General features: G+C 65.4%; 55 protein-coding genes and 1 pseudogene (2 of these 56 cut by a window edge). 20 read left to right on the plus strand and 36 right to left on the minus strand.

Features of this window, described 5'->3' with window-relative positions; all coding sequences use genetic code 11:
• Both ACO055_RS11400 and ACO055_RS11405 read right to left on the minus strand, forming a co-directional pair.
• Window positions 1–33, minus strand: the start of a protein-coding gene (locus tag ACO055_RS11400) for a hypothetical protein (protein ID WP_422058988.1). The gene continues 438 nt to the left of window position 1, outside the view; 33 of the gene's 471 nt are visible here — the first part of the coding sequence; the start codon lies at window positions 31–33; its stop codon lies beyond the left edge, outside the window.
• Window positions 21–710 (minus strand): dienelactone hydrolase family protein, encoded by a 690-nt coding sequence (locus ACO055_RS11405; RefSeq protein WP_422058989.1) that lies wholly within the window; start codon window positions 708–710, stop codon window positions 21–23. The genes ACO055_RS11400 and ACO055_RS11405 overlap by 13 nt, the downstream gene beginning before the upstream one ends.
• Before the next feature lie 259 nt (window positions 711–969).
• Between ACO055_RS11405 and ACO055_RS11410 the strand changes: the two genes are divergently transcribed.
• From ACO055_RS11410 to ACO055_RS11435, 6 genes are all read left to right on the plus strand, one after another.
• Window positions 970–1,536 (plus strand): F0F1 ATP synthase subunit delta, encoded by a 567-nt coding sequence (locus ACO055_RS11410; RefSeq protein WP_422058990.1) that lies wholly within the window; start codon window positions 970–972, stop codon window positions 1,534–1,536.
• Window positions 1,537–1,574: 38 nt separating this feature from the next.
• The gene (gene atpA / locus ACO055_RS11415; RefSeq protein ID WP_422058992.1) at window positions 1,575–3,104 is read left to right on the plus strand and encodes a F0F1 ATP synthase subunit alpha; all 1,530 of its coding nucleotides are present in this window, start codon (window positions 1,575–1,577) and stop codon (window positions 3,102–3,104) included.
• 50 nt (window positions 3,105–3,154) lie between these two features.
• On the plus strand, window positions 3,155–4,030 hold the full coding sequence (locus tag ACO055_RS11420; protein WP_422058993.1) for a F0F1 ATP synthase subunit gamma: 876 nt from the start codon (window positions 3,155–3,157) through the stop codon (window positions 4,028–4,030).
• Between the two features lie 56 nt (window positions 4,031–4,086).
• On the plus strand, window positions 4,087–5,628 hold the full coding sequence (gene atpD / locus ACO055_RS11425) for a F0F1 ATP synthase subunit beta (protein ID WP_422058995.1): 1,542 nt from the start codon (window positions 4,087–4,089) through the stop codon (window positions 5,626–5,628).
• A 48-nt stretch (window positions 5,629–5,676) separates the two neighbouring features.
• Window positions 5,677–5,934, plus strand: coding sequence for an ATP synthase F1 subunit epsilon (locus tag ACO055_RS11430; protein WP_422058996.1), 258 nt, complete (start codon window positions 5,677–5,679; stop codon window positions 5,932–5,934).
• Window positions 5,935–6,123: 189 nt separating this feature from the next.
• Window positions 6,124–7,620 carry a CpaF family protein gene (locus ACO055_RS11435; protein ID WP_422058997.1) on the plus strand — a complete coding sequence of 499 codons (1,497 nt, stop codon included), beginning with the start codon at window positions 6,124–6,126 and terminating at the stop codon, window positions 7,618–7,620.
• Here the strand turns inward: ACO055_RS11435 and ACO055_RS11440 are convergent.
• Window positions 7,617–7,790 carry a hypothetical protein gene (locus ACO055_RS11440; protein ID WP_422058998.1) on the minus strand — a complete coding sequence of 58 codons (174 nt, stop codon included), beginning with the start codon at window positions 7,788–7,790 and terminating at the stop codon, window positions 7,617–7,619. The genes ACO055_RS11435 and ACO055_RS11440 overlap by 4 nt on opposite strands.
• Window positions 7,791–7,878: 88 nt before the next feature.
• Here ACO055_RS11440 and ACO055_RS11445 point away from each other — a divergent pair, with 88 nt between their 5' ends.
• Complete coding sequence (locus ACO055_RS11445; RefSeq protein WP_422058999.1) at window positions 7,879–8,685, plus strand: class I SAM-dependent methyltransferase; 807 nt, start codon at window positions 7,879–7,881, stop codon at window positions 8,683–8,685.
• 62 nt (window positions 8,686–8,747) lie between these two features.
• Window positions 8,748–9,455 carry a leucyl/phenylalanyl-tRNA--protein transferase gene (aat, locus tag ACO055_RS11450; RefSeq protein ID WP_422059000.1) on the plus strand — a complete coding sequence of 236 codons (708 nt, stop codon included), beginning with the start codon at window positions 8,748–8,750 and terminating at the stop codon, window positions 9,453–9,455.
• Window positions 9,456–9,490: 35 nt separating this feature from the next.
• Here aat and ACO055_RS11455 read toward each other — a convergent pair.
• The 4 genes and pseudogenes from ACO055_RS11455 to ACO055_RS11470 form a co-directional block, all read right to left on the minus strand.
• Window positions 9,491–9,727, minus strand: a pseudogene (locus ACO055_RS11455) (DUF2155 domain-containing protein); the annotation flags it as partial.
• Between the two features lie 176 nt (window positions 9,728–9,903).
• The gene (locus ACO055_RS11460) at window positions 9,904–10,290 is read right to left on the minus strand and encodes an NADH:ubiquinone oxidoreductase subunit NDUFA12 (RefSeq protein WP_422059001.1); all 387 of its coding nucleotides are present in this window, start codon (window positions 10,288–10,290) and stop codon (window positions 9,904–9,906) included.
• Window positions 10,291–10,350: 60 nt separating this feature from the next.
• Window positions 10,351–10,815 (minus strand): DUF192 domain-containing protein, encoded by a 465-nt coding sequence (locus tag ACO055_RS11465; protein ID WP_422059002.1) that lies wholly within the window; start codon window positions 10,813–10,815, stop codon window positions 10,351–10,353.
• Between the two features lie 36 nt (window positions 10,816–10,851).
• The gene (locus ACO055_RS11470; RefSeq protein ID WP_422059003.1) at window positions 10,852–11,559 is read right to left on the minus strand and encodes a regulatory protein RecX; all 708 of its coding nucleotides are present in this window, start codon (window positions 11,557–11,559) and stop codon (window positions 10,852–10,854) included.
• Window positions 11,560–11,602: 43 nt separating this feature from the next.
• On the opposite strand from ACO055_RS11470, the gene ACO055_RS11475 reads away from it, so the two are divergent.
• From ACO055_RS11475 to ACO055_RS11485, 3 genes are all read left to right on the plus strand, one after another.
• Window positions 11,603–13,354, plus strand: a complete 1,752-nt coding sequence (locus ACO055_RS11475) for a fatty acyl-AMP ligase (protein WP_422059004.1) — start codon at window positions 11,603–11,605, stop codon at window positions 13,352–13,354.
• A 100-nt stretch (window positions 13,355–13,454) separates the two neighbouring features.
• On the plus strand, window positions 13,455–15,809 hold the full coding sequence (locus ACO055_RS11480; protein ID WP_422059005.1) for a putative bifunctional diguanylate cyclase/phosphodiesterase: 2,355 nt from the start codon (window positions 13,455–13,457) through the stop codon (window positions 15,807–15,809).
• A 166-nt stretch (window positions 15,810–15,975) separates the two neighbouring features.
• On the plus strand, window positions 15,976–16,542 hold the full coding sequence (locus ACO055_RS11485; RefSeq protein WP_422059006.1) for a CHAP domain-containing protein: 567 nt from the start codon (window positions 15,976–15,978) through the stop codon (window positions 16,540–16,542).
• A gap of 92 nt (window positions 16,543–16,634) precedes the next feature.
• Here the strand turns inward: ACO055_RS11485 and ACO055_RS11490 are convergent, their stop codons facing one another.
• Window positions 16,635–16,904, minus strand: coding sequence for a DUF3297 family protein (locus tag ACO055_RS11490; protein WP_422059007.1), 270 nt, complete (start codon window positions 16,902–16,904; stop codon window positions 16,635–16,637).
• A gap of 156 nt (window positions 16,905–17,060) precedes the next feature.
• Here ACO055_RS11490 and ACO055_RS11495 point away from each other — a divergent pair, with 156 nt between their 5' ends.
• Window positions 17,061–19,994 carry a CHAT domain-containing protein gene (locus ACO055_RS11495; RefSeq protein WP_422059008.1) on the plus strand — a complete coding sequence of 978 codons (2,934 nt, stop codon included), beginning with the start codon at window positions 17,061–17,063 and terminating at the stop codon, window positions 19,992–19,994.
• A 9-nt stretch (window positions 19,995–20,003) separates the two neighbouring features.
• Here ACO055_RS11495 and ACO055_RS11500 read toward each other — a convergent pair whose 3' ends face one another.
• The 11 genes from ACO055_RS11500 to ACO055_RS11550 form a co-directional block, all read right to left on the minus strand.
• Entirely contained in the window at window positions 20,004–20,474 is a 471-nt protein-coding gene (locus tag ACO055_RS11500) for a hemerythrin domain-containing protein (RefSeq protein ID WP_422059009.1), read from the minus strand.
• Between the two features lie 109 nt (window positions 20,475–20,583).
• A complete protein-coding gene (locus ACO055_RS11505; RefSeq protein ID WP_422059010.1) occupies window positions 20,584–21,081 on the minus strand; it encodes a hypothetical protein in 498 nt (165 codons plus the stop codon).
• A gap of 55 nt (window positions 21,082–21,136) precedes the next feature.
• A complete protein-coding gene (gene rutA, locus ACO055_RS11510) occupies window positions 21,137–22,198 on the minus strand; it encodes a pyrimidine utilization protein A (RefSeq protein WP_422059011.1) in 1,062 nt (353 codons plus the stop codon).
• A gap of 3 nt (window positions 22,199–22,201) precedes the next feature.
• Entirely contained in the window at window positions 22,202–23,020 is an 819-nt protein-coding gene (rutD, locus tag ACO055_RS11515) for a pyrimidine utilization protein D (RefSeq protein ID WP_422059012.1), read from the minus strand.
• Window positions 23,013–23,396: a pyrimidine utilization protein C gene (gene rutC, locus ACO055_RS11520; protein ID WP_422059013.1), complete on the minus strand. Its 384-nt coding sequence runs from the start codon at window positions 23,394–23,396 to the stop codon at window positions 23,013–23,015. The genes rutD and rutC overlap by 8 nt, the downstream gene beginning before the upstream one ends.
• Window positions 23,396–24,124 carry a pyrimidine utilization protein B gene (gene rutB / locus ACO055_RS11525; RefSeq protein WP_422059014.1) on the minus strand — a complete coding sequence of 243 codons (729 nt, stop codon included), beginning with the start codon at window positions 24,122–24,124 and terminating at the stop codon, window positions 23,396–23,398. Before rutB ends, rutC begins: the two co-directional genes overlap by 1 nt.
• 104 nt (window positions 24,125–24,228) lie before the next feature.
• Entirely contained in the window at window positions 24,229–24,777 is a 549-nt protein-coding gene (locus tag ACO055_RS11530) for a pseudouridine synthase (protein WP_422059015.1), read from the minus strand.
• 146 nt (window positions 24,778–24,923) lie between these two features.
• Window positions 24,924–26,756 (minus strand): translational GTPase TypA, encoded by a 1,833-nt coding sequence (gene typA, locus ACO055_RS11535; RefSeq protein ID WP_422059016.1) that lies wholly within the window; start codon window positions 26,754–26,756, stop codon window positions 24,924–24,926.
• Between the two features lie 84 nt (window positions 26,757–26,840).
• On the minus strand, window positions 26,841–27,728 hold the full coding sequence (locus ACO055_RS11540; protein WP_422059017.1) for a hypothetical protein: 888 nt from the start codon (window positions 27,726–27,728) through the stop codon (window positions 26,841–26,843).
• Window positions 27,729–27,745: 17 nt separating this feature from the next.
• Window positions 27,746–28,669, minus strand: a complete 924-nt coding sequence (locus ACO055_RS11545) for a tetratricopeptide repeat protein (protein WP_422059018.1) — start codon at window positions 28,667–28,669, stop codon at window positions 27,746–27,748.
• 91 nt (window positions 28,670–28,760) lie between these two features.
• Complete coding sequence (locus ACO055_RS11550; protein ID WP_422059019.1) at window positions 28,761–29,414, minus strand: purine phosphorylase; 654 nt, start codon at window positions 29,412–29,414, stop codon at window positions 28,761–28,763.
• Window positions 29,415–29,478: 64 nt separating this feature from the next.
• On the opposite strand from ACO055_RS11550, the gene ACO055_RS11555 reads away from it, so the two are divergent.
• From ACO055_RS11555 to ACO055_RS11565, 3 genes are all read left to right on the plus strand, one after another.
• Complete coding sequence (locus ACO055_RS11555; RefSeq protein ID WP_422059020.1) at window positions 29,479–30,438, plus strand: bile acid:sodium symporter family protein; 960 nt, start codon at window positions 29,479–29,481, stop codon at window positions 30,436–30,438.
• A 75-nt stretch (window positions 30,439–30,513) separates the two neighbouring features.
• On the plus strand, window positions 30,514–31,725 hold the full coding sequence (locus tag ACO055_RS11560) for a toxic anion resistance protein (RefSeq protein WP_422059021.1): 1,212 nt from the start codon (window positions 30,514–30,516) through the stop codon (window positions 31,723–31,725).
• 3 nt (window positions 31,726–31,728) lie between these two features.
• Complete coding sequence (locus ACO055_RS11565) at window positions 31,729–32,454, plus strand: hypothetical protein (protein ID WP_422059022.1); 726 nt, start codon at window positions 31,729–31,731, stop codon at window positions 32,452–32,454.
• Window positions 32,455–32,474: 20 nt separating this feature from the next.
• Here the strand turns inward: ACO055_RS11565 and ACO055_RS11570 are convergent, their stop codons facing one another.
• The 8 genes from ACO055_RS11570 to ACO055_RS11605 form a co-directional block, all read right to left on the minus strand.
• Window positions 32,475–33,149, minus strand: coding sequence for an alpha/beta fold hydrolase (locus ACO055_RS11570; RefSeq protein ID WP_422059023.1), 675 nt, complete (start codon window positions 33,147–33,149; stop codon window positions 32,475–32,477).
• Between the two features lie 9 nt (window positions 33,150–33,158).
• Window positions 33,159–33,485 (minus strand): hypothetical protein, encoded by a 327-nt coding sequence (locus ACO055_RS11575; RefSeq protein ID WP_422059024.1) that lies wholly within the window; start codon window positions 33,483–33,485, stop codon window positions 33,159–33,161.
• On the minus strand, window positions 33,482–33,937 hold the full coding sequence (locus ACO055_RS11580; protein ID WP_422059025.1) for an RNA polymerase sigma factor: 456 nt from the start codon (window positions 33,935–33,937) through the stop codon (window positions 33,482–33,484). Before ACO055_RS11580 ends, ACO055_RS11575 begins: the two co-directional genes overlap by 4 nt.
• Before the next feature lie 64 nt (window positions 33,938–34,001).
• Complete coding sequence (locus ACO055_RS11585) at window positions 34,002–34,607, minus strand: hypothetical protein (protein WP_422059026.1); 606 nt, start codon at window positions 34,605–34,607, stop codon at window positions 34,002–34,004.
• 223 nt (window positions 34,608–34,830) lie between these two features.
• A complete protein-coding gene (locus ACO055_RS11590) occupies window positions 34,831–36,234 on the minus strand; it encodes an FAD/NAD(P)-binding protein (RefSeq protein ID WP_422059027.1) in 1,404 nt (467 codons plus the stop codon).
• Window positions 36,231–37,124 carry a TauD/TfdA dioxygenase family protein gene (locus ACO055_RS11595; RefSeq protein ID WP_422059028.1) on the minus strand — a complete coding sequence of 298 codons (894 nt, stop codon included), beginning with the start codon at window positions 37,122–37,124 and terminating at the stop codon, window positions 36,231–36,233. Before ACO055_RS11595 ends, ACO055_RS11590 begins: the two co-directional genes overlap by 4 nt.
• A gap of 141 nt (window positions 37,125–37,265) precedes the next feature.
• Window positions 37,266–37,856: a methylated-DNA--[protein]-cysteine S-methyltransferase gene (locus tag ACO055_RS11600; protein ID WP_422059029.1), complete on the minus strand. Its 591-nt coding sequence runs from the start codon at window positions 37,854–37,856 to the stop codon at window positions 37,266–37,268.
• A 51-nt stretch (window positions 37,857–37,907) separates the two neighbouring features.
• Window positions 37,908–38,369: an Lrp/AsnC family transcriptional regulator gene (locus ACO055_RS11605; RefSeq protein WP_422059030.1), complete on the minus strand. Its 462-nt coding sequence runs from the start codon at window positions 38,367–38,369 to the stop codon at window positions 37,908–37,910.
• Window positions 38,370–38,496: 127 nt separating this feature from the next.
• On the opposite strand from ACO055_RS11605, the gene ACO055_RS11610 reads away from it, so the two are divergent.
• Both ACO055_RS11610 and ACO055_RS11615 read left to right on the plus strand, forming a co-directional pair.
• Window positions 38,497–39,549 carry a Leu/Phe/Val dehydrogenase gene (locus ACO055_RS11610; RefSeq protein WP_422059031.1) on the plus strand — a complete coding sequence of 351 codons (1,053 nt, stop codon included), beginning with the start codon at window positions 38,497–38,499 and terminating at the stop codon, window positions 39,547–39,549.
• On the plus strand, window positions 39,549–39,794 hold the full coding sequence (locus ACO055_RS11615) for a hypothetical protein (protein WP_422059032.1): 246 nt from the start codon (window positions 39,549–39,551) through the stop codon (window positions 39,792–39,794). The genes ACO055_RS11610 and ACO055_RS11615 overlap by 1 nt, the downstream gene beginning before the upstream one ends.
• Here ACO055_RS11615 and ACO055_RS11620 read toward each other — a convergent pair whose 3' ends face one another.
• The 8 genes from ACO055_RS11620 to ACO055_RS11655 form a co-directional block, all read right to left on the minus strand.
• Window positions 39,795–40,973, minus strand: a complete 1,179-nt coding sequence (locus ACO055_RS11620) for a dipeptidase (RefSeq protein WP_422059034.1) — start codon at window positions 40,971–40,973, stop codon at window positions 39,795–39,797.
• Window positions 40,970–42,547 carry a serine hydrolase gene (locus ACO055_RS11625; protein ID WP_422059035.1) on the minus strand — a complete coding sequence of 526 codons (1,578 nt, stop codon included), beginning with the start codon at window positions 42,545–42,547 and terminating at the stop codon, window positions 40,970–40,972. Before ACO055_RS11625 ends, ACO055_RS11620 begins: the two co-directional genes overlap by 4 nt.
• Window positions 42,544–43,683, minus strand: a complete 1,140-nt coding sequence (locus ACO055_RS11630; RefSeq protein ID WP_422059036.1) for a hypothetical protein — start codon at window positions 43,681–43,683, stop codon at window positions 42,544–42,546. The genes ACO055_RS11625 and ACO055_RS11630 overlap by 4 nt, the downstream gene beginning before the upstream one ends.
• Window positions 43,684–43,749: 66 nt before the next feature.
• The gene (locus tag ACO055_RS11635) at window positions 43,750–44,805 is read right to left on the minus strand and encodes a DUF1611 domain-containing protein (RefSeq protein ID WP_422059037.1); all 1,056 of its coding nucleotides are present in this window, start codon (window positions 44,803–44,805) and stop codon (window positions 43,750–43,752) included.
• Window positions 44,806–44,828: 23 nt separating this feature from the next.
• A complete protein-coding gene (locus ACO055_RS11640; RefSeq protein WP_422059038.1) occupies window positions 44,829–47,000 on the minus strand; it encodes a TonB-dependent receptor in 2,172 nt (723 codons plus the stop codon).
• A 34-nt stretch (window positions 47,001–47,034) separates the two neighbouring features.
• Window positions 47,035–48,177, minus strand: a complete 1,143-nt coding sequence (locus ACO055_RS11645; protein WP_422059039.1) for a dipeptidase — start codon at window positions 48,175–48,177, stop codon at window positions 47,035–47,037.
• A gap of 84 nt (window positions 48,178–48,261) precedes the next feature.
• The gene (locus ACO055_RS11650) at window positions 48,262–49,269 is read right to left on the minus strand and encodes a dipeptide epimerase (protein WP_422059040.1); all 1,008 of its coding nucleotides are present in this window, start codon (window positions 49,267–49,269) and stop codon (window positions 48,262–48,264) included.
• Window positions 49,269–51,245 (minus strand): serine hydrolase domain-containing protein, encoded by a 1,977-nt coding sequence (locus tag ACO055_RS11655; protein WP_422059042.1) that lies wholly within the window; start codon window positions 51,243–51,245, stop codon window positions 49,269–49,271. The genes ACO055_RS11650 and ACO055_RS11655 overlap by 1 nt, the downstream gene beginning before the upstream one ends.
• A gap of 140 nt (window positions 51,246–51,385) precedes the next feature.
• On the opposite strand from ACO055_RS11655, the gene ACO055_RS11660 reads away from it, so the two are divergent.
• The 3 genes from ACO055_RS11660 (at window position 51,386) to ACO055_RS11670 (ending at window position 55,220) form a co-directional block, all read left to right on the plus strand.
• The gene (locus tag ACO055_RS11660) at window positions 51,386–52,009 is read left to right on the plus strand and encodes a helix-turn-helix domain-containing protein (RefSeq protein ID WP_422059043.1); all 624 of its coding nucleotides are present in this window, start codon (window positions 51,386–51,388) and stop codon (window positions 52,007–52,009) included.
• Window positions 52,002–53,705 (plus strand): N-acyl-D-amino-acid deacylase family protein, encoded by a 1,704-nt coding sequence (locus ACO055_RS11665; RefSeq protein WP_422059044.1) that lies wholly within the window; start codon window positions 52,002–52,004, stop codon window positions 53,703–53,705. The genes ACO055_RS11660 and ACO055_RS11665 overlap by 8 nt, the downstream gene beginning before the upstream one ends.
• 183 nt (window positions 53,706–53,888) lie before the next feature.
• Window positions 53,889–55,220 carry a dicarboxylate/amino acid:cation symporter gene (locus ACO055_RS11670; RefSeq protein ID WP_422062460.1) on the plus strand — a complete coding sequence of 444 codons (1,332 nt, stop codon included), beginning with the start codon at window positions 53,889–53,891 and terminating at the stop codon, window positions 55,218–55,220.
• A 29-nt stretch (window positions 55,221–55,249) separates the two neighbouring features.
• Here the strand turns inward: ACO055_RS11670 and ACO055_RS11675 are convergent, their stop codons facing one another.
• Window positions 55,250–56,299, minus strand: the 3' portion of a protein-coding gene (locus ACO055_RS11675; protein ID WP_422059045.1) for a thiolase family protein. 135 nt of this gene lie beyond the right edge of the window; 1,050 of the gene's 1,185 nt are visible here — the last part of the coding sequence; the start codon falls outside the window, past its right edge; it ends in the stop codon at window positions 55,250–55,252.

Below are 56,299 nucleotides of genomic sequence, written 5' to 3' on the forward strand. Positions count from 1 at the left end.
CACGGCCAAGATAATCGGCTTCATCCGCCGCACGCCTTGAACAGCATCAAGGTCCGCTCCTTCGCCAGCGCCTCGCTCGGTTCGTGATAATCCTTGCGCCGGTCGCTGTTGAAGCCGTGCCCCGCTTCATAGACGAAAATCTGCGCGGTCGGGTGATTCTGGGCAATCAGCGCCTCGACACCCTCCATCGGGATGCCGTCGTCAAAGCGGCCGAAATGGGCGATCGACGCGCAGGCAGGCGCCTCGTCCTTGAACATCGTCGGCACGAGACTGCCGTAATAGGAGGAAGAGGCCGCAAGGTCGGGGCTGATCTGCGCCATCCGCCACGCAACCGATCCGCCATAACAATAGCCGGTGATGAAGACCGGGCCTTTCCCTTTGAGGGCGTGGATGCACGTCTGCGCATCCTTCAGACTCTGCTCGAAAGGATGAAGCTCGCGCGCCAGCTGCACCGCGCGCTGGAACTGCGGCCCCGAATAATCGCTCTCGAACCCCGGATGCTCGCGGTCGAACAGCGCGGGCGACAGCACTTCATAGCCGTCGGCGGCATATTCGTCGCACAGCTCGCGAATATGGTCGGTGACCCCGAAAATTTCCTGGATCAGCACCAGTCCGCCCTTGCGGTCTTCGGGCCGCTCTGCTTCGGGCTGCGCATGATAGACGGCGATCTCGGCGCCATCGCCCATCGTCATCCGGATCATCTCTCCCATGCGCATATCCCTCTCTTCTTTGGACGGGGCGTGTCGAAGTCCCGGCCTTCTTTGGTCCGTGTTTGAAGAAAGAACAGCGCTTCGACAAGCTCGGCGCGAACGGCGTGGCAGGGGTCGCATGATTCATCCCACCCCCGCCTTGCATTGCAGCAAAATCGTTGCTAGGCGCGCCGCGAACTCGCCGCGGGGGATATCACCGATATCCGCCAAATCCCGCGCGACCCATCCCCCACGGGATCGTAGCAAAGGACTTTCACGCGTGGAGAATTCCGGCGGCATTCAAGGCAACATCACGGCGGGCCTCGCGGGCCGCTATGCCAGCGCGCTGTTCGATCTGGCGCGCGAATCGAACAATATCGACAGCGTCCGGAAGAGCCTGGGCGACCTCAAGGCCGGACTGACCGAATCGGCAGACCTGACCGCGCTCGTCACCAGCCCGATCGTCGGCCGCGGCGACGCCGCGAAAGCGATCGGCGCAGTGGCCAAGGCGATGAAGCTCGATTCGCTGACGACCCAATTTCTGGGCGTGCTGGCCGAGAACCGCCGCCTCGCCGATCTGCCCGGCATGATCGACGCGTATGACGCGATCGTCGCAGCGCATCGCGGCGAAGTGACCGCAAAGGTCACCAGCGCACACCCGCTGAGCGCCGAGCAGATCAAGGCGCTCGCCGCCAACCTCAAGACCCGTGTCGGCCGCGACGTCCAGATCGCGACCACCGTCGACCCCGCCATCCTTGGCGGCCTTGTCGTCCAGCTGGGTAGCCAGCTGATCGACGGCAGCATCCGTACCCGTCTCAACAGTTTCGCCCAGGCGATGAAGGGCTGAAAGCCCTACGCCAAAATGCCCCGATGAAAGGCTAAACAATGCAAATCCGCGCCGCTGAAATCAGCAAGGTCATCAAGGACCAGATCGCCAATTTCGGCACCGAAGCCACGGTCAGCGAGATCGGTTCGGTTCTGTCGGTCGGCGACGGCATCGCCCGCGTCCACGGCCTCGACAATGTCCAGGCCGGTGAAATGGTCGAATTCGCCAACGGCGTGAAGGGCATGGCGCTCAACCTCGAAGCCGACAATGTCGGCATCGTGATCTTCGGCAGCGACGCCGAGATCAAGGAAGGCGACGTCGTCAAGCGCACCGGCACGATCGTCGACGTTCCCGTCGGCAAGGGCCTGCTCGGCCGCGTCGTCGATGGCCTCGGCAATCCGATCGACGGCAAGGGCCCGATCAAGGCCGAAAAGCGCATGCGCGTCGAAGTGAAGGCGCCGGGCATCATCCCGCGCACCTCGGTGCACGAACCCGTCCAGACCGGCCTCAAGGCGCTCGACGCGCTCGTCCCCGTGGGCCGCGGCCAGCGCGAACTGATCATCGGCGATCGCCAGACCGGCAAGACCGCCGTCGCGATCGACACCTTCATCAACCAGAAGGAAGCCAACGCCGGCACCGACGAGAGCAAGAAGCTTTATTGCATCTATGTCGCGATCGGCCAGAAGCGCTCGACCGTCGCGCAGATCGTTCGCCAGCTCGAAGAAAATGGCGCGATGGAATATTCGATCGTCGTCGCCGCGACCGCGTCGGAGCCCGCTCCGCTGCAGTTCCTGGCGCCCTATACCGGCTGCACGATGGGCGAATATTTCCGTGACAACGGCATGCACGCCGTGATCGTCTATGACGATCTGTCGAAGCAGGCCGTCGCCTATCGCCAGATGTCGCTGTTACTGCGCCGTCCGCCGGGCCGCGAAGCTTACCCCGGCGACGTTTTCTATCTCCACAGCCGCCTGCTCGAGCGTTCGGCCAAGATGAACGCCGACAATGGCTCGGGCTCGCTCACCGCGCTGCCGATCATCGAAACGCAGGCGGGCGACGTTTCGGCGTACATCCCGACCAACGTGATTTCGATCACCGATGGCCAGATCTTCCTCGAAACCAACCTGTTCAACGCCGGTATCCGCCCCGCCATCAACGTGGGTCTGTCGGTGTCGCGCGTCGGCTCGGCCGCGCAGACCAAGGCGATGAAAAAGGTGTCGGGTTCGATCAAACTCGAACTCGCGCAGTATCGCGAAATGGAAGCGTTCGCGCAGTTCGGTTCGGATCTCGACGCATCGACGCAAAAGCTGCTCAACCGCGGCGCGCGCCTGACGCAGCTGCTGAAACAGCCGCAGTTCCAGCCGATGCCGTTCGAAGAGCAGACCGCGTCGATCTTTGCCGGCACCAACGGCTATCTCGACAAGGTCGCGACGACCGACGTCTCGCGTTACGAGGCGGCGATGATCGCCTATCTGCGCAGCGACCATGCCGGCGTGCTCAAGACGATCCGCGACACCAAGGACCTTGGCGACGATGCCAAGAAGGGCCTGGTTGCCGCGCTCGAAGCGTTCGCCAAGATTTTCGCTTAAAGGTTACGTCGCCCCGGCTGCGCCCGGGATGACGCAATATAGGGGCCTTCATGGCAAACCTGAAAGAACTCAAAGGGCGGATCAACTCGGTCAAATCGACCCAGAAGATCACCAAGGCCAAGAAAATGGTCGCGGCGGCCAAGCTGCGCAAGGCGCAGGCGGCTGCCGAAGCCGCGCGTCCCTATGCCGAGCGCCTCGAACGCGTCGTCGCCAGCCTGGCGTCCAAGGTCGGCGGGTCGGACAGCGCGCCAAAGCTTCTTTCGGGCACCGGCAAGACCGACACGCACCTGCTCGTCGTGCTCAACAGCGACCGCGGCCTCGCCGGCGCGTTCAACTCGAACATCGTCAAGGCGGCGCGCGACAAGGCGCTCGAATTGCAGGCGCAGGGCAAGAAGGTTCTCTTCTACCTGATCGGCCGCAAGGGCCGTCCGGTCATCGGACGCCTGTTCGCGGGCCAGATCACCGAATTGTACGAGACGACGGGCATCCGCGACATCGGTTTCGACCAGGCGCACGAGATTTCGGCGAAGGTCATGGAGCTGTACGAAACCGGCGCCTTCGACGTCGCGCATCTTTTCTATTCGAAGTTCCGCTCGGCGCTCCTCCAGGAAGCGACCGGCCAGCAACTGATCCCCGTTCCCGCTCCGGTCGACGTTCCGGCATCGAGCGGCGCCGCGGTCGAATATGAACCCGACGAGGAAGCGATCCTCGCCGACCTGCTGCCGCGCAACATCACGATCCAGATATTCAAGGGCATCCTCGAAAACGCCGCGTCCGAACAGGGCGCGTCGATGACCGCAATGGACAATGCGACGCGCAACGCGGGCGACCTGATCAACAAGCTGACCATCATTTACAACCGCACGCGTCAGGCGGCGATCACGACCGAACTGATTGAAATCATCGCTGGCGCGGAAGCGCTGTAGCCCACGACGACACTGGCGCCGACGCGCTGTAAGCTATCCAAGCAAGGAAGAAGACAATGGCAACCGCACCCACCGCCGCGAAAAAGGCGCCCGCCAAGAAGCCCGCAGCGCCCAAGGCCGCCGCGCCGAAGAAGGCCGCTGCTCCGAAGACCGTGAGCACCAAAATCGCCACGGGCCGCATCGCCCAGGTCATCGGCGCCGTCGTCGACGTCCAGTTCACGGGGACGCTGCCCGCGATTCTGAATGCGCTCGAAACCGACAACAACGGCAACCGCCTCGTCCTCGAAGTCGCGCAGCACCTTGGCGAGAACACGGTCCGCACCATTGCGATGGACGCGACCGACGGCCTGACCCGCGGCCAGCCCGTCACCGACACCGGCGCGCAGATCTCGGTTCCCGTCGGCCCGCAGACGCTCGGTCGCATCCTCAACGTCATCGGCGAGCCGATCGACGAACAGGGTCCGGTCAACGCCGCGAGCCGCGCGCCGATCCACGCCAAGGCTCCCGAATTCGTCGACCAGTCGACCGAAAGCAGCATTCTTGTCACCGGCATCAAGGTCATCGACCTGATCGCGCCTTACGCAAAGGGCGGCAAGATCGGCCTGTTCGGCGGCGCGGGCGTCGGCAAGACCGTGCTCATCCAGGAACTGATCAACAACATCGCCAAGGGCCATGGTGGTACGTCGGTGTTCGCGGGCGTCGGTGAACGCACCCGCGAAGGCAACGATCTGTATCACGAATTCCTCGACGCCGGCGTTATCGCCAAGGACAAGGACGGCAACCCGACCCCCGAAGGGTCGAAGGTTGCGCTGGTGTTCGGCCAGATGAACGAGCCGCCGGGCGCCCGCGCCCGCGTCGCGCTCTCGGGCCTGACGATCGCCGAATATTTCCGCGACCAGGAAGGCCAGGACGTGCTCTTCTTCGTCGACAACATCTTCCGCTTTACCCAGGCGGGTTCGGAAGTGTCGGCACTGCTCGGCCGTATTCCTTCGGCGGTGGGCTATCAGCCGACGCTGTCGACCGACATGGGCGCGCTGCAGGAACGCATCACCTCGACGAACAAGGGCTCGATCACTTCGGTGCAGGCCATCTATGTTCCCGCGGATGACTTGACCGACCCTGCCCCGGCAACCTCCTTCGCTCACTTGGACGCGACGACGACGCTGAACCGCGCAATTTCGGAACTCGGCATCTATCCGGCGGTCGATCCGCTCGATTCGACCAGCCGCGTGCTGACCGCCGCGATCGTCGGCCAGGAGCATTATGAGACCGCTCGCCGCGTTCAGGAAACGCTGCAGAAGTACAAGTCGCTTCAGGACATCATCGCCATTCTCGGCATGGACGAGCTGAGCGAAGAAGATAAGCTGGTCGTCGCCCGCGCGCGCAAGATCCAGCGTTTCCTGTCGCAGCCGTTCCACGTCGCCGAAGTCTTCACCAACATCCCCGGCAAGTTCGTCGCGATCGAAGACACGGTGAAGTCGTTCAAGGCCGTTGTCGACGGCGAGTATGACCATCTTCCCGAAGCGGCCTTCTATATGGTCGGCGGCATCGAAGAAGCGGTCGCCAAGGCCGCGAAGCTGGCCGCGGACGCCGCATAAACCCCTGTTTCCCCTCCCGCCGCGGCGGGAGGGAAATGAGAGACTGATATGGCCCTCAAGTTCGAACTCGTCACCCCCGCCCGCCTCGAGCGGTCGATCGACGTCTATATGGTCACCGTGCCCGGCGCCGAAGGCGACTTCTCGGTGCTCGAAGGCCATGCGCCGTTCATGGCGACGCTGCGCAACGGCCCGCTGACCATCTATGCCACCAACGGCGCGGCGCCCGAAGTGATCGAGGTCGAAGGCGGCTTCGCCGAAGTGAACGAGGCCGGCCTGACCGTCCTCGCCGAGCATATCGCCAACTGATTTTTCAGCTTTTCGCTGCACTTCAAAGGCCCGCATCGTCCGATGCGGGCCTTTTTGCGTCAAACGCCGCAATCGTCACCGCGCATTAGGAGAATATCAAAGTTTCCGATTTATTCACCGTGTCGGATGGGGGTTTGCCATGGAAATCGGCCGATCCCCGCACATGCAGATTCGAAGCAGGATGATGAAATGAGCGCATTCGGACGCCGACCCGGTACCGCTGGCCGCCCCGCCTTTGGCGTGGCCAAGCCGATGCAGTCTGGCTCCGGCATGGGTGGCGGCTCGCAATTCCCTGCCATCGAGACGCCGTCCCCCGAAGCACCGCCGCCGATTCCGTCGAACCTCTCGCCCGAAGAAGAGGCGATGGAGCGGCTGAACCAGCGTTCGACCGCCGAGGCGATGGAGCCTGAAAAGGCGCAAGGATTCGAAGCCAGCGTCCACAAGATCAAGGAACAGGTGCTGCCGCGCCTGCTCGAACGCGTCGATCCCGAAGCCGCGGCGACGCTGAGCAAGGACGAGCTGACCGAGGAATTCCGGCCGATCATCCTCGAAGTGCTCGCGGAACTGCGCATCACGTTGAACCGCCGCGAGCAGTTCGCGCTCGAAAAGGTGCTCGTCGACGAACTGCTCGGCTTCGGCCCGCTCGAAGAGCTGCTCGCCGACCCCGATATTTCCGACATCATGGTCAACGGGCCCTATCAGACCTATATCGAAAAGAAGGGCCAGCTGGTCATCGCGCCGATCCAGTTCCGCGACGAACAGCATCTCTTCCAGATCGCACAGCGCATCTGCAACCTGGTCGGCCGCCGCGTCGACCAGACCACCCCGCTGGCCGACGCCCGTCTCAAGGACGGCAGCCGCGTCAACGTCATCGTGCCGCCGCTGTCGCTTCGCGGCACCGCGATCTCGATTCGTAAATTCTCGGCCAAGCCGATCACGCTCGACATGCTCCACCAATGGGGCGCGATGAGTCAGAAAATGTGCACCGCGCTCAAGATTGCGGGCGCGAGCCGTTTCAACATCGTGATTTCGGGTGGCACGGGTTCGGGCAAGACGACGATGCTCAACGCCTTGTCAAAGATGATCGATCCCGGCGAACGCGTGCTCACGATCGAAGATGCGGCCGAACTTCGCCTGCAACAGCCGCACTGGCTGCCGCTCGAAACGCGCCCCGCGAACCTCGAGGGCAATGGCGCGATCCACATGGGCGATCTGGTGAAGAACGCTCTGCGTATGCGCCCCGACCGTATCATCATGGGCGAAGTCCGTGGCGCCGAGTGTTTCGACCTTCTCGCCGCGATGAACACGGGTCACGACGGATCGATGTGTACGCTCCACAGCAACTCGCCGCGAGAATGCCTGGGCCGTATGGAAAATATGGTGCTGATGGGCGACATCAAGATTCCGAAGGAAGCAATCTCGAAGCAGATCGCCGATTCGGTCGACCTGATCGTCCAGATCAAGCGCCTGCGCGACGGTTCGCGCCGCGTCACCAACGTCACCGAAGTGATCGGGATGGAAGGCGACGTGATCGTCACCCAGGAATTGTTCAAGTTCGAATATCAGGACGAGGACAAGGACGGCAAGATCATCGGCGAATATCGCGCGATGGGCCTGCGCCCCTATACACTTGAAAAAGCACGCCAATACGGCTTCGATCAGCCGTATCTCGAGGCCTGCCTCTAAGGCTTCAACCCCATCGCCGCCGCGAACAGCGCAACCGTTACGGCGGTCAGCGCAATGCTCCGCCACGGCATGAAACCGACATCGTCGACGTCGCGCCGGTGACGGCGGCGATAGTCGGCGACTTCGGCAATGACCGCGACCGCGGCGCTGACCGCACTCACCGTCAGCATCGACCCTTGCATTGAGGCGCGTCCCTTCGCAAACAGGGGCCACTTCCCCCCCCAGTCTCTCGCCGAGAGAAAAATGAGAGGTGCCCATATGCGTCCGCTGATCCTCGTTGCAAGTGCTCTCGTCGCGCTTGCCGCCCCCGCCCTCGCCACGACCGCAAGCCAGAGCGGCGACGCCATTGCCGCCGCCGTCGCGGCGCCGACGCGTACCGCAGCGAACGTCGCGCGCGACACATACCGCCACCCCGCCGAAACGCTCGCCTTCTTCGGCGTGAAGCCGGGCGATACGGTGGTCGAGCTGTGGCCCGGCGGGGGCTGGTATACCGAGATCCTGGCGCCGCTTTCCAAAGCCGGCGGCGGCACGCTCTATGCGGCGGCGCCCTGGGAGAAGGGCCTCGCACGGATCAAGGACAAGCAGGCCGCCGACGCCGCCACTTATGGCGCGCTCAAGCTTGCCGAATTCCCCGGCACCGGCGCCGGCCCGAAGGTTCCCGACGGCAGCGCCGATGCGGTGCTGACCTTTCGCAACGTCCACAACTGGCGCTTCGGCGGCAAGGACAACACCGCCGACGCCTTCCGCCAGATCTACGCCATGCTAAAACCCGGCGGCGTCCTCGGGATCGAGGAACATCGCCTGCCCGAAGACATGGATTCGGCGCTGGAGGAAAAGAGCGGCTATATGAAGCGCTCGTCGATCGTCGCGTTCGCCGAAGCGGCCGGGTTCAAGCTCGCGGGTGAAAGCGACATCAATGCCAACCCCAAGGACACGCACGATTATCCGAACGGCGTCTGGACGTTGCCGCCGAACCTTCGCGACGGCGACAAGGACCGCGAGAAATATCTGGCGATCGGCGAATCGGATCGCATGACGCTGAAATTAGTGAAGCCCGCACGCTGAGGCACATCGAAGCCATAGACCCCGCGCTGCTGCTCAGCGCCTATGCGCAGGGGCTGTTCCCGATGGCCGACGGGGCGGATGACCCGTCGGTCCATTGGGTCGAACCGCGACTGCGTGCGATCCTGCCGCTCGGCGGCTTCCATCTGTCGAAGAGCCTCAGGAAAGTCATCGTCGCCGACCGGTTTCGCGTCACGACCGACACCGCGTTCCGCGCGATGATGGCGCTGTGCGCCGAGTCCGCCGACGATAGGCCGACGACGTGGATCAACCCCGTCATCAAGACGAGCTATGAGCGATTGTTCCAGCTCGGCCATGCGCACAGCATCGAATGCTGGTCGGGGGACGATCTGGTCGGCGGCCTGTACGGCGTTTCGCTCGGTCGTGCCTTTTTCGGCGAATCGATGGTCAGCCGCGCGCGAGATGCGTCGAAAGTCGCGCTGGCGCATCTGGTGGCGCGGCTCAAGGCCGGCGGCTGGCAGCTGCTCGACTGCCAGTTCATCACCCCGCATCTGGAAAGCCTTGGCGCGATCGAAATCCCGCAGGCCGACTATCTGCGGCGGCTCTATTCGGTGTTGTCGGATGGCGCCGGCGCGGCTTTCGGCGCGGCCGGTGCGGGTGCGGCTGGTGCGGGCGTGCCTTCGCCGCCGTTCGTTGCGGGCGACTGGGGCGCGCTCGACGGCTTGGGCGCAGCAGCCGATTTGGGCGCCGGACGCGTCACGGGTTCGCCGCCCGGATATGTCATCGCGCAGCTTTTGACGAAGACGTCATAGATCGGGTGCTGGATGACGTTGCGCTCGGGCCGTTCCTTGAACAGCCAGCCCGAGAACACGCGATACCATTTGTCGTCGCGCTGATCCTGCACCGTCAGCTGGACGAAAGCGCCGGTTTCAGGCGGCTCTTCCCATGGCGCCGTCGTCTCGCACGCGCGCAGGCGAACGATCGCGCGGCCGGAACGAACCGTATCGCCGGGTTTCATCTCGAGATCGCGGACCAGGCCGTTGCGCTTGTTGAGCAGGCCGACGATCGCGACGCGCTGCTCCATCGGCGTCGCCCCCTCGATCCCGCCGACTTCCTTGCGGACGCGTTCGGATTTCGCGAGCTGCGACGTCGCCTCGCCCGGACGTTTGCCATTGTCGTTGCTGCGGTTGCACGCGGACAGTGCGGTCGCCGCGACCAGCGCCAGAAGCGCAATCCGGATGGTGTTCGAGGCCACGAAGCTCAGTCGGCGCCGGGACGCCACGCCTCATAATCGCCCGTCGCCGCGGCGCGGTGGCCGCCGCGTTCGAGCGCACCCGCGGGGCGATAGGCACCAAGGCTGCCGGTCAGATTCGCGGTCGGTTCCTGCTCCCACGCGCGCGGCGCGGGCAGCATGTCGCCCGGCAGCTCGTCGAGCGTGCCATGTAACCAGCCATGCCATTCGGGCGGAACGCGGCTCGCATCGTTCGAGCCGTTATACAGGACCCAGCGGCGGGTGCCCTTTTTCGCACGGAAATAGCGGTTGCCAAGGCTGTCCTCGCCGACCTTTTCGCCGGTTCTCCAGCTGTTCAGCAGCGTGCCGACGGTCGCGCCGTCCCACCAGGTGAAAGTCTTGCCGAGGATCGTCATGGCGTGGCGTTTACAGGCAAGGGTGCGCGCTCCGCAAGCGCGAAACCGCGCGGCGCGGCGTTATTTCTTGTCCGTCCATGTGACCTTCGCGGTCTCGTCGATGCCCAGCTTTGCCGCCGTGCCGCCCGCAAGTTCGAGCACCGCCGCGACCTCGCCGCCGCTGACCACGGGTTCGAGCGATTCGGGAATCGTGTTTTCGGCGATCCGGTCGATGCTCCCGTCGGCACGAACGAAGATCATGTCGAGCGGGATGATCGTATTCTTCATCCAGAAGCTCGCGATTTTGGGTTTGGCAAACGGAAACAGCATGCCGCCATCGACGGGCAGCCCCATGCGGAGCATCAGCCCCTGTTCCTGCTCGGCCTCGCTACGCGCGACCTCGACCTTGAACCGGTGCGCCGTGCCCGCCATGTCGATCGTCAGCGGAATCGTCTGGGAATTTTCAGCTTCGCCGCCAGCATCCTTGCTGCACGCCGCAACCGGCAGGGCAAGCGTCAGGCCAAGAGCGATCAATATGGCGCGCATCGGCAATTCCCTTCCGGTCAACTCGTCCCGCGGGACCTAATCGAGCACCGTCTCGGCGTCCAGCGCTGCCAGCGCCTGCTCGTCCCCCGGCGGGACCGCCAGGATCCGGCGTGCAAGCGCCAGGCTGTGTCCCGCGCGCGCAAAAGCAGCAACCTGCCGTTCGCGCGCAGCGGGATCGCTGGCCGGCTGGACCGCAAAGGGCCCGAAACGGCGGCGTCGGGCAAAGCGGACCGCTGCCGCCATCGCATTGTCTTCGGCTTCGGCGATCGCCTCGCCGCTATCCTCGGGCGCGATGCCGTCGACGAAGAGTTGCGCCTTGACGCGCCGCACGCCCAGCCCGCGCCGCGTCATCGCCCCTGCGCGCATCGTCGCATATTGTCGGTCGTCCAGAAATTGCAGCCGCTCCATCCGGTCGGCAACCGCCTCGCACGCTGCCACCGGATCGAGATCGTCGACCCATTCGGATTCGCGAATTTTTCGTGAAAGATAGCGCGTCAGCTTGGCGCGGCTCGTCGCGAATCGCGCGACATAGCTCAGCCCCAGCTCGTCGAGCCGCGCTGCGGTAAGCCGCTTTCTGGAGCGGTCGGATGGCGTGCGGCTGGTGCCCATGCCATGTTTATGCCACAGTCGGGCCTGATTGAGAACGAGCAGCGCCGCCATATCGGGCAACAAAGCCCGGAAACGGGCCAATTTGTTCCAACAATAGGGATCGCGCACCGTCACCATGGCCTCAAAAGATGACATGATTGTTGCCACGCGACCCGTTTCCCGGGACCCAGCACGCCCTATGACCGATCAATCTGCTTCTGCGGTGGAGGACCTTGTCCCCACCCCGACCGACTGCGCCCAGCCGCGCCGCTTTTCGGACTTCGCCACCGTCGGCGAAGCACTCGACTATGCCGCGAGCGGCACGCGCGGGCTCAATTTCCACGATCCACGCGGCAAGCTCGTGCGACCCTATCCCTATAGCGAACTCAAGACCGACGCGCTTCAGGCCGCGTACCGGCTGATCGCCGCGGGGGTTCAGCCGAACGACCGGATTGCGCTGATCGCAGAGACCGGCCCCGAATTCGCGGCGCTGTTTTTCGGCACCATCTATGCTGGCGCCTGGCCGGTCCCGCTGCCGCTGCCGACCAGCTTCGGCGGACGCGACAGCTATGTCGGCCAGCTGGTCGTCCAGCTCACCAGCTCCGATCCCAAGATGCTGTTTTTTCCGCCCGAGATCGCGGCGATGGCGGCCGAAGCCGCCGAACAGCGCGGCGTCGTGCCGATGGACTGGGCCGAATTCGAAGCGCGCCCGGCGCCGGTCGCCGCTCTGCCCGAGCAGAAGACCGACGAGACCTGTTACCTCCAGTATAGCAGCGGCTCGACGCGTTTCCCGCACGGCGTCGCGGTGACCCATGCGGCCCTGCTCAACAATCTTGCCGCGCACTCGCACGGGATGGAAGTGCGCGATACCGATCGCTGCGTGTCGTGGCTGCCCTGGTATCACGACATGGGCCTGGTCGGCTGCCTGCTCTCGCCAGTCGCGAATCAGGTGTCGGTCGACTATCTGAAGACCGAGGATTTCGCCCGCCGTCCGCTCGCGTGGCTCGACCTGATCAGCCGCAACCAGGGCACGACGCTCAGCTATTCGCCGACCTTCGGCTACGATATTTGTTCGCGCCGCGTGTCGAGCCAGACGCACGTCGCCGACCGCTTCGACCTGTCGCGCTGGCGTGTCGCAGGCAACGGCGCCGACATGATTCGCCCCGATGTGATGCAGCATTTCGTCGACGCCTTTGCCGAAGCGGGCTTCAAGGCGAGCGCTTTCCTGCCAAGCTATGGCCTGGCCGAAGCGACGCTGGCGGTCAGCATCATGCCGCCCGGCGAAGGGATCGTGGTCGAACTGGTCGAGGAAACCGAGTTGTCGGGCGCGGCAGGCGACGCAGGTCGACCGACCCGCTATCGCGCGATCGTCAATTGCGGCCGCGCTGCGCGCGACATGACGATCGAGGTCCGCGACGAAGCCGGCAACATTCTGCCCGACCAGACCGTCGGCAAGGTGTGGTGCACGGGCCCGTCGCTGATGACCGGCTATTTCCGCGACCCCGAAGCGACCGCCGCCTGCATGGCCGACGGCTGGCTCGATACCGGTGATATGGGTTATTTATCACATGGTTACATCTATATCGTCGGCCGCGCCAAAGACATGATCATCATCAATGGCAAGAATCACTGGCCGCAGGATATCGAATGGGCTGTCGAACAGCTGCCCGGCTTCAAGTCCGGCGATATTGCCGCGTTCGCGATCACCGCGCCAGGCGGCGAAGAGACGCCGGCGGTGCTCGTCCAGTGCCGGACCAGCGACGAGAATGAACGCGTCGTGCTGCGCGAAAAGATTCGCGACCGCGTCCGTGCGATCACCGGCATGAATTGCCTGATCGAGCTGATCCCGCCACGCACCCTGCCGCGCACCAGTTCGGGCAAGCTCAGCCGGTCGAAAGCGCGCGCGCAATATCTTGCCGGCGAAATCCAGCCTTTCCGCCTCGCCGCCTGATCGCGGCGCGCGATTTGCGTCCCGCGACGGGACAAAAATTTCGCGACGGAACAGCCCCATAGTTACGTTCGGGTAACCCGCAGCCGCTAAGCATGCTCGCGTGAAGAGTTTGCTGACCGACCAGATAGTTGCCAACGATATTCCTGCGCGGACCCTTTTGGGGCTGGAGCCGCGCGATGAGGACGTGGGCGACCTACGCCAGCTTCAACTTGCACCGCTTCGCGGCAAAGGCCGACTGCGCCTGTGGATGGGCATTGGCATGGCGCTCCTCGCCGCTTTCACCATGGTCCACAGCATGGCCTGGCCGATCGTCAGCGGCTGGCTGGCGGGCGCCATGGGCTTCAGCCTCTGGTCGTACCGCGTCTTCGCCACGATGCCGCTTGGCGACCCCAAATCGCCCGGCATCGCCGAATTTCGGCTGTGCAGCCGCCACGCGCTCTTGTCGGCGGCTGTCTGGTCGCTCCCTTTCTGGCTTCGCGGTCTGACCCCGCCGCTCGACCATGCACTGTCGATGTGGGCGATCTCGCTGCTCATGATGCTGACGCTGGCGATCGTGGCGCACAGCCTTCCCCGGGCCTGCATCCTGTTCATCGCGCCGGTCAGCCTGTCGGCCAGCGCCGCGCTGTTTGCCGCGGGCTCGTCGACGCTCGCCGGGGTTGCGGTCGTTGCAGGCGTCCTGCTCAGCCTCTTTTGCGTTCGCTTCGCGCAGGCGCATGTCCGCTTCCGCCGCGCCGAGGAAACGCTGCACGAAAAGAGCGAAACGGTCAGCCTGCTGCTGCGCGAGTTCGAGGAAACCTCGGCGGACTGGCTGTGGCAGACCGACAACAGCCGCCGCCTGATCCACATCTCGCCGCGTCTTGCCTATGCGCTGGGCGGCACCGCCGAAGCACTCGAGGGCCTACCGCTGCTACAGGCGCTGTCGGGCGATGCGTGGGAAACGGGGAATTTCCCGAAGACGCTGCACGACATGGCCGAGCGGATGAAGCGGCGCGAAAGCTTTTCGAACCTGATCGTTCCCGTGACGATCGGCGGCAAGCCGCGCTGGTGGGAACTTTCTGCTTCGCCGCGCCTCGATGAAGCCGGCAAATTTCTGGGCTTCCGCGGCGTCGGCTCGGATGTCACCGAACAGCATGCAACCGCCGAGCAGATCGCCAAAATGGCGCGCTTCGACAATCTGACGGGACTGCCCAACCGCCTCAGCCTGCACGAGGATCTGGCGCGCGCGCTCCAGCAGGCGATCGAAGCCAAATCACGCTGCGCGATGCTGATGATCGATCTCGACCGCTTCAAGGCGGTCAATGATACGCTCGGCCACCCCGTTGGCGACAAGCTGCTCGCGCAAGTGGCCGCGCGGCTCAAGGGGATGATGGAGCGCGGCATGACCTGCGGCCGCCTGGGCGGCGACGAGTTCGCGGTGGTGCTCCACAATGTCCCCTCGTCAATCGACGCCGAAGACTTGGCCAACCGCATCATTTCGTCGATCAGCCGGCCCTATGTGGTCGACAATCACCAGCTCTTCGTCGGCGCCAGCGTCGGCTTTGCGATCGGCCCGACCGACGGCGCGACGGTCGAGACGCTGACCCGCAACGCCGACCTTGCGCTGTATAAATCGAAGGACAAGGGCGGCAACGTCGTGGCCGGCTATGTCGCCTCGCTCCATGCGCAGGCCGAGGAACGGCGCGTGATGGAGCAGGAACTGCGCGGCGCGCTCGATCGCGGCGAGTTCGAACTCTATTACCAGCCGGTGGTCACCGCAGCCGATGGCACGCTCAACGGCTTCGAGGCGCTGATCCGCTGGCAGAACAAGAAGCTGGGCAATGTCTCGCCCGGCCGTTTCATCCCGCTGGCCGAGGACAGCCGCCTGATCTCGCCGATCGGCGAATGGGTGCTGCGGACCGCGTGCCACGAAGCGATGAAATGGCCGTCGAACCTGAAGGTCGCGGTCAACGTGTCGGCCGAACAGCTCACCGATCCCGCCTTTGCTTCGGTCGTCGTGTCGGCGCTGGCGCAAAGCGGCCTGCCGCCTCAGCGGCTCGAGGTCGAGGTCACCGAAAGCGTCTTCCTGCGCGACGGCGGCGGTGCCGCGCAATTGCTCGATCAGCTGATCGGGCTCGGCATCCGGCTCAGCCTCGACGATTTCGGGACCGGCTATTCGTCGCTCGGCTATCTGCGCAAGACGCAATTCTCGACGATCAAGGTCGATCGCAGCTTCGTCGTCGGCGCGGCCAAGGGCAGCATCGAATCGATCGCGATCATCCGCGCCGTCGTCGCGCTCGCCGACAGCCTCGGCATGTCGACCACGGCCGAAGGCGCCGAAACCGAAGTCGAGGTGGACACGCTCCGCACGCTCGGCTGCAGCAACATCCAGGGCTATTATTATGGCCGCCCGATGCCCGCGCCCGATGTGCTCACGCTGTTCCGTCCGCCCGAGACGATGTCGACCGTAGCCGCTTGACGGCGGTGAGCTGAACCGCTCGCGCGACGAATTGAACGACTTAACAAAAGGTTCCCCCGCTCATCGCATGATGGGCGCAATTCACCGCTATCCGGTTGGTGCCCCGGCGCTGCTGCGGCAATGACACTCCAACGCTTGAAGACAAGCCAAACGGGGGTCGCCTTCCATGATCAATCGCCGCTGTCTGGGTGCTCTCGCCCTGTGCGTCTCGCTGCTTGCCAGCGTTCCGGCAACCGCGCGCGACTATCTGCAGTGCGTCCCCTTCGCCCGTGCCGAATCGGGCGTCGAAATTCGCGGCAATGCCAAAACCTGGTGGTCGCAAGCCGCGGGCACCTACGACCGCGGCCAAGAGCCCCGCAAGGGCGCCGTGATGGCCTTTTCCGGCACCGGCGGCATGCCGCTCGGCCATGTTGCCGTCGTCAAGAAGATCCTCAGCGACCGGGAAATCCTGATCGACCATGCCAACTGGTCGCCGATCAATGGCCGTCGCGGCCAGATCGAGCGCAACGTGCGCGTCGTCGATGTCAGCGACCGCGGTGACTGGAGCCTGGTGCGCGTGTGGTATGCACCGATCGGCGACCTGGGACTGCGCGCCAATCCCGTGCAGGGCTTTATCTATGCGGGCGGCAATGCGCGCCCCGATCATGATGCGTTTGACGCGCCTGTATGGGCGAACAACAATTGGAAGCCCGGCAACGGTCTCGAACTCATCGCCGCTTCGCTCGGCAGCTGAGCCCTGCCCCCCACTACCCTCCAGGGCCACTGACGGGCACAGAAGCCATCCGGGGGGTCACCCTTCCGGGTGGCTTCCCCCTTTAAGCCGCGTCAGTCTTCCGACGTTTCGCCGCCTTCGGCGGCAGCATCCTCGAACCATGCCTCGACTTCGCCCGACAACTTGATCGTCATCGCCTGACCGAAACGGTCTTTCGACTTGCCTGCGGCGACGCGAATCCAGCCTTCCGAGATCGAATATTCCTCGACGTCGGTGCGCTCCTTGCCCTTGAAGCGGATTCCGATGCCGCGCTGCAGCACGTCCATGTTGAAATGGGGCGAGCGCGGGTTGGTCGACAAATGGTCGGGGGGCGTATCGGTCATCAAAAAATCTCCGGTTTCTGGGGCCGCCGCTAGGCGAGCGCGCGGCGCAAATCAAGCGCTGCCTTCGGCCGAACAGCAGATGTCGGCCCCCTCTTGCGCTCGGGCCGTGCCCCGTCGATAAGGCCTGCGGGTCGCGTATCGCAGGACAGTTCTTCGATGATACGCCGCGCCCTTGCCCTTCTGGCCGCCCTGCCGTTAGCCGCCGCCCTTCCCATTCAAGCCAAAAGCACTGCGCCTGCCGCCTGCCCGAAAAGCAGCAAAGGCGCATGCGACGATGAAGCGAACAAGGCCGTCAACGCGGCGCTCGAACATTTTCAGGCGCTGAGCGGCGACGCGCAGGTCGATGCCGCCATGGCCCTTGTCGATCTCGTCGCTCGCTATTCGGGGACATTGTCGGAGGAAACGCGCTCCGACATCGATTTCGGCCTGTGGATTTATATGGGCGACGACAAACGCAACGCCGATGGTCCCGACTATGCCCGCGTTACCGCGCGCATGCGCTCGTATGCGGCCCGGTTCCGCGGCGAAGAAAATCCGGAAGCCGAGCTGTTCTTTCTCGACTGGATGCAGAACGGCATGCCGTATGACGACCGGCTTGGACATGCGCGTCTGGTCCATCGCCGCGCCGCACAGCTTGGACAGTTGGACGGACCGGTGGGGCGCAGCGCGCGCGTATCGATGGAGATCGCCGGCGAGTCGCTGCTGCAGGAAGGCCGCCAGGACGAGCTTCTGCGCGCGCTCGACGACACCTATGCCGAACTCGACGCTGCCGGGGTAAAGCAGACCAACTGGGAAATGCAGCTCGCCTATGCCGAGGCGCTGACGCTCGCGCGGCGCGACGAAGAGGCCGATCAACGCTTCGCCGAGACGCTGGAATTGCTCGCCGGCGGCAACGAATATCAAATCCAGTTCGCGAATAACCAGATCAGCTATTTCCACAATATCGCCGGCCGCTTTGCCGCGGCCGAGGCGCCGGGGCGTTTTGCCGCGGTCGAGGGCGAACGGCTCAACGACCGCCAGGCGATAGGGACGCAGAAATCGCGCTACAATTACGCGCTCGCGCTGCTCGGTCAGGGCAAGGCCGTCGAAGCATTGCCTTTTTTCGAGGAAGCCCTGCCGCTCCAGCTCTCGGTCGAGACCGATACATGGACCGGCAGCCGCGACGACACGATCATCCTGCTCACCACGCTCGCGCGAGCCCGCGCGCAGGTGAAGGGACGTGAGGCCGACGGGCTCGCCGCCGCGGTCGAGGCCGCCGACCGGCTGCGCCAGAAACGCGATGCCGGGCTCAACAGCAGCGACGCCAACCCTGCCGTTGCAGCACTGGCCAAGGCCGTGGCGAAGGGGACCCGGCGAAATCCGCTGTCGGGTGCATTCGACATGGTGATGTTCGCGGGATGGGCAGCGCATAGCGGGCGAATCGATGCGATGAGCCCCGCCTTCCTTGCCGCGCAGGATCTGACGCTGACCGACGCGGGCGACGCGATCAACGAAGCGGCGGCGCGCGACATCGCGGGCGCCGGGCCGCTCGGCGATCTGGTGCGCGAGCGGCAGGACGCCGCACAGGCCGTGGTGTCGCTGACCCGGCGCTACCGCGACGAAGCGCTGGGCAAGGACGAGGGCCGCGCTGCCGCGCTCCGCCATCAACTGGACGCGGCGGCGACCAGGCTGGCGCCGCTCGACGCGCGGATCGCGACCGAATTTCCCGATTACGCCACGCTTGTCGCGCCGAAATCGATCGAGGTCACCGCAGTACAAAAGCTGCTTGCCCCCGACGAAGCGGTGTTGATGCTGCTGCCGTCCGAAGGCCACCACTATGCCTTCGCCATCTCGAAGAAAAAGGCGCTGTGGCACCGCGTCGACAATGGCGCGGCACCGATCGCCGCCGATGTCGCGCGGCTCAAATGCCGGATCGACGAGAACACCTGCTCGCTGCCCGACTATAATGCGCTGCTCGCGGCCGAAGAGCACGGCCCGAAGAGCGTGATCGACGATCGCTACCCGCGCTACGACCGCGCCGCGGCCTATCGCCTCTACCGACAATTGATCGCGCCTGTCGCAGCGGCGCTGCCGAAGAACGGCCGAGTCTACAATGTGGTGAGCGGTCCGATCGCCGGTCTTCCGCTCGCGGCGCTCGTCGCGAAAGCCCCGAAGGGAGAAGCGGAAAGCGGTTCAGCCGAAGACCTCGCCGCGACCGACTGGCTCGGCGAGCAGTATCGCTTCGTCACCCTGCCTTCGGTCAGCGCACTCGGCCTCGCGCGACGTCCTTTGCCTGCCGATGCCGCGGCGCGTCCGCCCCTCGTCGCTTATGGTGCCCCGACACTGCTTGGCAGCGGGCAGCAAGCGACCGGCAGCGACAACCGCGGCGGCGGCACGCGGCGGCGCGGCGGCGTCGGCGTGCGCGGCGCCGGGCTTACCGAGGCCAGCGGCGACAAGACGATGGCATCGGTCGACAAGCTCCGCCGCCTCGAACCGCTGCCCGGCACCGCCGCCGAACTGACGAAATTGTCGGCGATGATCGGCAAGGGCAGCGGTGCGCGGCTCGGCGCCGATGCGACGGAGACAGCGCTCAAGGCCGACCTTGATCTGCCGCGCGCGATGATGGTCGTCTTCGCAACGCACGGCCTGCTCCCCTATGAAATGGGAATCGGCTCCGAACCCGGGCTGGTGCTGACGCCGCCGGGCAAGGCCAGCCTGCAGGACGACGGCCTGCTCACTGCGAGCGAGGCTGCAGCGCTGTCGCTCAGCGCCAAATGGGTCGTCTTGTCGGCGTGCAACACCGCCACGCCCGGCGCCGAGGCGGGCGCGAGTGGCGAGTCGCTTTCCAGCCTCGCGCGCAGCTTTCTCTATGCCGGCTCGGACAATCTGCTCGCGAGCCACTGGCGTGTTGCCGATGACGCGACCGCCGCGCTGATCGTCGAGGCGCTGTCGAACGATCATGCCACCCCGGCGACAGCACTCGCCGCGGCGATGGAAGCCGTGCGCACCGGCCGACATGCGGACGGCAGTCCGGTCGACGACTGGAAACCGCATTGGGCGCACCCCGCAAGCTGGGCGCCGTTCACTCTGGTGACGAACCGCGACCGCTAGGGTCGGGCCCTAGGCCGCGCGGCGATGCCTTCGCCGGTCGGCGCGGTCGGGTTCGGCGGCCGCTAGCCGTTCGGCGACGGGATAAAGATCGCGGTCCTCGCGCTCGATCCGCATGCCCAGCGCGTCGAGGATCCCGATCGTTTCCGCACAGAAGTCGGACCAGCGCGCCTCGACGGCTTCGGCCGTCCAGCGCGCGTCATAAGCGGCAAAATCGCCTGCGATATGTCCCATCTCATCGACAAATTCGGTCGCCAGCCGGTTGAGTTCAAGGTCGCCCGTCGCGCGGAGCCGCGGATACAGAGCCCAATCCTCGCATTTCAGGTGGCGGACCAGCGTGTCGCGCAGCATGCCGCGCACCGCGCCGAGTTCGGTCGGGCGCGGCGGCCGCGCGCGCACGACCATCTCCATCAGGAATTGCGACAGCGTCTCCAGCGCCGCATGCTCGGCGCGCAACCGCTCTATTTCGCGCATGGTGGGCATCTGAAATTCCCAAGGCGAGCGGTCCCTCGGACTCCGCCCTAAAGCGCGTCTGTGAAAAGTGGGTAAAGGCGCTGTCAACCGCATATGCGCTAATATTGCGGTCGGGGCGCTAGTTGTTATTGCACTCGCCGCCAGTGCAATCGTCTTTTGAATCGCCGAGCGCGACGAGCAGACCGATCCCGACGAGTGCCGCCACCCCTGCAATGACCAGTCCGGTATTGCCGCCCGACATAGAGTTCCGCTGTTTCCCCGTCGCGCGTCCGCCCGGTGCGTAGTGCGCGGGCGTCAACGGCATTCCGGCGAGGGACAACTGCGGTCCGGGCGCGCCGCCGCGAAAGCCGAATTCCAGCCCCTCACCGATACGCGAACGAAAATTCCCGCGATCTCCGCCGCCGCGATAGGGCATCGGCGCGATCGTCAGTCCGGCGCGGATCGTCTGATCCTCGCGCTTCGTTCCGCCCAGCGAAATTCGGATTCGCGCGCCGGCAAAGCCGCCCATCGTCACCGGCCCCGCGTCGTTTAGCTGTGGCGTCGGATCGATCGTCTGTGCGGAAAGCGGTGCAGCGCAGGTCGCGGCGAGCGCGAGAGCAAGCATGGATTTTCTCATGACAGTGTCCTCCCGCCGTTGGTCTGCTGCCTGTTTGTGGCGGAATGATGGACCGTCAGCCGCCGCGGCTCTTCATCAGCGGCTGGATGCGCGTGCCGAATGCCTCCACCCCTTCCAGGAAATCGTCGAAGGTCAGCAACACGCCGCCGGTGTTCGGAACCTCGGCCATTTCGTCGAGCATCCGCGCGACGCTTTCATACGACCCCACCAGCGTCCCCATATTGATGTTCACCGCCCCCTCGGGCGCGGCGAGCTGGCGCACATTGGTCGTCGCATTATGTTTGTCGGCGGCGCCTTGATCCTTCAGCCAGGCGATCGCTTCGAGATCGACGCCGTCGTTGTACGACTTCCATCTGGCCTGCGCTTCCTCGTCGGTTTCGGCGGCGATGATCATCACAAGCACGAACACCGACACGTCGCGCCTCGTCTTCGCGGTCGCGACCGCCAGCCGCTCGTTGTTCGACGCGAACGCCGTCGGGGTGTTCACTCCCTTGCCGAGGCAGAAGGCATAGTCCGCCCATTGCGCCGAGAAGGCGAGCCCTTCGTCCGACGAGCCCGCGCAGATGATCTTCATGTCGCCTTCGGGCTTTGGGCGGACGAGGCAGTCGTCCATCTGATAATAGTCGCCCTTGAAATCGCTCCGCCCCGTCTCCCACAATTCGCGCAGGATGCGGGCATATTCGTCGAGCATCTGATACCGGTTGCGGAAATGCTCGTCGCCCGGCCACAGCCCCATCTGGCTGTATTCGGGGCGCTGCCAGCCGGTGATCAGATTGAGTCCGAAGCGCCCGTGGCTGATGCTGTCGATCGTGTTGCACATCCGCGCCGCAAAGGCCGGCGGGATCACCAGCGTCGGACAGGTCGCATAGATCTTGATCTTCTCGGTCACCGCGGCAAGCCCCGCCATCAGCGTGAAGCTTTCCAGCCCATATTCCCAGAATTCGGTCTTGCCGCCAAAGCCGCGCAGCTTGATCATCGACAACAGAAAATCGAGCCCGTGCCTTTCGGCGCTTTGGGCGATCGCCTTGTTGAGATCGAAGCTCGGCATATATTGCGGCGCGTTCTCGCTGATCAGCCAGCCATTGTTGTTGATGGGGACAAAGACGCCGACCTGCATGGGCTATTCCTCGCTATAAGTACCGGCGAGCCACGCCAGCACGGGACGGATAAAGGCATCGGGGCGCGTCACATTGCACGCATGACCGCCCCACGAAATCGCTTCGAGCGCTGCATCGCCCAATTCGCCCGAGAGCAACGCGCCTGCGGTTGAGGGCACGAGCATATCGTCGTCGGCGACAAGCACCAGCGTCCGCGCGCCCAGCCCCTTCAACGAGCCGCGCGCATCAAAGCCTGCAAGCGCCGCGATCCGTTTCTCCATCGTCGCGCGGCCGGGGAACGCCGCGATCTGGTGCGGCAGTTCGTCCTCTAGGGCGCCACTGTGCTGGCTGATCCACGCGGCGGGATAGAGAAAGATCGGCTGCGCGCGCAGAAACGCCTCGGTGCCGGCATGGCGCAGCAGGTTCAGCCGCGCCTCGAAACAGCGCAGAAAATGCGGATCGGCGCTCGCCCAGCCGTTGACGACGACCAGCCGGTCGAGCCGCCCGGGCGCTTTCACCCCCAGCGCCAGCCCGGCGACCCCGCCCGCGGCATGGCCGACAATGCTCGCCGCGGCCCAGCCGAGCGCGTCCATCAGCGCGATCATATCGTCAGCCAGATCGTCGACGGTCACCCGGTCGGGCAGCGCGCGGTCGCTCCGCCCCGTCCCGCGATGGTCATAGACCAGCACCCGATACCGCTCGGCAAAAGCCGCAAGGTTCGGCTGCCAGTAACTTGCCGATCCGCCCAGCCCCGACGACAGGATCAGCCGTGGCGCATCCGCTGGCCCGTGCAGTTCATAATAAAGGCCCGCGGCCTCCGCCCCGACGACAGCATCAGTCAAGATGTGCGACGCTTGCGATCTCGACCAGGCAATCGGCCTTCACCAGATCGGCCTTGATGCAATAGCGCGCCGGCTTCGCGCCCGGAAAATACTCGGCATAGACCGCATTGAACGCGGCATAATCGGCAAAATCCTTGAGGAAGATATGGTTCATCGCGACATCTTCCAGCGTCGCCCCCGCGGCTTCCAGCGTGATCCGGATGACATCGAGCACATGCCGCGTCTGCGCCGCGGCGTCGCCGACGTGCAGCACCACCCCACCCTCGCCCAGCGCGAGCACGCCCGAGACATACACGGTGTTCCCTGCCTTCGCCCCCGCCGAATAGGGCGCGATCGGGGTCGGGAATTGCGGCGGATTGATCGGCTCGAAAGGCATCATTCGTCTCCTGTCGGCTGCTGGCCGATGCTGCCGCAAAAATCGGCCACGGTCGAAACCCAGCCAAAGAATGTCTCGATATTATAGACGGTCGCCTCGCGGACGAAATCGGGGCCCAGATGATGCGTCGCATCCTCCAGCATCACCGAAAAATATTCGAGGTGGAACGCGTCGCGCAGCGTCGATTCGACGCACACATTGCTCGCGATCCCGACGAAGACGATCGTGCGGATGCCGCGCGAGCGCAGCACGCTGTCGAGCTGCGAATTGAAGAACGCCGAATAGCGCGTCTTGTGGACGCGGATATCGCCCGGCTGCGGCGCCAGCGCGTCGACCAGTTCATAATCCCAGCCGCCGCGCGCGAGCAATTGTCCCGCCAAATCGGGCCGTGCGCGCATCGTTTTGAGCGCGTTCGACTTGTGCCAGTTCGGCGACCCCGGCCCGCCCGCCTCGACATAGTCGGCGTCCCAGCCATTCTGCAGATAGACGACCGGCATCCCCGCACCGCGCGCGACCGCCAGCACCTGTCCGATCCGCCCGATCACGCTCGCCGCGCCGGCTATGTCAAAGCCCGCCAGGTCGACATAGCCGCCCTTCGACGCATAGGCATTCTGCATGTCGATCACCACGACCGCCGTGGTCGCAGGATCGACGATCACCGGCTCGGGCCGCGCCGGCAGCGTCAGCCTGGCGCGTCCCGTCGGCGCCGTATCGACCGCAATCGCCATCCTCGACCTCCTCAAGCGAAGCGCGCAGCTTCCCCGAAAGATCAGCGAGATGCAAGCCGGCGATCCGCCCAGCGTCGCTGCTCGATCGCCTGGCGTCCCTTTGATTAAGGCGAAACCGCGCGCCAAGCCCCCGGCGCGAGCACGCCAATCTCCCATTCCCCGATCCGCCACCGCACCAGCCGCAGCGTCGGATAGCCGACCGCAGCGGTCATGCGGCGGACCTGGCGGTTGCGGCCTTCGGTGATCGTCAGTTCGATCCAGCTATCGGGGACGCTCTTGCGGTATCGCACCGGCGGGTCACGGTGCCAGAGCTCGGGCGGGTCGATGCGGCGGACGGTCGCGGGGCGCGTCATACCGTCGTTGAGCATGACCCCGGCGCGCAACCGGTCGAGGCTCGCGGCGTCGGGCTCACCCTCCACCTGCGCCAGATAGGTTTTGGGCGTCTTGTGCTTCGGCGACGCAATGCGCGCCTGCAGCGCGCCGTCGTCGGTCAGGATCAGCAGCCCCTCGCTGTCGCGGTCGAGCCGCCCCGCGGGATAGACGCCGGGCACGTCGATATGGTCAGACAGCGTCGCGCGCGCCTCCGGCGTGCCGCGATCGGTGAATTGCGACAGGACGCCATATGGCTTGTTGAACAGGATCAGGCGGGCCAACGGCGTGTCCTCCAGATCACCCTGAGCACTTAAATTTGCGTGTTCCCCCGCGAAGGGGGTCCATCTCCTGCGGCCTCAAACTCGCACCGGCAGGAGAAGGGTCCCCGCCTTGGCGGGGACACGCAAACCCTTGTTCCTCGGCGAAGTTATGCCGCTTCCTTCTTGCGCGACGCCTTCTTGCGCTCGTGCGGGTCGAGCAGCGCCTTGCGGATGCGGATGTTCTTCGGCGTCACTTCGACCATTTCGTCGTCGTCGATATAGGCAATCGCCTGTTCCAGCGTCATGCGGCGCGGCGGGGTCAGGCGGATCGCGTCGTCCTTGCCGGTCGAACGGAAGTTCGTCAGCTGCTTCGACTTCATCGGGTTGACCTCAAGATCGTCGGGCTTTGCATTCTCGCCGATGATCATGCCCTCGTACAGCGCTTCGCCGGGCGAGACGAACAGGATGCCGCGCTCTTCGAGCGGGCCGAGCGCATAGGCGACGGCTTCGCCATTGCCGTTCGAGATCAGGACGCCGTTCTGGCGGCCCGCGATATTGCCTTTGTACGGGCCATATTTTTCGAACAGGCGGTTCATGATCCCGGTACCGCGCGTGTCGGACAGGAATTCGCCATGGTAGCCGATCAGGCCGCGAGACGGGCCGCTGAAGGTGATGCGCGTCTTGCCACCACCCGACGGGCGCATGTCGGTAAGGTCGGCCTTGCGGATCTGCATCTTCTCGACAACCGTGCCGCTATGCTCGTCGTCGACGTCGATGACGACCGTTTCATAGGGTTCGGTGCGCTTGCCGGCCTCGTCTTCGCCATAGAGGACGCGCGGGCGGCTGATGCCGAGTTCGAAGCCTTCGCGGCGCATCGTTTCGATGAGCACGCCGAGCTGAAGCTCGCCGCGGCCCGCGACTTCAAAGCTGTCCTTGTCGGCGCTTTCGGTGATGCGAATCGCGACATTGGTTTCGGCTTCGCGGAACAGGCGGTCGCGGATCATGCGGCTCGTCACCTTGCTGCCCTCGCGGCCCGCCATCGGGCTGTCGTTGACGGCGAAGCGCATCGACAGCGTCGGCGGATCGATCGGCTGCGCGGCGATCGGCTCGGTGACGGTCGTGTCGGCGATGGTGTTCGCGACGGTTGCCTGTGCCAGGCCCGCGATGGCGACGATGTCGCCCGCGCGCGCTTCCTCGACGGGAACGCGCTCGAGCCCGCGGAACGCGAGCAGCTTCGACGCGCGGCCGGTCTCGATGATCTTGCCGTCCATGTCGATGGCGTGGATCGGCTGGTTGACCTTGATCGTCCCCGACTGGACGCGGCCGGTCAGGATGCGGCCGATGAAATTGTCGCGGTCGAGCAGGGTCGCGAGGAAGGTGAACGGACCATCCTCGGGCAGGCCCGGGGTCGGGACGTGCGACACGATCGTCTTGAACAAGGGTTCGAGCGTGCCTTCGCGCGCGGCGGCGCTTTCGGAGGCATAACCGCCGCGGCCCGACGCATAAAGGATCGGGAAATCAAGCTGTTCGTCATTGGCTTCGAGCGTCAGGAACAGTTCGAACACTTCGTCGAGCACTTCGGCGGCGCGCGCGTCGCTGCGGTCGATCTTGTTGACGACAACGATCGGCTTCAGGCCCAGCGCGAGCGCCTTGCCGGTGACGAACTTGGTCTGCGGCATCGGGCCTTCGGCGGCATCGACGAGCAGGATGACGCCGTCGACCATGCTCAGGATCCGCTCGACCTCGCCGCCGAAATCGGCGTGACCCGGCGTGTCGACGATGTTGATGCGCGTCGTGTCGGCGCCTTCGCCCCATTCGACGCTGGTGCACTTGGCGAGAATCGTGATCCCGCGTTCCTTTTCCAGGTCGTTGGAATCCATCGCTCTTTCTTCGACGCGCTGGTTGTCGCGAAACGTGCCCGACTGACGGAACAGCTGGTCGACGAGAGTGGTCTTGCCATGATCGACGTGCGCGATGATGGCGATATTGCGCAGAGACATGCTCGGTTAGGCCTTATGGAGAGGGCAGCGCAAAGGCGCCGCGAAACGCCGCGCCCCTAACAGAATGACTGCTGCAGCGCAACATCATTGCCGACGCGGCGCCGACCGGCGGAGGGCGCGCGCTAGTCTATTGGGGTTATATAGCGAATGATCTTCGTCGCGGCGGAGGCGCTTTGCGAGCCCGCCGTCGAAACCGGTCTTCCAGCGCCGCAGCAGAGCGCCCGCATTCTCGCGCTCGCCGATCGCCTGCAATTCGCGCGACGCCGCGAGGAGCGCGGCGCGGTCGCCGGCGAAACCGGTCCCCGCATAGCGCTCCGAAATCAGGGCGAGCTGATGGCGCACCGCGGCGATCGACAGGCGCACGCCGGCGCGATCCTCGCGCCCGATCATCAGGACGGCTGCGGCCGTGCCATCATCAATTGCGCGAAACTGGTCGTCCAGACGCCGCGCCTGCGAACGGTCCGGCTGGCACGGTCCGATCGCGCGGACATAGGCGGCGATCGCCGCGAGCATCGCCGGCGTCGGCTCTTCGCCACCGAATTCCTCGACGATCAGGGTGCGGATGAAGGGTTCAAGCGCGCGCGCCGCGGGATCGCGCGCGACCTTTCCAGGCATCGCAAGGTCGGGGATCGCGACGGGGTCGAAACGCGCATTGCCGCGTGCGGCGCTGAAGAAGCTGTTGGTGACGTCGGCGGTGCCCGGCGCATCCGACACGCCCGCCAGCTGGAAATGCGGATTGCCGCGCCCGTTGATGTGGCAACTCGCGCAGCTCAGCCCTGCCTTCGCCGCCTGTCCGCCGAGCAAAGTGGGGGTCGCAAACAGCGCGCGACCGCTTCTCACGCGCGCATCGTCGATCGCAAGGCAGGTTGCGGGCTGCGCCGACAGCAAGGCATAGTCGGATCCCGGCGCCGTCCATCGCGATTGCTCGAACGCCGGCGGCGCATCGGCGCGCGTCGCTGCGGTCGCGAGCAACAGCGCGGCGAGCGCGATCAGCTGACGGATGCGCGGCGCTCCATGATCCAGCGCCGTAACTCGTCAGCCTCGTGGCAGCCGAAGCCGCAAATCCCTTCAAGCTTCGCGAGATTCGCCTTCGCGCCCGCGACATCGCCGCGTTCGAGCTTCAGTTCGCCATAATATTCGAGCGCACCGCGATGCGTCGGCGCGATGTCGAGCGCGGCGCGGTAATAGGCTTCGGCCTGGTCGTACCGTTTCAGCTTGCGGTTCGCGAAGCCCAGATAGGTCAGCACATCGGGGTGCGGCCCCGCCGCCCAGAGGGCTTCGTCGAGCTTGGCGATCGCGGCGTCGTAGCGATGTTCGTTGATCAGCGAGACCGCCGCGACATAGGTCGCGTCGAGCGATTCGGCGGAAGCGAGCCGGACCTCGGGCTCGACGCCGCGCTGCGCCTGCGGGCCCGCCGCAATCGCAGCCTCGATCTTGGCGATCCCGTCGGTGATCTTGGCGGCGTTGGCGCAGATACCGCCGCAGGCTTCCTGCATCGCCTTCAGCGCGCCGAGTTGTTCGGTGGCCTTCTCGGTCTTGCCGAGCTTCGCTTGCGTGATGCCCAAGTCGCGGCGCGCGTCGACCATCTTCTCGTCATAGCGCACTGCGGCTTCCAGCGGCTTCACGGCGCGCGTCAGATCACCCTGCGCCATCAAGCTCGCACCAAGCAGATAATTGGCTTGCGGGTTCTTCGGAACCGCCGAGACGACCTTTTTGAACGCTTTGGCGGCCTCGACATAATCGCCGGTGGCGAACGCATCGGCGCCCTTCTTATAGTCGACGGTCGGGTCATAGGTTGGCGCGCTCTGGCTCGGCATCGAGCCGCCGCCACCCCCGCCGCCGCCCGCGGCAAAGGCCAGCGGTGCGGTGAATAGAGCGCAGACTGCAAACAGCGTCAGTGACCGGTAGCGCATGACGACCTCTCCCTTGGCCGGTGTTGCCCGCAGTCTAGCACAGACGCACGGCGCACGGAACGGCCAGGGTAAGGGTCTTGAGGGCAGAACCCTAAAGCAGTGCAACCAGCCGCTCGACCTCGACAGCCGCCAGTCGCGCGGCGCGAACGAGATTGGCCTGAAAATCGCCGCCGCTCTCGCCATTGGCTTCATCGGTCACGGCCTTGATGGCAGCCCAGGGCTTGCCGAGCCGGGCCGCAACCTGTGCCACTGCGCCGACCTCCATGTCGACCAGAGTCGCGCCGAGGTTGTCCGCCAGATCGGCCGCGGCATCGGGGCACGCAACAAAGCTGTCGCCGCTCGCGATGCGGGCGTGCGGAAGGCCGAGACCCGGATCGGCCAATGCCGAAAAATGCGCCTCTCCCGCCTCGCCGATCGGCCAGTCGCCTGCGCGATAGCGCCTGAACAGGCCGGGCTGCATCGCGCCATAATCATGCTGCACCGCCTCGGCGATCCAATAGCTCCCCGGCGCGGCGCCGAGCGATCCGCATGTGCCGCTCATCAACAGCAGGTCGGCCTCGCCGCCCAGCATCCCGGCGCACAGCGCGGCATTGACCTTCCCGAGGCCGCAGATCGCAATGGTCACCCGATGGCCATGCGCCAGCACCCGGCGCGGCGTAAAGGGCCCGGCGCTCCTGATGCCGTCATCGCGGAACAGCGCATCCCCCTCTTCGAGAAGCGCGGCGAGGATCAGGATATCGGCCATCGCGCCTCTCTATCGAGTCGCGCGGCCTTGCCAACCCCGCCTCATCCCGCCATCGCCGATTCCCATGCTCTCGCGCCTTTTTCCCGACCGCTTCGTTCCCATCCTGCTGGCCACGATCCTGATCGCCAGCCTGCTGCCGGTGCGCGGCGCCGCGGTTCCTGTCGCACAGGGCGTATCGACCGCAGCGATCGTCTTTCTGTTCTTTCTCAACGGGGTTCGTCTGCCGCGCGACGAAGTGCTGCACGGCATCCGCAACTGGAAGCTGCAAGGCGGCGCGCTGGCTTTCTGTTTCGGTGCGATGGCGCTGCTTGGACTCGGTGCGCAGCTTGCCACCGCGCCCTTCCTCCCCGCGACGCTTGCGCTGGGTTTCCTGTTCCTCGGCATCCTGCCATCGACCGTCCAGTCGGCGACCGCCGCGAGCAGCCTTGCCGGCGGCAATGTCGGCGCGAGCGTCGTTGCCGCCGCGTTGCTGAACCTGATCGGCGTCGCCGCCTCGCCGCTTCTGTTCGCCGCGCTTGCGGGGGCCGAGGGAGAGATCCATGGCGAAGCGGTGCTGCGAATCGTGTCGATCCTGCTGCTGCCCTTCATCGCCGGGCAGCTTGTCCAGCGCTGGCTGCGCCCCTGGGTGCTCGCCCATCGCGGCCTTGCGACCATCATGGACCGGACCGCCATTGCGATCGCAGTCTATGTCGCCTTCTCGGCCGCCGTCGTCGCGGGCATCTGGGGACTGCTCGACGGACGCGAAATCGCGATCGTCTTCGCCGTCGTCGCGCTGCTGCTCGCGCTCTCCTTCGGCGGCGCCTGGGGACTCGGGCGGCTGCTGGGGCTGCGCCGTCCCGACCGCGTCACGCTGCTTTTCTCGGGAGCGCAAAAGAGCATCGCGGTCGGCGCCCCGCTCGCCGCAACGCTGTTTCCGGCGGCGACCGCCGGCATGGTGCTTGTCCCGATCCTCGTCTATCATATGGCCCAGCTGATCCTCTCGGCGTGGCTCGCGCCCACGCTTGCGCGCCATCAAGAGGTGTAGTGCTTGAATAACACAGGCTGGCATGCCATATAGGCAGGCGGCCCGAGATCGTAACGGCGGGTTGGAGGAAGACGAATGAGCGAAGTGACGGCCACTGCGACCGCAACCGACGAGCTGAAGCTGACCCCGCCCGATCCGGTGCCCGTCGTGTCCCCGGAAAAGGCAGCAGGCCTTGTGCCGCTGTCAGGCGATCAGAAATCGAAGCTTGAGGAACGCGTCGACGGCTTTGTCGACGATCTGGTGGCGCAGGACGTCAATTCGCCCGCTTTCGGGCAGAAGGTCGACCAGATTACCAATATGGGCCGCAAGGAAATGCTGGAGGCGGCGAACCAGTCGAACCGCTTCCTCGACCGCCCGATCAAGGCGATGGACCGCGACAGCGACATCGGCATGAACCTGATCGAACTGCGCAATACGGTCGAGCGGCTCGATCCGTCGGCGAACGGCAAATTGCTGTCGAAGCGCGGCTTTCTCGACAAGATTTTCGGCAGCAGCGTCACCAATTATTTCGCCCAATATCGCTCGGCCCAGACGCATATTTCGGGGGTTCTCACCGCATTGTCGAACGGCAAGGACGAGCTGTTGATGGACAATGCCGCCATCGACGTCGAACGCCGCAAGCTGTGGGAAGCGATGGGCAAGCTCGAGCAGATGGTCCACATCGCCCAGACGCTCGACGAAAAGCTCGAAGCCAAGGCGAACGAACTCGACAGCGTCGATCCCGCGAAAGCGAAGGTGCTACGCGAGAACGCGCTCTTTTACGCCCGCCAGCGCACACAGGATCTGCTGACCCAGATGGCGGTGACGGTGCAGGGCTATCTCGCGCTCGACCTCGTCAAAAAGAATAATGTCGAACTGGTGAAAGGTGTCGACCGTGCGTCGACGACCACCGTCGGCGCGCTCAAGACCGCGATCACCGTCGCGCAGGCGATGACCAATCAGAAGATGGTGCTCGAACAGATCACCGCGCTCAACACCACCACCGCGAACATCATCGACGGCACGTCGAAGATGCTGAAGGACAACACCGCGCGCATCCATGAACAGGCGGCATCGAGCACGATCCCGATGGAAACGCTGCAGCGCGCCTTCCAGAACATCTATGACACGATGGACGCGATCGACACCTTCAAGCTGAAAGCGCTCGACAGCATGAAGACAACGGTCACCACCCTCGAAGGCGAGGTCGCCAAGTCGAAGGGCTATATCGCGCGCGCCGAAGGTGCGAGCCAGGCGCAGGCGAGCGTCGGCGGCGCCGATAGTCCGCTCGCATCGCTCGAAGGCTAAGACATGACGATGAGCGAAGTCGACAAGGTCCGGATTTCGGCCGCCTCGGCAATCGAACGGTCGCGCGAGCGTCGCCGCCCGATCGGGACGAAGAGCGTCGCGCTGCGTCGCCAGCATCTCTACAAAAAGCTCGGCCGCGTCCTCATCGCGGGCGGAATCGTGCTGCTTGGCGCAGCCTTGTTCGGAGCGTTGATCCAGCCGCTCGGCTTTACCGGGCTGCTTGCGCTGTTCGTGCTGCTGATCGGAGTAGCCGTTCTGTTCGGTCGATCGCCCTTCCCCGAACCGCGTCAGGCTGACCTGCCCAAAGCCGATCTGAAACAGCTCGCGGGGCGTACCGAAATATGGCTCGAGGCGCAGCGCCCCGCGCTTCCCGCCCCCGCGCGCCAGCTCGTCGACGGCATCGGCGTTCAGCTCGACCTGCTCGCCCCGCAGCTCCAGACGCTCGACGCAGCGAGCCCGGCAGCGGCCAATATCCGCAAGCTGGTCGGCGAAGACCTGCCCGAACTCGTCGCCGGCTATCAGCGCATCCCCGCCGGGCTCCGCAAGGAAGCGCATGCCGGCCGCACCCCCGACGAAACGCTGGTCGGCGGACTCGGGATGATCGAGCGCGAGATCGGTGACGCCGCGCGCAGCCTGGCCGCCGGCGACCTCGACAAGCTGGCGACGCGCGAACGCTATCTCCAGCTCAAATATCAGGGGATCGAGGGCGAGGACACACCGCCGGTCTGACCGTCCCGGACGCGCCTTGTCTAGGCGATCCGCTCCAACCAGGCCGCGAGCGCCGCCCGCGTCGCCTCCGCCGCTTCCAGCTGCGGCATATGACCGCATCGGTCCACGACCGCCAGCGTCGCGCCGCGAATCGCCTCGGCGAGTTCGATCGACCGTTCGGGCGCCACGATGCGGTCCTCGGCGCCGGTCAGCACCAGGACAGGCACAGCGATCGCCGACAGATCCCCGCGCTGATCTGGGCGCTCCAGCGCCGCCGTCTGCTGTTCGATAAAGCGGTCGGCGTCGCAGCGCAGCAGCATCGCGCGCACCTCATCGAGCAGCGCCGGATCGGCGCGACTGTCACGCGCCAGCGACGCGCGCGCCAATGTGCCCGCGACCGCGGGATAATCGATACGCGCGTCGGCCATCACCCGCCGCCGCCCCGCGCGCTGCTCGTCCGAATCGGCCCGCGCGCTGGTGCTGAGCAAAGCAAGCCCGGTCAGCCGATCCGCCGCGCGCGCCGCAACGGCGAGCGCGACATAACCGCCCATCGAATGACCTGCGAGCGCGAACCGGTCGGGCAGTTTCGCCAGCACCGCATCGGCCATCGCGGCGATCGACGCACCGCTTGGCACATGGATCGCGTCGACGGGCATGCCCCGCCAGCACGCGGCGTCGGCCCCGATGCCGCATAGAGCCACCAGCGGAATCGTCATCGCCGCGCGTCAGGTGCCGCGTAGCCGCTGCGTGCCGCCGAACCAAAGCAGCAACACGAGCAGCAGCGGCGGCGCAAAGCCCCATTGGGCGGGCCCCGCCAGCGGCGCCAGCAACACCGATGAGGACAGCAGCCACAGCGCGGCCAGCAGCGCGCCGATCGCCAGCGCCTCGACCGCGAAGCTGCGCCAAAAGCGCCGCTCGGCGCGGGCGAGCGCGGCTTCGGCATCAATCGCCTGGTCGATGCGCGTGACGAACTGGCGGTCGCCGGCGCGCGCGGGCGGCGCCAGCACGTCGGCCAGCATCGCGTCGATCTCGCTCTCGTCGGGCCGGGTCATGGCTGCGCTCCTTCGCCGATCATCTTCTGCGCCTTGGCGCGTCCGCGCAAGACCAGCGATTTGAGCGTGCCGAGCGGCACGCCCATGATCTCTGCCGCCTCGCCGTGCGACCATCCATGCCCGAAACACAGCGTGAGCGCGGCGCGTTCTTGCGGCGAAAGCGCGGCGAGCAGTCGGTCGGCGTCGATTGCGGCATCGCCACTGGCACGCGGATCGATCGACGTGGGGATATCGTCGCCCGCGGCCAGTCCTTCGCGTCGCCGCGCGGTGCGCCGCTGGTCGAGAAAGAGCCGCCAGCCGATCCCGATGAGCCAGGCGCCATAGCTCCCCTGTCCGCGATAATCGCCGGCCCGCTGCCAGGCACGGACAAAGGCCTCCTGCGCAAGGTCGTCGGCGTCGCTTCCCGCGACGCGCGCCAGAAAGCTGCGCAGCCGCCCCTCGTGCCGGAGCACGAGGAGCTGGAAAGCCGCGCGATCACCCCCTGCGACGCGTGTGTTGAGGGACTGATCTTCATCGTCACGCAGCGGCGCGCTCCTCGGCGGCGGCGGCGCGGGCAAGGCGGCGGCGGTACAGAAGCGCCGCCCCGACAAAGGCAGGGAACAGCGCCGCGCCCGCCGAGATGCGGATCAATTGTTCATGGCCCTGGATCAACCCGAAGCCCGCCATCGCCAGTCCGATCGCGAGCAGAACCAGACCGTTGCGGTCGTCGCCCGGCGCGTCGCCGGTGCGGCCGGCGCCAAGATGCTCATATGGCTTGTTGAGCTTGTCGATCATCGCATCGACCGCGTCGGACTTCGCCTCGATCGCCCGGCGGATCGACCGGTGGAGCATCCACGCATGGAGCAATCGCGCGAGCAGGAAAAAACCGATCACGAACAGCGCGACCATCGTGATGTTTTCCATGAGATTGAAGAAGCTGTCGCTGATCGCGACCAGCTCGGTGGTCGGCGGCGGCGGCGGCAGAAAGGATGCGATGTCGCGCGGGTCGATATAGGCCGCGACGTCGGCGGGGCTGATCGACTGGCCGGGCGTCACCGGCACGGTCACTGCGGCGGCCGGCGCCGCCGGGGCTGCGGACGTGGCAGCAGCCGTGGCGGCGGTCGCGGCAAGCAGATAGGTCATTGTCATTCTCCTTCATGCCGGACGGCATGGTCAAACCACAGGCGGCGGCCTCCGGCAAGGCGCATCATCGGACCCAACGGGGATCGGGCCGGATGCGCGCGAGGCCGCCGCCGGGACCAGCCGAAGCCGATCATGGACTAGACGGCACCAACGGCTTCGGTGGATGCAGGAAGGAGAAAATAATGTGGGCGCGGGCCAGGTTCAGGACCCCGACGCCAAGACCCTAAAGCCCTTCGCCGCCCATCCAATGGGCATTGACCAACCGGCGCGCGAGTGCGCCGACCTGAATGCGGATATCGGGCACCGCGACGACTTCCCACAGGTCGCCGCGCGTCATCGGTCCGATCGCCAGGATATGTTCGGACGGATGGCCCTTCGCGTCGATGACATGGCCGTCGCGGTCGATATCGAGCCCGAGACGCAGCGCGTCGGGCCGGATACGCCGCGCACCCAGCATCCGCTTCACCAGCGGGTCGGTCGAGCGCAGCAGGTCACCCTGCGGCCCCGTGCAATTGATCATCCGCGCCGCGCGCGTGACGACCAGCTCGTCGTCGCCGCGCGGCAACCACGACACCGCCAGCGCGTCGCGCTCGACCGCAACGCTGGCAATCTTGCCGGCCCGAAACCGGAGTTGCCCCGACGCGATCAGCGCCTCGATCCTGTCCGCCACATCGGGAGCGAGCCGGTGGCGGTGGACATCCCAAAAGGGCCGCAGGTGGCGCAGGAAGCGCTCACGCTTCGCGGCATCCGCCGACGCCCACATCATCTGCGTGATCGGGCGAATCGAATCGACGACGAGCCGCCAATCCTGCCGGCGCGCCTCGGCCCGCGCCCAGCCGACCAGGTCCGACAGTTCGGGCGCCGGCTTCGCCAGCACCGGCTTTGGCCGAGGAAGCCCGTCGATGTGACGGTGCGGCCGCAAACCGCGCCGCGACAAGGCGGTGATCGGTCCTTCGTGGCCGTGGGTGACAAGGCGCAGGATGACGTCGACTGCGGTCAGCCCGGCGCCGATCACCAGCACCGGCGCATCCTTCGGCAGTCCCTCCTCAAAGGCGCTTGCCCATGGATCGCCGATATAGCGATGCGACGGCAGATGCGCGCCGGCGATCGCTGGCGGGTCGTGCGGGGGCAGGTTGCCGATGGCGAGCACGGCGCGGTCGGCTTCGATCAGCCCGCCGTTGACCAGCCCGAGTGTCACTTGCCCACCGCGCTCCTCGATATCGAGCACTTCGTCATCGACCAGCTTCAGGCGCCGTCCGTGGCGCTCCATCGCGTCGCCCAACGCCTCGCGCAAATAGCGGCCATAGGTCGAACGGGTGACGAACGCCGCGTCGCAGCCGAGCCCGCGCGACGCCAGCCAGTCGCAGAAATGGTCGGGCCGGTCGGCAAAGGCACTCATATTGCCCGCGCGAACGTTCAAAAGATGCGCGCTTTCGCTGCTGCTGTAAGCGACCCCTGCCCCCATGCGGTGCCGGTCGCGCTCGATCAGCAGCACCTCGACATCGGCCTGTTCGAGCAGGTTGAGCGCGAGCATCGTCCCCGAAAAGCCCGCGCCGACGATCGCGACGCGCGTCGCCGTGCGAAAGCGCGGACGCGGCGAATGGAGTTCGGTCGTGACGAGGTTCATCGCGTAACGATGTCGCCGGACACGGTCACGCGTTCGAGCGCGCGATACTCGGGCCAATAATCGCCGACCGCATAATGCTGGGTCGACCGATTGTCCCAGATGCCGATCGCATTCGGCGTCCAGCGGAAGCGCACCTGATATTCGGGAACCTTGATCCGGTCGAACAGCAAGCGCAGCAGGCTGTCGCTCTCTTCTTCCGGCACCCCGACGATCCGCGAGGTGAAGGTATAGTTGACGTACAGGATCTTCTCGCCCGTCTCGGGATGCGTGCGCACGACGGGGTGGCGTACGGGCGGGAAATCGCGCGCGAGCTGTGCGCGCTTTTCCTCGCTGACGCGTCCGCCAAAGCTGCGGACGATATCATGTTCGGCCTCCAGCCCGTCGATCCGGTCCTTCACCGTCTGCGGCAGACCCGCATAGGCTGCCGCGGCATCGGCCCACATCGTGTCGCCTCCCAGCGGCGGCAGGTGCCGCGCGCGGAGGATCGACGTGATCGACGGCCGTTCGCGGAACGTCACGTCGGTGTGCCATTTGTTGTAGGCCTGGAACGGCGCAAGCGTCTCGGCGCTCAGTTGAACGCCTTCGACGCCTTCGATGCGCAGAATTTCGGGATAGCCGTCGACCGAAGGGATGACCGGATGGCCTTCGAGTTCGCCAAAGAAGTGGCCAAGCCGGACATGGCTTTCATGGCTGATGTCCTGATCGCGGAAAAAGACGACCTTGAAGCGCAACCATGCCGCACGCAGCAGATCGCCCTCTTCGGACAACAGCGGCCGGTCGAGGTCGAGTCCGCTGATCTCGGCCCCTATCGTCGGGGTCGAAGGCGAAATCGTGACACCGAGCGAGCGCGCAGCATCGAAAATGTCGGGAATCTGGGCAAGGCTAGCCATGAACTCTCTCCTCTGGTCGATCGATGCCGGTCGACTCGGCATACGTCCCGCAACGCCCGAGAATAACTCAACTGATCTACTTGACAAGAAGAAGAGCGGTCAACCGCGCGAAAGCTGCGACTGGCCGCGCCGGGCGCGCGCTCAGAAGTCGAACCCCGCCTGCGCCTCGTCGCTGCCAGCCGCCTTCCGTCGCGGCGCCGGAGCCGCATCGATCGCGACGCCTTCGAGTTCGAGCATGCGCGCTTTCGAGATCGATCCCCCGGGCGCCGAAAAGCCGCCGATCTTGCCGCCGGCGCCGGTCACGCGGTGACACGGGACGATCAGCGGCACGGGATTAGCCGCCATCGCCTGCCCGACGTCGCGGGCGAATTCGGGTCCGGCGCCCAGCGCCTTGGCGACTGCCCCATAAGTTGTCGTCTCGCCCCATCCCAGCGTGCGAACGAGCGCATAAACCTGCTGAAAAAAGGGCGTCTGTTGGCCCATGTCGACGGGTACCTCGCCAAATTCGACCCGGTCGCCCGCGAAATAGCGGACCACGGCATCGACGACCGCCCGGATATGCGGCGGCGGCTCGCTTGGCTGCGCCTCGGGAAACCGGCGGATCAGTGCCTGGTCCGCCGCGAAGGCGGTCGCGGCCGGAAGGCGCAAGGCCGCGATGCCAGCATCATTCCAGCCCAGAGCCGCGAAACCGGCCGCCGTCTGGAACAGATAATAGTCGGTCCGCGTCGCCATGTTTTGCATATTCTATCGCTGCGGCCGATTTGCAACGTTCGGCTGCGCTCGTCACAAGGGCAATTCGGTCGTCGCCTTGATTTCCGAAAGCGCCACGGTCGAGTTGATTTCCTGCACCCCCGGCAATTTGCTCAGCTGGTCAAAGAAGAAGCGCTCATAGGCGTCGATATCCTTCGCAACGATCCGCAGCATGAAGTCCGTCGTCCCCATCAGGACATAGGCGTCGAGCACTTCGGGGAAGCCGCGGATCGCCGCGCTGAACTCGTCGAGATTGGCGCGGCCATGCGCATTCAGTTTCACCTGCGCGAAAACATGCGCGTTGAGCCCGACCTTGCGCCGATCGATCAACGCGACACGCTTGCGGATGAACCCCTCGCGCTCGAGGCGGTCGATACGCCGCCAGCAAGGCGAGACCGACAGCCCGACCCGCTCGGCGATTTCGGCGGTCGTCTGGCTCGCGTCGCGTTGCATTTCGCGGAGGATTTTTATCTCGAAGGGATCAAGATCGGTCATAAATTCCTTCTATCACGTATTATTCGATCATAATACCCGGTAACGAGCCGAATGCGCGAAAATGCGAACAAGTTTTATCGCACCGAAGATGCGAAGACCGGGCCTCGTCCCACAAGGAGATGTTGCCATGGTTTCGCGCCCTACCCGCCTCACGCCGCCGCTCGAATGCGTGCGGCTTCTCGACCGCGACAGCGGGCTTGACGGCGTGATCGCGATTCACTCGACCGCGCTCGGGCCCGGTGCCGGGGGATGCCGGTTCTGGAGCTATCCCGACCTCGACCACGCGCTGGCCGACGCCGTCCGGCTGGCCGAAGGCATGAGCTATAAGAATGCGCTCGCCGGCCTGCCGCTGGGCGGCGCGAAAGCGGTGTTGCGCAAGCCCGAGGGCGACTTCGACCGCGCCGCATTGTTTCGCGCCTTCGGCCGCGCCGTCGAACATCTGGGGGGCCTGTATGTGACGGCCGAAGACGTCGGGACGTCGGTTGCGGACATGCAGGACGTCGCGAGCGCGACGCGCCATGTCGCGGGTCTGCCGCCGATCGAGGGGCGCGCGGGGGGCGACCCGTCGCCCTGGACCGCGCGCGGTGTGTTCGAAGCGATGCAAGCCGCGGCGCGGTTTACGTTCGATAGCGATCTCGCCGGGCTGACCGTCGCCGTTCAGGGCACCGGCAATGTCGGTGCGGAGCTTTGTCGCCGTCTCGCCGACGCCGGCGCGCGGCTCGTGATCGCGGATCCCAGCCCGGTGCGGCGCGACCGGCTCGCCGCGATCCTCGGCGCCACGGTCGTCGGCGTTGACCAGATCGCCTCGGCGCAGGCCGAAATCTTCGCGCCGTGCGCGCTCGGCGGCGCGCTGACGCCGGAGAGCGTGCGCCAGATGAAGGCGCGGCTGGTCTGCGGCGCGGCAAACAATCAGCTCGCTTCGCCCGCGGTCGCCGATCTGATGATGCACCGCGGCATCGCCTATGCGCCCGACTATGTCGTCAACGCGGGCGGGATCATCAGCGTGTCGGCCGAATATCTGGGCGAGGACGAAAGCGACGTCGGCGGCCGCGTGGCAGAGATCGCGCCGCGCGTCGCCGCGCTGCTCGACCGCGCCGTCCGCGAAGGCCGCTCGCCCGCCATGCTTGCCGACGAAATGGCCGAGGAGATCATCGCGAACGCGCAGCGGCTTGCCGCCTGATGCGCCGCTTCCGGATCGACGCGATCCCCGATCCGCAGTCGCTCCCCCGCATCGCCGGTTTCTTCGCGCAGCGCGCGATGGTTCCGTCGATGCTGCGAATGCGGATGCTGCGCCACCATATGCGCGTCGACGTGGCGGTGGCGGGGCTGAGCGCCGCGCAAGCCGCCGTCATCGCCGCCAAGCTGGGTGCGATGTTTGCCGTGATCGAGGTCGAGCTGGCGGCGGAGCTTGCCGCCGCCGCCTGACTATTTCCCCTGGGCCGCCAGCACGCGCAGGATATTGCCGCTCCACATCTTCCCGATATCGGCGTCCGAATAGCCTGCGGCCTTCAGCCGTTCGGTGACTTTCGGCAGCGCAGATATATCCTCGATCCCGTCAAGCCCGCCGCCGCCGTCCCAGTCGGCGCCGAAGCAGATATGATCGACCCCGCCGACCTCGATCGCGCGCAGGACCATCTTCATATAATCGTCGAAGTTTACCGCCCACAGCTTCTCGGTCTTGTCGAGTTCGCGCCAGCGGCGGTTGAGGTCGGCCTGGTCGGCGGGCGACATGCTGCCGATATGCTCATATTTGCCAAACAACTCGGCGCGCGCGGGCGACATGTTCATCTGCGACATGAAGATCGTCGAAATGCACATCGCGCCGCCCTTGGCCGCGAGCGCCTTCAATCGTCCTTCGTCGAGGTTGCGCGGATGATTGTAAGCCGATCGCAGGCTTGAGTGCGACAGCAGGATCGGATATTTCGACAGCGCCAGAATCTGGTCGAACGCTGCGTCGGACGAATGGCTCGCATCGATGACGATGCCGAGCCGGTTCATCTCGGCCACCCATTGCTTGCCGAGCGGGCTCAGTCCCTTCCAGCGCCCTTCGCCGGTCGCGCTGTCGGCGAACTGATTGTCCTTAGAATGCACGGGCCCGGCTAGGCGGACGCCCTTGTTGTAGAATTCCTGCAACAGCGACAGATCCTCACCGAGCGGATAGCTGTTCTCGATCGACTTGAACGCGATCAGCTTGCCGGCCTTGTTCAGTCGCAGCGCATCGGCCGCGGTCAGTGCGGGCTCGATCGCCCCCGAATTCGCGGCGATCGTCGTGTCGATCAGGTCCGACCGTTTGCGCGCGAACGCCAGCGCGTCGGCATAGCCTTTCGCGGTCAACGGCCCCTGCTCGGTATAGATGGCAAAGAAGCCGCCATCGAGATTGCCGTCCTTCATTCGCGGAATATCGAGCTGCGCCATATCGTCGGCGAGCGGATGACGGTCGGCGAAATTCCATCCCGCGCGCTCGAAATGCAGCGGTGTGTCGAGATGCGTGTCGAGGACGAGCATCCGGCTGTGCAGTGGCGCCTCGGGGCCCTTCGGCTTCTCGCCGCCGGCCGAACACCCCGCCAGCGCGGTCGCCGTCAGCAGGATGGCCAGGCGCTTCACTTCTTGTCCTCCACCGGTTTCAGGTCGAGGTCGTGATAGTCCCAGCTGAAGTCGGCGATCTGGCTGACCGCCTTCAGCTTCACGCCGGTCACCTTGCCGTCCGCATCGAGTGCGAAGGTGACATAGGCGGGCTCGATTGCCGGATCGTCGAACGCCGTGACGAAGCTGTCATATTGCCAATGCGCCAGCCGTCCCGCCATCCGCGGGGTCGAGGTGAAATCGATCGTCAGCCCCTTTGGCGTCGAGCCGATCACGATATCGCCATACCAGGGATCGCGGTAGCGCCCTGCGTAACCCGCCAGCGCCAGCGAAGGACCGCTCTTTGCAGGCGAGGCCTGTTTCTGCTTCAGATATTCGACGCCGCCCGCCAGCCGCGACTGATACCAATCCTCCCATTTGTCGATCCAGCCATAGTCGGGCTGGTCGAGATAATGGTCGAGCAGGTCGTAATAGAGACCGAGGAGCATTCCGCTGTCCTCGCTGTTCATCATGATCGCGAAGGCAACATTCTTGTCGGGGATGATCGCGACGCGGGTGATCGAGCCGAAGACGCCGCCGCTGTGCTGGACGATGCGATGGCCGCGATAATCCTGCACCTGCCAGCCGAGCGCATAGGCCTGCTGGTTCGGCTGCGCGGGCTTGAGGCTGTCGGGCAAGGGCGTGATCGGCATCGGCGTTACCGGCGCCCACATTTCGGCGGCCTGCTTCTCGCTGAACAGCCGCTTGCCGTTCGGCAGCGCGCCGTGCGCGAGCTGGATCTTCAGCCACGCCGCCATATCGTCGGCGCTGAGCGCGAGCCCGCCCGCGGGGGCGCCATTGCGGCCCAGCTCGTCGCGTTCGTCGAGCGCCTGCTGCGGCCCCAGCCCGCGCAAAGCGCCCGACAGCCGCGCATGCGGCCACGACCGGTTCGCCACGCGGAACCGCTCTTCGCTGTCGCTCGTCGCATTCTTCATCCCGCCGGCGCGCAGCACACGCGCGCGGATGAAATCCTCCCACGTCTGGCCGGTGACTTCCTCGATCAGCTGGCCGGCGACGGCATAGAGGATATTGTCATAGGCATAGGCCGACCGGAAACTGGTCCTGGGTTTCAGATAGGCGACCCGCTCGACCGTCTGCTTGCGCGTCAGATTGGTGCGCGGCACGAACATCAGATCGCCCTGCCCCAGCCCCAGTCCGCTGCGATGGACGAGCAGGTCGCGGATCGTGATCTCGCGCGTGACCCACGGATCGTTCATGCGGAACCACGGCATATGCTTGATCACCGGATCGTCCCACGCGATCTTGCCGTCATCGACGAGCACCGCGAGCGCGGCGGCGGTCATCGCCTTGCCGGTCGAGCCGGTCTGAAAGATCGTCTGCGCATCGACCGGCGCTCGCTCGCCGAGCTTGCGCACGCCCCAGCCGTGCGACAGCGTCGTCTTGCCGTTCTCGACGATCGCGATCGATACGCCGGGAGCGCCGACCTTTTGCCGCAGCGCCTCGACGCTCTGGACGATATCGGCGGGCGGATCGGCCCAGACCGGCGTAGCGGCCGACAGCATCAGCGACAGGGCAAGCAGGCGCACGGTTTTCATGACGAAGTCTCCACTGGGGGGATGGGGGTGTCGCGCAGCAGGCGCCAGGTGCCGATAGTGATCAGCGGCACGACGAAAACGGCGAGGAACAGCCAGGCGAGGAAGCGGTATCCGCTGGCGATCAGGTCGACGAGACCGATCTCGCCCGCCACGAACATGCAGCCGGTCAGGATCACCGCCGCCATGAGCGCGCGGGCGGCGGGCTGAAGTGCGGGCCGGCCGCGGCTTTCGACCGCGCCCGAAATGCGCTCGTTGATCGCGTGCACCGCGCCCGCACCGCTTTCGAGCAAGGCGGCGAAGATCATTACCTGGAACAGGATATGAAAGCCCGGCACGTTCATCTGGCGAAGCAGGAAATCCGATGGCAGCGTCTCGGCGCCGATTGCAGGATAAAAAGCCATCATCGCGACGAAAAACAGGAGCGCGGGCAGCATGGACAATGGCCCCGCGATCAGCCCGGCGATAACGGCATCGCGCTGGCTGGTCAGGTGGCGCAGCACCGGCAGGATCACGACCGCGCCGACGATATTATAGCTCGCATAGGTCAGCCCGCCCGCCATCCAGTTGCCCCCCATCCAGCCACCAGGCGGCGGCGGCGCATGGGCAAAACCCTGTCCGATCAGCCCGCCGAAGCTCGCGAGCGCGAGGATCAGGAACAGGCCATAGACGGTGTAAAGCAGGATCGAGACATATTTGAACATCTGCTCGACGACGCCGGTGCCCCATGCGGTTACCGCGACGATCAGCACCGCCAGCAGCACCGACCCCAGCCATTCGGGCCAGCCGAAGGTCGCGGCGCCGATCGCGCCCGCTGCGGCGCCGAACACGGCAAGGATCAGGATGACGAAGATGATGTACGCCGCCTCGAACGCGACCCAGCCGGGGCCGAGCAGCGCGTTGAAGAACGCCCGGTAATCATAGGCCGCAAACTTGCGCGCGAGAGCGAAGGTCAGCGCCGCGACGACGCTCCAGATCACCGTCGCGAGCAGCATCGCGGCCAGCCCGCCCCATGGCCCCGACGGCACGAAATATTCGGCCAGCTCGCGCCCCGTCGCATAGCCGCCCCCGATGATGACGGCTTTCAGCGCGAAGCCGGGCAGCAGGAAGCGCTGGAACCAGCTCGAATCAGACGACATCGGTTTCACGATATTCCTGTTCCGCCCGCTCGCCGGTGCCTTCGCAGGGGCACGGAAGGCCCACCATCATGCGAGGATATTTTCGACGAGCGCGTCGAAGCTGGCGCCGCCACGGATCGGATCGGTAACCGGCAGGCCGAGCCGCTGGCGCTCGGCCGCCATCAGCGCCTCGGCGCCGTCGGCGTCGAAGCTCGACGTATTGAGGCTGATGCCGCCGCAACGGATCGCGGGATTGGTACGGCTGCCGAGGCGGATCGTCAGGTCGATCACCTCGTCGACCGTCGGCAGCGCAAAGCTTTCCATGCCCAGGATGACCTTGCGTGTCGGATCGTGGCACACGACGAAGACGTCGGGCTGGCTACCGTGAAGCAGGCCCAGCGACACCGCGGCATAGGCGGGGTTGAAGATCGACCCCTGCCCTTCGATCAGATCCCAATGGCTGTCGGGCGCGTCGGGGCTCAGCATTTCGGCTGCCCCCGCCTCGAAATCCGAAACCACCGCGTCCATCGGCATGCCGCCTCCCGCGATCATGATGCCCGTCTGGCCGGTCGCGCGAAAGTCCGCATCGATGCCGCGCGCGACGAACGCCCGGTGCAGCGCGAGCGCCGTATATTTCTTGCCGAGCGCGCAGTCGGTACCGACGGTCAGCAGTCTTTTGCCGCTGCGCTTGCGCCCATTGCCGATCGGGATCGACGGCGGCGGGGTGCGGATGTCGATCAACCGCTGCCCCGTGCGCCGCGACGCTTCGACGAGAGCGGGAACGCTCGTCAGCTTGGTGTGGAGACCGCTGACGATGTCGAGTCCCGCCTCCATCGCCTCGACGAGGACAGCAACCCAGCGCTCGCCGATGACGCCGCCCTGGTTCGCGACCCCGATGACCAGCGACTTGGCCCCGGCCGTCGCCGCCTCGGCAGGCGACATCGGCGGCAGGCCGGTGGTGACGGTGCAGCCCGCGATCGACGATTCGCCGACGCAGCGGTCGCCCGCCCAGTCGGCCAGACCGAAAGCGGTCTTGGCATAGCCCGCCTCGCTCGTGTCGCCGAGGAACAGCAGATAAGGCTGCGGAAGGGTGGGTACACCCTCCCGATCGGCGTCTGCACGCCGTTGCAGCACGGTGGCCATGGTCGTTCGTCTCCTATGGGCCGTCAGAAGCCGGCCGTCAGCGTGACGCCGAAGGTACGCGGGCGGATGACCGCGGTTCCGGCAGCACCGAGCGGAACATTGCCCGGCGCTTCGAGCGATGTCTTGCCCTCGGCATCGGTCAAATTCTTCGCATAAAGTTCGAGCGAATATTGGCCGAAATCGACGCCGGCGCGCAAGTCCACCACCTGATAGGACGGCAGATAGCGTTGGCGGCCATTGGCGCTGCGGAAGGCGAAATCATAGGCTGCGGGCTGTTTCGACAGGCTGCGGATCGAGCCGCCGACATAGGCCTTGGTTTCGCCGCCCAACTCCCACTCATAATCGGCATTGGCGCCGATGCTGTATTTGGGAGTGTAGGGCAGCGCGTCGCCCGACAGGCCGCCGACCTGCGGCGGGGTGTCGTCCTTCAGCTTGGCGTCGGTATAGGCACCGTTGAGCGAGAAGCTGAGACCGGTGGTCGGGCGCAGCACCGTGGTGAATTCCAGACCGTCGCTCGTCGCCTTGCCGCCGTTGAAATTGACCCCGAAATTGTTGATCTGGCCAAAGACCTGAATGTCCTTCCAGTCGATATGGAAGGCGGCGATGTCGATCGAGAAGCTGCGATCCGCGGTCTCGGCCTTCACGCCGAGCTCGTAGCTGATCAGCGAGTCCGAGGCATAGGTGCCCAGGTTCGCCGGTGCGCCCGGTGCCAGGACGTTGGGACCGCCGGGACGAAAGCCCTTCGCGACGCGCGCATAGACCGTGGCCTGATCGCTGATCTCGAACTGCGGCGCGGCCGAGAAGGTGAAGACATTCTCGGACGAGCGCGCGTCGGGCAAGGTGCGCGGACCGCCTGCGAGTGCGCCGTCGGATACCTGGTTCGCGAACTGCCTGTTGCCGCTGTAGCGGCCGCCGAAGGTCAGGTCGAAGCGCTCGCCGAGATGAAGCGTCGCATTGGCAAAGCCCGCCAGCTCGCGATAGCGCGAGTTGATCGTCGCGACGCCGAGCAGCGGCAGCCCGGCGACCGGCGTCAGCGTGCCCGGCTGCACCGCGTTGAAGGTCTGATCGATGATTCCCTTCTCGCGCGTGTAATAGCCGCCGATCAGCCATTCGAAGCTGTCATTCTCGGGCGACTGGAGGCGGATTTCCTGCGACACGCGCCGCACGCGCGTGAGCTGGCCCTGGAAGAAATTGTTCGGGGTACCGAAAATCGCCTGGATCAGCCCGCCGAACTGCGGGGTCAGGTCGCCGCGGAACGATTGCGACAAGGTGCTATAGCTCGTGGCCGACACCAGGTTCGCAAAACCGAGATCGGCGTCGACGATCGCGCTGTAAACGCGATAGCGGACGTCGGTGAACTCGGGAACGAACTGCGACTGCGACAGGCGGCCATAGAGGGTACGGCCGGTCGAGGGATTGCTGTCGACGCTGTTCGAGGCGTCGGTCTTCAGATTCTGGAGATAGGCGCCGAGCTGGACCGAAAAATTATCGCTCGGTTTGAACAGTACCGAGGCGCGGCCGCCATAGCTTTTCGAGCTGTTGATATTGGAATCGACGTCGGACCCGCCGGTCCCGATCGAGTCGATGAAGCCGCCAAAATCGCGATAGAAACCCGATGCCCGAAACGCGAGCGTGTCGCCGATCGGTATGTTGACGACGGCGCTGCCAAGATAGGATTCATCGCCGCCCTTGGTCGTTTCGACGCTGGCGCGTGCGCGGGCTTCGAATCCCTCGGTGTCGGGCTTCTTCGTCACATATTTGAGCACGCCGCCCATCGAGCTGGCACCATAGATGGTGCCTTGCGGTCCGCGCAGCACTTCGATCCGTTCGATGTCGAACGTGTCGAAATCGCCCGCCAGAATGGCGCCGTTGACCAGGCCGCTGCTCGAACCGAAGGTCGTTTCATCCTGATAGACTGCGACGGTCGAGGCGACGCCGCCGGTGTTGACGCCGCGCAGGACGAGGCGGCCGAAGCCGGGCGTCGTCTGCGTCAGTTGCAGGCCGGGAACCAGCTTCAGATAGTCGGAGAAGTTGGTGGCCTGGATGTTTTCCAGTGCCTCGCCCGACACCACGCTCACCGATTGCGGCACGTCGGTCAGTCGCTGTTCGCGTTTTTGCGCCGTCACGACGATGTCGTGTTCGTCGCCCGTGGCATCCTCGGCATAGGCCGGTGCCGCCGCCATGATCGCGATCATGCTTCCTGCAAGAAATAGTCCCTTGTTCATCGTCTTACCCCCAGACTTGAGCGAGCAGGCGGCGGAAATTGCCCCCCAGCACGGCAGTGATATTTTCGTTGGAATAGGCCCGGCGGATCAGCTCCTCGGTCAGGTCAAAGACCTTCTTCGGGTGATCGAAGCCGTCGATGTCGATCTTGTCGCGAAAGCCGTAGCTGGCCTTGTACGCACCCTTGAGCGCGGCATATTCGTCGGGCTTCATATCGTCATAGCCGTTGAGATCGGCGTCCGATCCGATGCCGACATGATCGACCCCGACCAGCTTTGCGACATGGTCGATATGGTCGGCCATATGCCCGACGTTCGTCGGATCGGTCGCGCGGACGAACATCCGCACCCCGGTGATGCCCATCACCCCGCCCTTCGCGGCGAGCGCCTTGATCGCTGCGTCGGTCTTGACCCGCGGATGGTCGACCAGCGCGCGGACATTGCTGTGGGTGATCGCGATCGGGCCGCTGGCGATTTCGATCGCGTCGAGCGTCGTCTTGTCGCCGCAGTGCGACACGTCGATCAGCATATGCTGTTTTTCCATCTCGGCGACGATCGCGGCGCCATAGTCGCTGACCCCGCCGTCGACCCGCTCGGTGCTGCCCGATCCGATCATATTCTGGCTGTTGTACGTCAGCTGCGCACAGCGAAGGCCAAGGCGGCGGAACAGCGCCACATCGGCGATCGTCTCGAACTGCTCGGCATTCTGGATGCCCATGATGACCGCGCATTTGCCGTCCTTCTTCGCGCGGTCGAGGTCGCCCACCGTATCGACGAGCGTGAAGACATCACTGTTGCGCCCCGCGAACCCTTGCCACCCGGCGAGAAAGGTCAGCGCCTGGCGCTTCGCATCGGGACCGCCAAGGCCATAGGCGTTGTGAAACCCCGTGATGCCGCTGGCCCGGAACTCGGCCGCCTCTGCGTCGGTCAGCCGGTGCGCGACATACTCCTCCGACATCGTGATCTTGAGCGGCGCGAGCATGTCGATGACCAGCGACGCGGCGACAAGATCGACCGCGCGGCGCGAATAGCTCCGCCCGGGAGCCGCCGCGAAAGCATAGGCGCCCCGGTTGATCATCGGCGCAGACAAAGCAGCGCCGACCGCGCCCGCGAAGATCGCGCGGCGCGTCACTGGGAATGACGATGTCATTCCGGACTCCCTCTCAAGAAAATTTCAATTTCACGACTATTGTCCTAATCAGAGAATTGTCAACCCGTTTAGGACATATATTCGCTAGCTGCCCCAGATTTCCGCCGGACAATGAATCAGGCCGCCGCGATAGGCGACGCCGGGCACGCGGTCGCGCGCCAGAAAGGTCGGGCCGTCCAGATCGACGATGTCGCACAGCTGCCCCACGAGGTACGACGGCGCCATCGACAGGCTGGTCCCCATCATATTGCCGACCATGACATCGAGCCCCAGTTTCCGCGCCTGCCGCGCGATCGCGAGCCCTTCGGTCAGGCCGCCGCATTTATCGAGCTTGATGTTCACGACGTCGAAGCGCCCGACAAGCGCGACGGTGTCGGCCAGCGTCACGGCGCTTTCGTCGGCGACGAACGGCAGCGGACGCTTCAGCCCGTCGAGGTCGGCCTCGCGCCCGCGCCGCAGCGGCTGCTCGAGCTGCGCGACGCGCGTCTGCACGAGCACCGGCAACAGTTCGGCCAGCGTCGCCACGTCATAGCCCTGGTTCGCATCGACGCCGATCCACGCGTCGGGCCGCGCGGTCCGGATCGCGACGATCCGCGCGATGTCGTCGGACAGGTCGCCCGTCAGCTTGACCTTGACCGGCGCCTCGGGATCGATCGCAAGCGCGGCTTTCGCCATATTGCCCGCGCTGTCGGCGCCGAGCGTCAGCGTCGAGCGCAGCGCTTTCGGCGGGCTCAGCCCCGCAAGCTCCCAGACCGGCCGCCCCTTCTGTTTCGCCTCGAGATCCCAGAACGCACAGTCGAGCGCATTGCGCGCGCCGCCGGGCGGCAGCAGCGTCTGGAGATGCTCGCGCGTTGCACCGCGTTCGATCGCGCCGCGCACGCGCGAGGCTTCGGCGACCATATGGTCGATATCGTCGCCCAGATAATAGACCCCGGCGCCTTCGCCGCGGCCGACATGCGTGCCGTCCGAAAGCTCGGCGACGAGCAGCGCGGTTTCGGTGAACACATGGCCCGAGATGCGGAACGGCTGGTGATAGGCAAAGCGCTCGACCCGAAGGTCGAGCGCCAGATCCTTCATGCTCTGCGTGGCCATCAATAGACCATCCCGAACCCATAGAGATGATAAGCGAGCGTCACCCACGCCAGCACCGCACCCGCAGCCACCAGCAGCAGCGCGCCGAACGTCATCGTCCATTTGCGCTTGCCCGTGACGCTGAGCCACAGGTGCCACGCGGCGGTGCCGAGCAGGCCGAAAGCGGCGACCGGCGTCAGGATGCGCAGCAGATGGATCAGCCAGTCGAGCGGCCCGCCGATGCTGCCGATGTCGTCGGAGAAGGCGGCGATCAGCCCCAGCCAGCCCGCCACCGCGGCCAGCACCAGCCACGCGAAGATACGCGACAGCCGATAGACGCGGCGCGCCCGGCCCTCCAGCGCGAAGTCAGCCTTGAAGCTGCGCCGCACCAGCGCCCGCACTGGCCACGCCAGCGCCGCGAGCAACGCGATGCCGAGCGCCGCGCACAGGGCGGGGATCAGCCAGGCGGCGTTGGTGCCGGTATGCGCGGGTTCGAACACCATGAAGGGCGACCCGGCATCGAGGCTCCAGCGCACGACGCGGCCGTCCTTGACCTCGGCGGCCAGCCTTTCGCCCGTGCCCGTGTCGCGCCACACAAAGGGAGCGACCTCGACCCAATCGCGCGCGCCGGCGCCGAGCCCATCGAGTCCCGGCACATTGATCTTGCCGTCTTCGGTCAGCGAAATGCTGGCCTGCCCGATCAGGCCGAACAGACTCAGGAAATTGGTGAAGCTGCCGCGGCTGCCTTCGTAATTTCCGACCATCATCTGCGCATGCTGCGTCGCCGTCTTGGCATCGACCGTCCCCGGCGTTTCGGTGCCGGGCAGGTAACGGTCGGCGAATTTGTGGAACAAGGCGCTGCGGACGGCGCCCGCCGCGCCTTCCTTGCCGGGGCTGTTCATCGAAATATAGACGCCGACGTCGGCGTCGGGGAACAGCCACAGATAGCTGTGGAACCAGACGGTGTCGCCGCCATGCGCGATCGCGCGGTGGCCGTTGACCTGTTGCTCGTAAAAGCCGAGCGCCATGCTGTTCAGCGGGCCGACGCCCGGCGCCTTATAGTCGTGCATCATCGCCGTGGTTTCGGGCTTCAGCAGCCCCGCGCCGCCGTTCAGGTGCGCGATCATGAACTTGCCCATGTCGGCGCCGCTTGCCGACAGGCTGCCGGCGGGGGCGGGAATGACGATCTCGAACGGCCGCGCCTTTTGCGTGATGTCGGGATAGCCGTTCGACATATCGGCAACCAGGTTGGCGGGAAGCGGTTGGCGAAAGCTCGCATGCGCCATGCCGAGCGGCTTGAAGATATGATGGTCGACATAATCGTCGAACGTCTCGCCGCTGACCCGCTCGACGATATAGCCGGCAAGCGCGGTGGCATAGTTTGAATAAGCCGGCGTCGTCCCCGGCGCAAAGACCCGCTGCGGCAGCGCGAGCGGCATCTGCTTCTTGAGCGCCATCGCGGCTTTCGGGTCGCTGCTGATCAGATAGCGCACCGATTCCTCGAAGCCCGCGGTGTGCGTCATGATGTTGCGCAGCGTGATCGGCTTGCCTTCGAACGGCGGAATCTTGAAGTCGAGATAGGCATTCACATCCTTGTCGAGGTCGAGCTTGCCCGCCTCGACCTGCTGCATCACCGCCGTCCAGGTAAACAACTTCGACACCGATCCCGGCCGGAACAGCGTGGTTTCGGGCAGGACGGGTTTGCGCTTCGCGACATCCGCAAAACCATAGCCCTTTTCGAGCACGACCTGGTCGCCGCGCACGACGACGACGACCGCGCCGGGGATCCGCCCGCGTTCGAGCGCATAGGGCAGGAAGCCGTCGAGAAACGCCTCGAGGTCGGTCGGGGTCAGATTCGCTGTCTGCACCGGCTTGGCCACAGGCAGCGGCGCCGCTTCGGCCTTTTTCGCGGCGGGCGCAGGAATCGGCCCTTGCGCCGCCAGCGGGACCGCCGCCAGCGCAGCGAGCCCGATCATCAGCTTGCGGATGAAACGCATCTTCGTCCCCTTTTTTCAGACACTCTCGCCGACCCTTGCGGCGAGGCGCGCGACCCCTTACCAAGGACTAACATCTGTTGGCCCGATGGGGACATAATGATCCTGATTAGAAAATTGTCAAACATGGAATGGAAATATTGATGGCGGACCCATCGAGCCCGCCGACGCTGGGCGCGGTGATGCGCGGCATTCGTTCGCGAAACGGCTGGACGCTCAAGGAAATGAGCGCGAAGTCGGGCATCCCCGTGTCGACGCTGTCGAAGGTCGAGCATGACCGGCTGACGCTGAGCTATGACAAGCTCCAGCAGCTGAGCCAGCGACTCAAGATCCGCATGTCCGACCTGTTCGCCGAAGACGAAGAGGACAGCACGCCGCGCGTTACCGGCCGCCGCAGCATCGGGACCATCGACCGCGCGGCCCGCGTGACGACCGACAATTACGACTATCATTATCTGTGCACCGATCTCCGCCAGAAGCGGATGATCCCGATCCTGACCCGCATCCGCGCCCACAGCGCGAGCGAGTTCGGCGAGCTCGTCCACCATCAGGGCGAGGAATTCATCTATGTCTTGGAAGGACGGATCGAAGTGCACAGCGAATTCTACGACCCCGTCACGCTCGACGTCGGTCAGGGCATCTATATCGATTCGTCGATGGGCCACGCCTATGTCGTCGCCGGGGGCTTCGACGAAGCACTCGTGCTGGGTGTCTGCTCCAGCGCCGACGACGGGCTGATGGATTCGCTGATGAGCCTCCATGGTTGAGCTGCGCACCCTTCGCCTGGCCCTGCTCGCCAGCACGCTGCCTGTCAGCGCCCTGTTCGTCACGGCGCCGGTCGCCGCGAAACCCGCCTATGACCTGATCATCCGCGGCGGCACCCTCTATGACGGATCGGGCGCGCCGCCCGTTGTCGGCGATGTCGCGATCAAGGGCGACCGGATCGTTGCGGTCGGCCGGATCGAAGGAACCGCGACCCGCGAAGTCGCGGCAAAGGGCCTCGCGGTCGCGCCAGGCTTCATCAACATGCTGAGCTGGGCAACCGAATCGCTGATCGCCGACCCGCGCAGCCAGAGCGACATCCGCCAGGGCGTGACGCTCGAAGTGATGGGCGAAGGCTGGTCGATGGGCCCGATGAACGCGACGATGAAGCGCCAGGAGACCGATCGCCAGGGCGACATCAAGTACAAGATCGATTGGACCAGCCTCGGCGATTATCTGACGTCGCTCGAAAAGCGTGGCATCGCGACCAACGTCGCGAGTTTCGTCGGCGCCGCGACGGTCCGCGTCCATGAACTCGGCGAGGATGATGTCGATCCCTCGCCCGAACAGCTGGCTCGCATGCGTCTGCTCGTCCGTCAGGCGATGAACGAGGGCGCGCTCGGCGTCGGCAGTTCGCTGATCTATGCGCCCGGCTCCTATGCCGAGACCGATGAACTGGTCGCGCTGATGACCGAAGCCGGAAAATGCGGCGGCATGTACATCAGCCATATGCGCTCCGAAGGCGACCGGCTCGAAGAAGCGGTCGACGAACTGATCGCGATCGCGCGTCGTTCGAAAGCCCCCGCCGAAATCTATCACCTCAAAATGGCGGGCCGCGGCAACTGGGGCAAATTCGACTCGGTGGTGAAGAAGATCGAGGCCGCACGCGCCGACGGGATTCGCATCACGACCGATATGTACACCTATACCGCCGGCGCCACGGGACTCGACGCTGCGATGCCCACCTGGGTGCAAGCGGGCGGTCTCGAGGCCTGGATCGAGCGGCTGAAGGATCCGGCGATTCGCGCGCGCGTCGCGGCCGAAATGCAAAAGCCCGGCAGCGACTGGGAAAATCTCTACCTCGGCGCGGGCGCCGACAAGATGATCCTCAGCGGCTTCAAGAATGAGGCGCTGAAACCGCTGACCGGCAAGACGCTCGCCGAGGTCGCCGCGATGCGCGGCAAGTCGCCCGAGGAAACCGCGATGGACCTGGTGGTCGAGGACGGCTCGCGCGTCGGCGCGGTCTATTTCCTGATGTCCGAAGACAATGTCCGCAAGCAGGTCCAGCTACCGTGGATGAGCTTCGGGTCCGATGCCGCGTCGCAGTCGGCCGAAGGCGTCTTCCTGAAATCGGGCTCGCATCCGCGCACCTATGGCAATTTCGCGCGCCTGCTCGGCCGCTATGTCCGCGACGAAAAGTTGATCTCGCTCGAACAGGCGATCTACCGGCTGACCACGCTGCCCGCGACGAACCTCGGCATCGCCGAACGCGGCGCGCTGAAGCCCGGCTATTTCGCCGACGTCGTCATTTTCGATCCCGCGACCGTCGCCGACCGCGCGACCTTCGAAAAGCCGCATCAATATGCGGTCGGAATGCGCGACGTGTTCGTCAACGGCGTCGCGGTGCTGAAGGACGGCGAGCCGAGCGGCGCCGTGCCGGGGCGCGCGGTCCGCGGCGCGGGATGGAACCGCTGTTCCTGACCGGGCCTGCGGCCGCCAGCCAAAGGACCGGCACACGCGGCTGACCCCTGGTCATGTCCGAAAGATTGGGCTCGGTCCGGTGGGCGAGCAATTCGGGCTTGCCGTCCGGCAAACATGCTGGCCATGTTTGAGCGGAACCAGCGGCGAAACGGCCGCGCTCGGGAGGATGTACGCGTGGCTGTCATAGCAATCGACGAGTCCGGACAGGCGTCGGCGGGACCGAAGCCCTTCTATCGCCACCTCTATGCCCAGGTTCTCGTCGCCATCGTGCTCGGCGCGTTGATCGGCCATGTCTGGCCATCGTGGGGCGAAGCGCTCAAGCCGCTCGGCGACGCGTTCATCAAGCTGGTGAAGATGATCATCACGCCGGTGATCTTCCTGACGCTGGTGACCGGCATCGCCGGGATGACCGAACTGAGATCGGTCGGCCGCGTCGCGGGCAAGGCCTTCGCCTATTTCCTCTTCTTCTCGACGCTCGCGCTGATCGTCGGCCTGATCGTCGCCAACACGATCCAGCCCGGTGCCGGAATGAACGTCGACCCCGCGACGCTCGATACCGGCGCGGTGAACAGCTATGTCGAGAAGGCAAAGCACAGCGGTATCATCGAATTTCTAATGGCGATCATCCCGACGACGCTCGTCTCGGCGCTCGCCGGCGATTCGCTGCTCCAGGTGCTACTGGTCTCGATCCTCTTCGGCATCGCGCTCTCGATGGCGGGCGAACCGGCGGCGCCGGTGCGCGACATGCTCGAACGCATCGGGCTGGTCGTGTTCAAGCTCGTCGGCATCCTGATGCGCGCGGCGCCGATCGGCGCGTTCGGCGCGATGGCCTTCACGATCGGCAAATATGGCATCGAATCGCTCGCCAACCTCGCGGGGCTGGTCGCGACCTTCTATCTCACCTCGGCGATCTTCGTGATCGTCGTGCTCGGTATCGCGGCCAAGCTCGCGGGCTTCTCGATCTTCAAGCTGATCCGCTACCTCAAGGCCGAATTGCTCCTCGTCCTCGGCACCTCTTCGTCCGAAAGCGCGCTGCCCAGCCTGATGGAGAAGATGGAACGCGCCGGCTGTGAAAAGTCGGTCGTCGGGCTGGTCGTCCCCACCGGCTACAGCTTCAATCTCGACGGCACCAACATCTATATGACGCTGGCGGCGCTGTTCATCGCGCAGGCGTGCAATGTCGACCTGTCGCTCGGCGACCAGATCGCGCTGCTCGCTGTCGCGATGATCAGTTCAAAGGGCGCCGCAGGCGTGACCGGAGCAGGGTTCATCACGCTCGCTGCGACGCTGTCGATCGTACCCTCGGTCCCGGTCGCGGGCATGGCGCTGATCCTCGGCATCGACCGCTTCATGTCGGAATGCCGCAGCCTCACCAATTTCATCGGCAACGCGGTCGCGACGATCGTCGTTGCCCGCTGGGACAATGCGCTGGACCGCGAACAATTGCGGCTGGCGCTGGACGGCGGCGCGGCGCCTCCACTGGCCGCATCGCCCGTCGAACAGGACACGGACTAGTTCGACGGCGGTGCGCAAGCCGCCGCGCCTTACTCGCGCACCAGCAGCATCGCGCCCGCCAGCGGTCCTCCCGAGGTCGATGTCGCGCACACCCTGGGATCGCCCTTCACCTGCCGGGCTCCGGCGCGGCCCCAAAGCTGCGTGCACGCCTCGTGCACCGTGCCATAGGCATGGAGCCGCCCGCCCGACATCGCGCCGCCGCCGGTGTTGACCGGAAGATCGCCGTCGAGCGCGATGCGCGTGCCGCCTTCGATGAAATCCTTCGCGCCATAGCGTTCGCAAAAGCCGAAATTTTCGAGCCAGTTGATCGTGTGGAAACTGAACCCGTCATAGAGTTGCGCGATGTCGACGTCGGCGGGCTTCAGGTCGGTGCGGCTCCACATCATCTCGGCGACCTTGGGCTGCGCCTGCGTGTCGAGTTCGGCGAGCTGCGTCCAGCTGTTGCGATAGCGCATCGACGATCCGATCGCGTCGATCCGGATCGGCGGATTCGGCAGGTCGCGCGCGACGTCCATGCGCGACACGATGATCGCTGCCGCCCCGTCGATCGGCACATCGCAGTCATAGATACGCAGCGGCGTCGCGATCAGCGGCGCGGCGAGATAATCGTCGATGCTGATCGGACTCTTGTAGATCGCGTTCGGGTTGAGCGCGGCATTGCGGCGCTGGTTGACCGCGATCTGCCCGACCTGTTCGGCGGTGATGCCGCTCTTGTGGACATAGAGGTTGAAGAACAGCGCCTGCTGCAAGGCGGCAGCATAGGTGTAATAGGGTGCGTACCACGAAAAGGGGCCTGCCTGCCGCTGCCCTTCGCGAAGCAGCGAGTTGGCGTACGCGGCCTTGCGCGCCGTCGCTTCATACATGGTGCGGAAAATCAGGACGTTGCGGCAGAGTCCCGCTGCGATCGCGCCGATCGCGTTGAACACGGCGCCATATTGGCCCGGCGCTTCGCCGCCGCCGCCATACCAGTTCACTTGCAGACGCAGCGCATCCTGGAGCGCCGCGCAGCCCACGGGTGAAAAGCCCGAGCCGTCTGCGCGTTCGCCGGGCCAGGTCGCGATGCCGTCGATGTCGGCGCG

The organism is Sphingopyxis sp. (assembly GCF_965227415.1).
In the GTDB taxonomy this organism is placed as follows: Bacteria; Pseudomonadota; Alphaproteobacteria; order Sphingomonadales; family Sphingomonadaceae; genus Sphingopyxis.

Bases quoted from the DNA above. Each gene is read 5' to 3' on its own strand.
- ACO055_RS11405 (WP_422058989.1), bottom strand. From the start codon at position 710: ATGGGAGAGATGATCCGGATGACGATGGGCGATGGCGCCGAGATCGCC.
- atpA (WP_422058992.1), top strand. From the start codon at position 1,575: ATGCAAATCCGCGCCGCTGAAATCAGCAAGGTCATCAAGGACCAGATC.
- ACO055_RS11420 (WP_422058993.1), top strand. From the start codon at position 3,155: ATGGCAAACCTGAAAGAACTCAAAGGGCGGATCAACTCGGTCAAATCG.
- atpD (WP_422058995.1), top strand. From the start codon at position 4,087: ATGGCAACCGCACCCACCGCCGCGAAAAAGGCGCCCGCCAAGAAGCCC.
- ACO055_RS11430 (WP_422058996.1), top strand. From the start codon at position 5,677: ATGGCCCTCAAGTTCGAACTCGTCACCCCCGCCCGCCTCGAGCGGTCG.
- ACO055_RS11435 (WP_422058997.1), top strand. From the start codon at position 6,124: ATGAGCGCATTCGGACGCCGACCCGGTACCGCTGGCCGCCCCGCCTTT.
- ACO055_RS11440 (WP_422058998.1), bottom strand. From the start codon at position 7,790: ATGCTGACGGTGAGTGCGGTCAGCGCCGCGGTCGCGGTCATTGCCGAA.
- ACO055_RS11445 (WP_422058999.1), top strand. From the start codon at position 7,879: ATGCGTCCGCTGATCCTCGTTGCAAGTGCTCTCGTCGCGCTTGCCGCC.
- aat (WP_422059000.1), top strand. From the start codon at position 8,748: ATGGCCGACGGGGCGGATGACCCGTCGGTCCATTGGGTCGAACCGCGA.
- ACO055_RS11460 (WP_422059001.1), bottom strand. From the start codon at position 10,290: ATGACGATCCTCGGCAAGACTTTCACCTGGTGGGACGGCGCGACCGTC.
- ACO055_RS11465 (WP_422059002.1), bottom strand. From the start codon at position 10,815: ATGCGCGCCATATTGATCGCTCTTGGCCTGACGCTTGCCCTGCCGGTT.
- ACO055_RS11470 (WP_422059003.1), bottom strand. From the start codon at position 11,559: ATGTCATCTTTTGAGGCCATGGTGACGGTGCGCGATCCCTATTGTTGG.
- ACO055_RS11475 (WP_422059004.1), top strand. From the start codon at position 11,603: ATGACCGATCAATCTGCTTCTGCGGTGGAGGACCTTGTCCCCACCCCG.
- ACO055_RS11485 (WP_422059006.1), top strand. From the start codon at position 15,976: ATGATCAATCGCCGCTGTCTGGGTGCTCTCGCCCTGTGCGTCTCGCTG.
- ACO055_RS11490 (WP_422059007.1), bottom strand. From the start codon at position 16,904: ATGACCGATACGCCCCCCGACCATTTGTCGACCAACCCGCGCTCGCCC.
- ACO055_RS11495 (WP_422059008.1), top strand. From the start codon at position 17,061: ATGATACGCCGCGCCCTTGCCCTTCTGGCCGCCCTGCCGTTAGCCGCC.
- ACO055_RS11500 (WP_422059009.1), bottom strand. From the start codon at position 20,474: ATGCCCACCATGCGCGAAATAGAGCGGTTGCGCGCCGAGCATGCGGCG.
- ACO055_RS11505 (WP_422059010.1), bottom strand. From the start codon at position 21,081: ATGAGAAAATCCATGCTTGCTCTCGCGCTCGCCGCGACCTGCGCTGCA.
- rutA (WP_422059011.1), bottom strand. From the start codon at position 22,198: ATGCAGGTCGGCGTCTTTGTCCCCATCAACAACAATGGCTGGCTGATC.
- rutC (WP_422059013.1), bottom strand. From the start codon at position 23,396: ATGCCTTTCGAGCCGATCAATCCGCCGCAATTCCCGACCCCGATCGCG.
- rutB (WP_422059014.1), bottom strand. From the start codon at position 24,124: ATGGCGATTGCGGTCGATACGGCGCCGACGGGACGCGCCAGGCTGACG.
- typA (WP_422059016.1), bottom strand. From the start codon at position 26,756: ATGTCTCTGCGCAATATCGCCATCATCGCGCACGTCGATCATGGCAAG.
- ACO055_RS11545 (WP_422059018.1), bottom strand. From the start codon at position 28,669: ATGCGCTACCGGTCACTGACGCTGTTTGCAGTCTGCGCTCTATTCACC.
- ACO055_RS11550 (WP_422059019.1), bottom strand. From the start codon at position 29,414: ATGGCCGATATCCTGATCCTCGCCGCGCTTCTCGAAGAGGGGGATGCG.
- ACO055_RS11555 (WP_422059020.1), top strand. From the start codon at position 29,479: ATGCTCTCGCGCCTTTTTCCCGACCGCTTCGTTCCCATCCTGCTGGCC.
- ACO055_RS11560 (WP_422059021.1), top strand. From the start codon at position 30,514: ATGAGCGAAGTGACGGCCACTGCGACCGCAACCGACGAGCTGAAGCTG.
- ACO055_RS11565 (WP_422059022.1), top strand. From the start codon at position 31,729: ATGACGATGAGCGAAGTCGACAAGGTCCGGATTTCGGCCGCCTCGGCA.
- ACO055_RS11570 (WP_422059023.1), bottom strand. From the start codon at position 33,149: ATGACGATTCCGCTGGTGGCTCTATGCGGCATCGGGGCCGACGCCGCG.
- ACO055_RS11575 (WP_422059024.1), bottom strand. From the start codon at position 33,485: ATGACCCGGCCCGACGAGAGCGAGATCGACGCGATGCTGGCCGACGTG.
- ACO055_RS11585 (WP_422059026.1), bottom strand. From the start codon at position 34,607: ATGACCTATCTGCTTGCCGCGACCGCCGCCACGGCTGCTGCCACGTCC.
- ACO055_RS11590 (WP_422059027.1), bottom strand. From the start codon at position 36,234: ATGAACCTCGTCACGACCGAACTCCATTCGCCGCGTCCGCGCTTTCGC.
- ACO055_RS11595 (WP_422059028.1), bottom strand. From the start codon at position 37,124: ATGGCTAGCCTTGCCCAGATTCCCGACATTTTCGATGCTGCGCGCTCG.
- ACO055_RS11600 (WP_422059029.1), bottom strand. From the start codon at position 37,856: ATGGCGACGCGGACCGACTATTATCTGTTCCAGACGGCGGCCGGTTTC.
- ACO055_RS11605 (WP_422059030.1), bottom strand. From the start codon at position 38,369: ATGACCGATCTTGATCCCTTCGAGATAAAAATCCTCCGCGAAATGCAA.
- ACO055_RS11610 (WP_422059031.1), top strand. From the start codon at position 38,497: ATGGTTTCGCGCCCTACCCGCCTCACGCCGCCGCTCGAATGCGTGCGG.
- ACO055_RS11615 (WP_422059032.1), top strand. From the start codon at position 39,549: ATGCGCCGCTTCCGGATCGACGCGATCCCCGATCCGCAGTCGCTCCCC.
- ACO055_RS11625 (WP_422059035.1), bottom strand. From the start codon at position 42,547: ATGAAAACCGTGCGCCTGCTTGCCCTGTCGCTGATGCTGTCGGCCGCT.
- ACO055_RS11630 (WP_422059036.1), bottom strand. From the start codon at position 43,683: ATGTCGTCTGATTCGAGCTGGTTCCAGCGCTTCCTGCTGCCCGGCTTC.
- ACO055_RS11635 (WP_422059037.1), bottom strand. From the start codon at position 44,805: ATGGCCACCGTGCTGCAACGGCGTGCAGACGCCGATCGGGAGGGTGTA.
- ACO055_RS11640 (WP_422059038.1), bottom strand. From the start codon at position 47,000: ATGATCGCGATCATGGCGGCGGCACCGGCCTATGCCGAGGATGCCACG.
- ACO055_RS11645 (WP_422059039.1), bottom strand. From the start codon at position 48,177: ATGACATCGTCATTCCCAGTGACGCGCCGCGCGATCTTCGCGGGCGCG.
- ACO055_RS11650 (WP_422059040.1), bottom strand. From the start codon at position 49,269: ATGGCCACGCAGAGCATGAAGGATCTGGCGCTCGACCTTCGGGTCGAG.
- ACO055_RS11655 (WP_422059042.1), bottom strand. From the start codon at position 51,245: ATGCGTTTCATCCGCAAGCTGATGATCGGGCTCGCTGCGCTGGCGGCG.
- ACO055_RS11660 (WP_422059043.1), top strand. From the start codon at position 51,386: ATGGCGGACCCATCGAGCCCGCCGACGCTGGGCGCGGTGATGCGCGGC.
- ACO055_RS11665 (WP_422059044.1), top strand. From the start codon at position 52,002: ATGGTTGAGCTGCGCACCCTTCGCCTGGCCCTGCTCGCCAGCACGCTG.